The following is a 56,451-nucleotide window of genomic DNA, read 5'->3' as shown; positions in this document are numbered from 1 at the left end:
GCGCAACGTGGACGAGCGGCTGCGCCAGGTCTACGGCGACGAGCACGGCCTGGTGATCGAGACGGGCGTCGGAGCGGGGACGAAGGTCACCCTCCGGGTCCCCAAGTACCGGCCCGGAGTCCACAGCGCGCCGCCGGAGCATCCGCCCGCGGACACCGGGCCCGAGAACACCGAACCCCCGGACACCGAAGTGCCGGGGGTCACGGAGCCGGGGGCCGGTGGGCTACGCCGTCTCGACCGCTGAGGTCCCGGCCGCCGGCATCTCGCCCGCCGGCGCCTGCCTGCGCTGCCGGCGCGCCGCCATCACCGCGTAGACGATGATCCCGACGAACAGGAACAGCACACCCTGGTACACCGCCGCGTAACCGGCGCCCGCCATCAGCCAGACGGAGAACGCGGCGGCCACGGCGGTGATCACGGAGTCCCGCACCAGCCGCCCCCGGTCGACCTGCCCGGGCCGCCCGGCCACCAGGTGGAAGATCTGCGCGGCGGTGGCCAGCAGATACGGGACGGTCGCGGTGAACGTGGTCACCAGGACCAGGACGTCGAAGACCTTGCCCGAGCCGGAGAAGTAGTTGTAGACGGTGAGCAGCGAGGCGAGGACGACCGTCACGCCCACGCCGACCGTGGGCACGCCCCGCCGGCGGCGGGCGAAGGCGCTCGGGAACAGCCCGTCGCGCGCCGCCGCGTACGGCGTCTGGGCGCTGAGCAGGGTCCAGCCGTTGAGGCAGCCGGTCATCGACACGAGCGCGGCGAGCGCCACCGCCGTACCGCCCCAGCTGCCCCCGAACATCGTGTTCACGGCGTCCGAGAACGGCGCGGTGGAGGACACCAGCCGGTCGTGGGCGACCGTGCCGAACACCGACACCGTGCCCAGCAGGTACACCAGCGCCGCGCCCGCGGTGCCGATGACGGTGGCGCGGCCCACGTTGCGGCGGGCGTTCTTGACCTCGCCGGCGCTGACGGCGGCGGACTCCACCCCGAGGTAGGAGAAGAGCAGCAGGGCGGCGGAGGCGGAGACCGCGCCGACCGCGCCGTGCCCGCTCGCGTTGAACGGCCCGAGCCGGTCCGGGTCGAAGAAGAACAGCCCGCCGACCGCCACCAGCAGCAGCGGTACGAACTTCAGCACGGTGGAGACCAGCTGGACGGCGCCGACGTACCGGGTGCCGGCGAAGTTGGCGAGGGCGGGCAGCCACTGGAGGGCCAGCGCGGCCAGGCAGGCGGTCCAGCGGTGGTCGTTGACCGGGACCAGAACGTCCAGGTAGCCGACGGCGGCGACGGCGAGCGCCGCGTTCGACACCCAGGTGGTGATCCAGTACGACCAGGCCGCGAGGAAGCCGGCGAAGTCGCCGAACGCCTCACGGGCGTAGACATAGGGGCCGCCGGTGCGCGGGTCCCGGGCGGCCAGCCGGCCGAAGACCAGGGCGAGCGCGATGGCGCCGACGGTCAGCACGACGAACGCGACCAGGCTGACCGTGCCGTAGGGGGCGATGGAGGCGGGCAGCAGGAAGATGCCGCCGCCGATGATGTTGCCCATGACCAGGGCGGTGGCGACGGGCAGGCCGAACCGGCGGGCATGCCGGCCGGCGTCGCCGCGGGGGTCCTCGGCGGGAACCGTGGGCGGCGCCGCGGGGGTCTCCGCGGAGGCCGGAGCCGACTGTGCGACGGTTCCGGTGTTGTGCATGGGTGGTGCGCCTCTCATGGAACGAACGTTCCCGGGATCACCGGGACGGGCTCCATGGTCGGGGATGCGCGGAACTGGCTCAAAATCGCCGTTTTTTGTTCCGTGCGGGCCGCTTGATCGTGCAAAAAACGTTGCGGCGCGGACCTCCCGCCGCCAGATGTCCGGTGCCGGCCGCGGTCAGTCCGCCGCCCACAGCCCGCGCACATGGCCCAGATGCCGGGTCATGATCGCGTGGACGGCCCGCTCGTCGCGCTCCAGCAGGGCGTCCAGCAGTTCCAGGTGCTCCTCGGCGGAGGCGAGCAGCCGGCCCGCCTGGACCAGCGCGGTCAGCCCGTACAGCCGGGAACGCCCCCGCAGGTCGGCGACGACCTCGACCAGGTGCGCGTTGCCCGCGAGGGCGAGCAGGCCGAGGTGGAAGCGGGTGTCCGCCTCGACGTAGGCGATCAGGTCGCCCGCCGCGGCGGCGGCGACGATCTCCCGGGCCGCCGGGCGCAGCGCCTCCAGCGAGACCCGGTCGGCGGTGCGGGCCAGGGCCGCCACGGTCGGGATCTCGACGAGCGCCCGGATCTGCGTGTACTCGTCCAGCTGCCGGTCGGAGACGACGGTGACCCGGAACCCCTTGTTGGGCACGGTGTCGACCAGCCCCTCCTTGGCCAGGTCGAGCATCGCCTCCCGGACCGGCGTCGCCGAGACGCCGAACCGGGCGGCCAGCTTCTGTTCGACAGGCGATAAGAGTGAGCAGAACGGACCCGCGAAGATGGTCGCCCCAACCGACACCGAGCTGGCGAGCTACGCGGCCCCCGTCTGGGGCAGTGACGTGGCGGGCCGGTGCACACGGTGCTCGGAGCCGTGTAAGCGGTACGGCACGGGCGCGAACCCGCTCTGCCGCGACTGCTTCAGCGTGGTCGCCGCGGCGTGGGGTCCGGGGGGGCAGGCAGAAGGGCTACAACGCGTAGAGCCACAGGCAGGGCGCTGGGCGGGCGGCCCTCGTCAGGCCGCCCGCCGCCATCGGTCGGCGGCCTGGCTGATCAGGTCGTAGGAGTGCTGGCGGTCGGCCGTCTCTGCAATTGGAGCAGGCTCTCGGTGAGAGCCCGGGCGTAGCCGGACCGGGTCTCGTACCAGGGCGTGATGTGCATGCCGATGATCATTTGCTTGTCGTAGACGGTGACCATCCCCACCTCGCCGCCGGCGAGCTGGAAGGCCCCGGGTGGCCCGTCATGCGGCAGGACACGGATGTCCACCGGCCCGGCTCCGGTGGTGCCCTCCATGAGGCGCAGCAGGTGACCGCACTGCTCAGCCATCGTGGCCGGCCCGCCCACCGGCCGGTACAGGACGGTGTCGTCCAGCAGCAGCGTCCGGCGCTGCTCAGGGTTGCGCGGCACTTGCGCGAGCCAGGCGGGCGGCTCGGTGGCTTCATCCGGGTCGGGGCAGAGCCCTGGATCGGTGATCGCCGCCCGGTACGCGGCTGTGCGGTAGCCGGGCGGGAGCCGTGCCGCGGCCTACTGCACGATCACGCTCGCCGCTCGCGTCACGGCCGCGTACCGGGCGGTCGCATCATCGGCGACATCCACCCACTTGTCCCACCGGCCCCGGCGCACCAGGTTGCCGGGGGCATGCTAGGGTCTTTCGTTTGGATCATCGGGCGGACCAGAGGAAGATGCCCGCGATGTGGAGTCCGGCCAGGTAGACGGTGGCGGTTTTCTCGTAGCGGGTGGCGATGCCTCGCCACTGGTCGGGTAGCCGGGTCATGTTGCCATGACCCGGCCCCCTCAGAACCGGGCATGCCTGTTTCCAGGCACCACGGCTCAAGCAAGCCCAAACGCTTCACAGAAACTGCTGTTTGTTTCTGCCATCTCGTGCATGAAGCTGCTGATGACATTCGGAGTGAACGAGTCGAAGATTCTTGACTTCATCAGATCCACCGTCTCGACGGTAGGTGAAATGATGTTTGTGCAACCGCTTCTTCATCGCATCGAACCAGTCGATCCACTCGCGTGGGCTTTCCGGCTCGTATTCTGCTCCAGCGATGAGCGCCTGACCGCAGAGCGGACAGAGCCCTTTCTGGCGGGCTGCCAGATTAAGGCTGATCTTGTCCATTGGTGGAGGTGTGCGCGTCCTGCGACGCTGACTCCAGTAGTCATGGAGCGCGGGATCGTCGGGTGACGACTTTCCCTTGACTAGTTGGTGTCTTCTGATGTTGGTCCAGGCGAACTTGGGAAGATGTGCACCTGTGGTGCGGTCACCGAAGACCCAGTTATTGTTCTTGGACCGGTTGAGTCTGCCGAAGTACTTGTTGACAATCCAGTGCTTCGACTTCTTCGGGTGGGTGCGCTTGGCCCACTTGTAGGTGAGCGTCCACACGTAACTGTCCAGCGCTGAGAATGTCTTGCTGGACACCACCGTCCGGTAGTACGCAGACCAGCCCCTGACGATCGGGGAGAGTCTGCGAAGTACGACTGTGATGCTCTGCCCGAGAAGAGCTTGCGTCTCGGAACGCAGTCGATACCGGATTCTCTTCACCGCATCCTTGCTGGGCGTAATGATCAGGCTGTCGCCATGGCGTCGAACGTTGAAGCCGAGGAAGTCGAACCCTTCGGAAAGATGAAGGATTCGCGTCTTCTCTTCGTTGAAGCGAAGACCTCGGGGTTCAAGCCATTCACCAAGCCGCGACTTGACCTTCTCAGCCTCCTCCTTGCTCGTGCAGAACACTGCAAAGTCGTCGGCGTAACGCACCAGGATTGGCGTCCCCTTCGCAGCCCACATCACTGTTCCTTTGCGGGTTGCGAAACGAACGCCTGCGGCTTCCTCCATTCCGTGAAGTGCAATATTGAGCAACAAGGGGCTGATTACTCCGCCTTGAGGTGTTCCCTCGTCGGTGCGAGTGAAGCGCCCGTTGTCGACCACGCCCGCCTTCAGCCACTGCCGGACGAGTTCCCTGGCAGGGAAGCCGCCGACGCAGCTGAGCAGGTGTTCGTGGTCGATGCGGTCGAACGCTGCGGCCAGGTCGGCGTCGAGTACCCACTGGCGCTTGGCCGTTTTGCCCTTCGCGGTGCTGAAGATCGCCTGGATGGCGTCGTGGCATCCGCGGCCTGGTCGGAATCCGTAGGATCGTGATTCGAACCGGGCTTCCCACTCGGGTTCCAGTGCGTTCTTTACGCGTGCCTGGATTACTCGGTCGCGCATTACTGGGATGCCGAGCGGGCGTTGCTTTCCATTGCTCTTCGGGATGTAGACCCGCTTGACGGGCCTGGCTCTCCAGGGCTGGGTTTGCTGGTCTATTTCGACCGCCATGCGAGCACGCGCCTGGGGGGTGAGCGCTCGTTCCCTGTCGATGCCTGCCGTCTTGCGGCCCTTGCTCTGCTGCGTTACCCGTTTCACGCTCAATAGCGTGTTACTGCGGCTCCGCAGCATGAGCTTCTGCAGATTGCGGACCTTCTTGAGGTCCCCTTCCTGTGTCGCTTTGAAGATCCGTTGTCTCAGGCGCCGTACGTTTCCCTCAGTGCTGGCCCAGTCGATGCCGTGCCAGTCCAGTGGGTCGCCCTGCGGTCCGTTCGCTGTGGAGGTGCGGCGGGCAGTAGGGACTGTCTGTCGCATGTTCCTCCTTCGCGTCTAACTTGTCCGGCAGGTTCTGGCGTCATTACTCGGGATGGTTCAAAGGCTCACCCGGCCCACGTGGGCACCCTTTCGGGCCAGGTCATTCCGACCTGTATCCGGCGAGTTATAGCCTGGGTTGAAGGACTCCAGGGTTTCCTCTGACCTTTCGGTCGACCGGCGTTCGCTTCTTGGGCCATCCTGTTCCCGCTGGAGAGTTGGGCCTTCCTCGCGGTCGGCTTACCGGGCAAGCCCGGACTCCAACGGGGTTTCCACGTTCCACACACGTAAGTTGCGGCTGGGGTGGGTGCCCCCTCTATCCCGGAACCGGCGGTGTCCTCCTCCCGACCTAAAGTCCTCGGGAGTCGCCTGGCGTATTTCAACGCCGGGTTCTATAGCCACTGATTGCGAACCATCGGGTGGCTTCAACCTTACGAGACATCAACGGGGGTTCACGCGGTTCACCCGTCCAGCCTTTCCCTCACCTGTCGTCCCCCGATGGCCAGGGAACCCTTGGGCTTGAACGCTCAGCTTCACACCCCGCTGTTACCGGCGGCGCATGTGAGCGCGGGAACGGATTGCGGACACTAATCCGGGGTCAGCACATTTCTCCTTCCTTCGTGGCTTTCCCACTTAACGTGTGCGACTTCGTGTCGCACCTTCAGGCGGTTGATGCACCGCTCGACGGTGTTGCGCTGCTTGTAGGTCTCGCGGTCGAAGGCCGGCGGCCTGCCGCCCCGGCTGCCCCGACGGAGCCGGTGGCTGCGCTGATCAGCAGGGACGGGGATCACTGCCCGGATGCCGCGCTTGCGCAGGTGCTCGCGGATCGCGCGGGAGGAGTACGCCTTGTCGGCCAGGACCACATCCGGCCTGGTGCGAGGTCGTCCTCGCCGGCGAGGAACGCGCAGGCGGGCCATGACCTCGGTGAAGGCGGGTGCATCACCGGCCTGTCCGGCGGTGAGGACGAACGCGAGGGGCCGGCAGCGGGCATCGGCGGCGAGGTGGATCTTCGTGGTCAGTCCGCCGCGGGAGCGGCCGATGGCATGGTCGCCGGGTTCGCCGGCCGGGGCCCCTTTTTGCGGGCCCCGGCCGCGTGCTGGTGGGCCCGCACGATCGTGGAGTCCACCGAGACGGCCCAGCCGAGGTCCTCGTCCGCGTCGGCCTGGGCCACCAGAGCGGTGAACACCCGCTCCCACGTGCCGTCCACGGCCCACATCCGCAGCCGGTTGTAGACGCCTCTCCAGTTGCCGTACTTCTCCGGCAGGTGGACCCACTGCGTTCCGGTCTGGAACTTGAACGCGATCGCGTCGATCACCTCGCGATGATCCCGCCAGCGGCCACCCCGCTTCGGCGTGCGGTCCGGGAGTAACGGCTCGATCCGCGCCCACTGCGCATCTGTTAACGGCACACCCGGACCAACGACCAACCGATCCAAACGAAACTGCCTAGGCGCGCCGCCGCTCCTGCGGCGTGTAGTGCTGGTTGCCGCGCGCGGCCAACGGTAGGTGCCGTGCCAGGTACTGAATGTACCTGGCGCCCACCCCATAGTGCTGGAGGAGGGCGTGCAGGGTGTGCGGAGAGATCGGATTCTCCCCGCGCTCGATCCTGCTGAGCGCGGACACACTGACCGCGGCGTAGCGCGCCATGTCCGAGAGCGTCTGCTCACGCGCGTGCCGCAGGGCGCGCAGGTAGACGCCCAGGACGATCTCGGCCGGTGCGGGGGTTGCCGGGCTGGCGGTGGTCAGGTGGGACGGGTCAGTGCCAGTGCAGCGCCCACCGACCGATGTTGTCACTTCTCGTAGCCGTTCTGGTAGAAGGCGGTCGAGTGCAGGTCGAGCAGCATGACGGCGAAGTTGGGGGAGTCCGGGAAGGGCTGACGGTTCCCAACCTTCTTGTACCCCCACCGCTCGTACAGGGCCTGGACCTTGGGGTGGCTCGGGTCCACGAGCAGTACGACCAGGGCCTCCGGACGATGAGCCAGCAGATCGTTGTGTAGATGCTCAGAGACCCCGGTCTTGCGCCACTTCGGCCGCACCATCAGCTCCGAGAAGCTGAACGTCGTGCTATCCGTCGGCGGCTCGTCCACGTGCTCACGCCACCACTCTCGTCCCGGGGCGGCCGGCGCTCCGTATGCGAAGCCGACCGGCTCGCCCGAGTCGTACGCGATGACGCAGGAGAAGCCGGGGTTGCCTCCCCAGTGATCGACGAACCACGGGAACTTCTGGTTGAACTCATCGTCCATCTGATCTGCGTACGCGTCGGCGTGCACGTCGAGGAGCGTCTGTCGGATCTGGGGCAGGTCGTCGTGCCCGTAGTGGCGGAGCTCGATGGCGGGTGTGGTCACGGGGTGCTCCATTCGGTCCGGTAGCGGTCGGCCCATTCCTGGGCGATGCGAGAGGAGGGGGCCGTGGTGATCAGGTCGCGCTGGAAGTCGCCGAGGAGTCGGCGCATCCGGCCTGGCAGCGGACCCCCGTTCATGATCGTGAAGACATCACCGCTCGTGGTGCACGCCTCCTCGACGTCGCCTTGATGGAGTTGGGAGAGGGCGAGGCGGGCGGTGATCCACGCGCGGTTGCGGCGTAAGGTCTTGGGGAGTGCGGCGAGTGCTCGGTAGGACGCTGCCTCTGCTTCCGCGGGCTCCCCCAGGACGTCGCGAATAGTCGCGGTCAGGGAGTGCAGCTCTGCCGGGCCGTAGAAGGCGATCCAGGTGGGGCGAGGCGTGGCCATGTCTGCCTTGCCCAAGGCGTCCTCGGCGCGGCCGAGGGAGCGCAAGGCGGCCTGCCGGTCTCCCTGGTGCGCGTGACCGACCGCGGTCCGGGCGTGGGCCAGGGAGGCGTGGAACGGGCTACGCCGCGCTACGGTCGTCATCTGGGCTGCCTGGGCGGCGGCTACCGCCTCGGCGTACTCGCCCTGCTGGCGGGCGAGCATCGCACGCAAGTTCCACACTTGCATGGTCATTTCGGCGTCTTGGGCCATGCCGGCGAGCGTCAGGGCGCGGTCGAGGTGCTTGCCGGCCCCGTCGAGCTGTCCAGCGTCGATCAGTGACCAGGTGGCAGCTGCGGTGAAGTCGGAGGCGAGGGCGAACAGCTTCTGTCGCACGCGCTGAGTTGCTGACTTCTTCTGGAGGTTGAGGGCTTCGGCAGCGCCGGCCAGGGCAGCCCGTTCCAAGGAGGAGTGGCCCCCGCGCTGGGCGTCAAGAGCGACAAGGTTCTCAACATGTTCACGGAGCCGGATCACGTCGGCGGTGCCGATGTGATCCGGGCGGGAGAGGGCGGCAGCGGGTTGTACGGCGACGGCGACGGCGGTGCCGGTGGCCGCGCCGCAGAAACGGCGGCGGTGCACTGATGGGTCCTCCTGCGATGGCGCTTGGGCGGGCTCACGGCTCGCCCGAGGCACGAACCCCAGGGCCGTGGCAGGGCGGCCGGTCACGATCTCTAAGGCTCGTCGTTGACGGGCTTGCGGCCACTCACTCTCACATGACAGCCACCGGAAGACCGTCCGTTCTGATGCGCTTCCGGGTCTGCCGGTGAAGCCTCGAATGGCCTCGTTCACTGCGGTGGCCAGCTCTGCGGCGGACATCTGCTGGGCCTTCATCCACGCGGCTAAGGCCTCGTTCCTGGGTGACCCCATGGGAGCACGGTAGAGCGCACCGGTCGTGACGAAAAGTAAACGCATAGTCAAGTTGTCAGTTTGTGTGGGACCACTGCGACCGACTTCGTCATGGGCGACACGGGGTGGACCGGAGTTAGGTGGGTCATACGGGCCGCGCGCTGCTCGCCTCACGGGAGCGAACGAGTCCCGCCCAATCCCGCAATCAAGGGTGATGGCACATGACCGGAATTCCCCGAGGGGCCAGTGCCCTCGCATATCGCAGAGTCAGCGGTGACGAGGTACGAGACTGGCTCCTGGCATCGGCTCCAAACGCCGCTGAAGTTCGGATGAGCTGGGATGACTTTGGGGTTGCACTTCTGCAATGCGGCGCGGTTTTCACCGCCGTCCGCATAAGCGGGGACCTGGTGCACGCGGCGATCGGCTCGGCGGACCCCCGGATGGTGAGTGCCTACCTCCGGGAGCTCGTTGGCGGGCCAGTCGTAGCTGATCAGCACGGGTGTATGCGCTACTACGCGCTCGTGCCGGTGAGCACCGTGGAGCGGCATGAGTGGGTTGACAGGGCTCACGTTCCATACGCCGACTGCATGACGGACGGCCATGTCGGAATCCCGCGGCCTGGCATCACCGAGCCCGGGGACTGTTTCACCTACTGGTGTGTGCCGATAGAGCGTCCAGGCTCCCTTTGTGACCCGGGGACGGTGTCTGCTCTCATCGCACACGGGAAGTACAGGATCAAGGCGGGGGCAGGTGACGGTGGTGAATACCGCGGTTGCTGAGTGGCTGCTCGGCGCGGCCGAAGACAAGGAGGCCGCGCGCGCGAGCTGGCAGCAGCCCGGAGGCACGACCTACCTCCCCTGCGGCGGCCGGTTCAGCGCGGTGCAGATCCCCATCGGCGTGGTGTGGGAGATGCTGAACACGCATAACGAGACGCACATCAACCACTTCCTTCAGTTGTGGTTCTACGACGGCGCGGTGATCCTCGACCGTGACTACAGCTGGTACTACTGCCTGGTGCCCCCGGCCAGCGAGTGGCCCACAAAGTGGGCGCACCTCGGCGTTGAGTACCTTGGCCCGGGCACTGAGATCTGCGTTCCCGACCCGACCCGCACACAGCCGCGCGGGCACGGGTACTGGCCCGTCCCCATGAGGTCCCCGGGCGCGCTCTGCCGGGCGGAGCAGGTCGAGATACTGGTCGCGCTCCGCAACATCCGTCTGCTGAGGAAAGGCCCCGCAGCACGCGCGGCGGCAACGCCGACTATCGGGCCCTGAGAGCACGCTCCGGTGCGGCGTCCCCCCGGTACCGCCCGGAGCCTCCCCGGGCCCGGCACACCAGCAGCACGCAGGCCCTGGTGTGCCGGGCCCCCTCCGAAGGAGTAGATCGTGGTGCGCCAATGGGTGACGGGTGACTGCTGGCTCGGCTGCCAGAGCACGGGCGTTCCGGTGCTGTGGCTCGGGCCGCTCCAGTGGGACGGGCAGTACGCCCCCCTGTACTCGTGTGAGCCCTGCCTCGACCGGCTGATGGCGCAGGCCGTCGCCTACTGGCTGAACCGTCGGCCGATGACCACGGCCACGGCGGCCTGAGACCCCCACCCTGAGGCCGGAGCGGCGACCTGGCCTCGGGTGGGACCCACCGCCCTCGTGCGGCACGCCCCCGCCGCCGCACCAGGGCCCGCCCGGCACATCAGTACCTGCGCTGGTGTGCCGGGCATCCAACCCACCTACGACGAGAGAGACCACCACCGTGCTTCCGTCTGCACCACCCGGTGTTTTCCGTACATCACGGGATGGAGCGAGGAGCGCCTGATGGAGGCGCCGCTCGTGGTGAGCCGACGGCATGCCGGCCTCGGCTACGCGGACGAGACCCCCTACGACCGGGACTCGTTTGGTCAGCTCTGGGTGCGGCCGGCGGTGCGCCCGCATCACCGGCGCGGGCGCCCGCAGCCGCATACGGTCTACCCCTACCGGCAGCGCCAGGCGATGGCCGACATGCTCTGCCAGGTCTGTAAACGACAGCCGCCGAGCCCTGACGGCCCGTACCTGTTCCTTATGCAGGACAGGGGCGGCCCGGTGATGGAGGGGGAGATTACGGCGAGCCCGCCGGTATGCGTGCCGTGCGCGGTCATCTCGGTCCAGCTCTGCCCCGAGATCCGCGGCCGGTACGTCTGCGCGTGGGTCGACCAGGCCCCCGCGTGGGGCGTGGCCGGCCTGGTGTACGACGCCGACACCCTGCGGCCGGTCAGTGAGAAGCTGGTGCGGGCCGAGTACGACGGGCCTCTGGCGCCGTGGACGGTCGCGCAACGGCAAGTCGTCCAGCTCTTCGGGGTCCGTCCTACGGAACTGGAGACGGAGGTCGCCGCGTTCGGCCTGGACCGGCTGGAGGAGGAGTTCAAGCGTGTCGCCGCCATGGTGGGGGCAGGGCGATGACCCCGGCGCGTGAACCCCCACGGGCGGTGGCCCCGGCCGCCTCCTCCTGGCGGCCAGCCGCGCCCGCGGACTGAGACTCCCACCCCGGCACCTGGGCGCCGGGGTGGGGCCACACTCCCGTCCTGCCGGCCCCGAGGCGGCAGGACGGGCTCTGCCGGTGTCGTCCAGCTGGGCGATCCTCGGACTGGGGGACAGCGAGTGTCCGGCAGAGCGCCCGTGAGCGCAGACCATCGCCTACCAACGGCCGCGTTGGCTGCCACCCGGACCGGGTCTCCGGCACGGGCACCCCCCTTCCGTTCGTACGACGTAGCCCGGCGGTGACCTGCCGCGGCTGCCTGGTCACCACCACAAAGGACGAGACGATCACGTGAGCACACCTGCCGCCCCGCAGCCGGCCGCGCCGTTACGGCAGGACCTCCAGCGCATCGCAGACAAGGCCGGCATGCCCGCGCTGGTGGAGCCCGGAGAGGACGGGACCTCCTTGGTCTTCAGCTTGTACCCGCAGCGGCAACTGCCGTTCAGGGCACGTCCCAGCGTCGTCAGGTCGTGGCTCATCGAGCACGGGATCGAGGGCGACGCCACCCGCGAGGACGGCGGCCTCACCATCATGCTGCACCTGCCCACGGCTACGTCCGTGCGCCAGATCATCAAGGTGCTGCTGGAGCCGCTGGTCCGCGTCAACGCCATCGCCGACCGCCTGCAAAAGGCGCTGAACGACCACGGCATCTATGCCTCGCTGAAAACGTCAACGCGGGCCATCACTCTGGACCTGGTGGATGACGAGCTGAGGTCATCGATCGCTTTGGCCCGGCTGCTCGGCACCCCTCGCATCGACGAGGGCCTGGACCTCCAGCACCCCGACGGCATACGAGGGCTGGTCACACGCATGCGGTACCTCGTCTCCGGGATCGTGGGGTCTGCGGTCGTGGTGAGAGCACAGCCCGGGTCCGCCCGTGTGAGCGACCAGCTCACCCTGCGTCTGTTCATCGGCCAGGCGGACCGCCTCGCCGAGCGTCTGGCCCGCACCAGCGGAGGCCAAGAGTGACCAGGCGCGGACCACGCGAGGAGACCGAGGCCGCCGTCGTCCAGGTGCGTGCGCCCGGGCCACAGGATGAGTGGGAAGTCTCCTGGTACCGGGAACGGCTTGCCGACCCGGGGCTGATCAACGCGGGCGTGGTGCTCGTGGTGCACGGCAGGGGGTACCTGGCCGTGCCCGTCGGCGGTACGCGGCGCGCGGGACACCTCGCTGTCGCCAACACCGAGATGGCGCTGCTGCTGGCCGATGCGCTCCGAGGCCGCGAGGGCTTCCCGGAGGTGCGCGTGCGCTGGTCCGACAGCCCAGAGACCTGCCACATGATCACGTGGGGGGAGCTACCACCGGAGACCAACGACGCCGCGCGCGGCCGGGCCTTCGGATACAGCGAACAGGCGATCACCGCGCCCCTTGAGGAGCAGGCGGACTGATGACCACCTTGAACGTGCTGACGTTCAACCTCAGCAACCCGGGCCGATCACTTGCAGCGCGGCAACTGGCCTATCTGGCGGCCCGGCCCGAGAGCGTCCTCGTGCTCACCGGGACGGCCCACAGCGCCGGCTGCGACCTCATCGCGGGCCGGTTCAGGGCGGCTGGCTACCACGTCGTGTATCCCCGGCCCGAGCGGGGTGAGCGCGGTGTCATGGTCGTCTCCCGGCTGGCCGTCCACCCGCGGATCGCAACCACGCCTTACCTTCCCCACCGGTGCGTGTGGGTGACCGTCGACACCGACACGGAGCCGGTCGACATCATCGGCCTGTACGTGCCCTTGAGGGGCCCAACGGATCGGGAGATGGCCCGGAAAAGGCGTTCCTCCAGGGAGTGACCGAAGCGCTCCCGTACGGGAGCGACGGCGGCCACCGGCTGGTGATAGGCGACTTGAACCTCCTGGAGCCCGGCCACATCCCCCGATACGAGTTCTTCGAGAAGTTCGAGTACGACTTTTACCGGTGGCTGATGAGAGTGGGGTACGTCGATGCCGTCCGCGCGCTGCGCCCGAGGGCCCGTGAGTACTCGTGGTTCGGGCGCCGCGGCGACGGATTCCGCTACGACCACGCCCACGTATCAAGGGCACTGGCCCCGACGCTGCGCTCCTGTGTCTACGCCCATGGGGTGCGGACCGACCATAAGCCGCAGTTGACGGATCACTCAGCCCTGACGGTGTCACTGGCCGTACAGCCGTCCGCGCCGCTGTCCGTGACCAGCCCGGAGCTGGTCTCCGACCTGGCTACGCCCGCTCGTTCCGACGACCGATGAGGAGGACGAGGACGATGAGAACCACGAGTGACCCGCGTAAGGCCGTCTGCCCCGAGGCGAGTGACCTCGTCACCTTCACCACCATCGACGTCCGGTGGTTCGGGGTGCGGTACCGGGCGGACGGCCGCACCGGGGGGCACGCCTGGCAGATCATCCGCCGGCGGGACCCGTGGCTGGCCTGGACCGCGCTCCTGTGGCCCGCCTTACTCCAGTCGGCCGTGATCACGCTGGCCGTGCTGTTCGCGAAGTAGAAGACGTCGCCATGGCCGTAGGACTTGGAGGTCCTGTGGCCGGCGGCACTGAGAGGAGAGCTGGTGGAGTCGGTATCGCCGCAGCCGGCAGGCCCGACAGGTGAGCTGCTGACCCTGGTGCAGAACATCGTCCTGATCAGCGAGGTGCCGCCGGGCAGTGCACTGACCGCCTCACAGTGTGCTGGGGACCAGTGCATGTGGTGCACTGACGACCACACCCCCACACCTTCACCGGCGCACTGGCGTTGTCGGACTGCTGACGATCTACCAGTAGGAGACCCGGCCCGGGCTCGACCACCTCCCCTTCACGGTCGGGCCCGGCTCTGATCACATGCAGCCAATTCCTGTGGTTGCGGCGCGTCGTACGGCTGTGACGCGAGAGGCTACGGCGAGTACTTCCGGCACAGCGAGGGGCAACCGATGAGCACCGTTCTGACCGTCGACCACCCGGCGTGGCACACCTACGAGGACGGAACGCGTGCGCGTGCCGTCCGTACGGCCTCCGGCATCTGGACTGTGTCTCACGACCGGGCCGGCCTGCACCTGGCGTGCGTCGACGGGAGCGAAGACGTCAAGCCTGAGTTCGTCACCACCGACCCCGCGCAGCTACCGCCAACTGCCCCGGCCGCCCTGCGCGAAGGACTTGCCGAGCTGGGAGTTACCCGGCGCCTGGCGAACCCGTGGCTGTGGGATGCCATCACCACGGCGATCCTGCGACAAGTCGTCCGCGCCGACCAGGCCCGCAAGGTGTACCGCACGTGGTGCAGCGCCTACGGCACCACCGTGGAAGGCCCGCAGGGAGCCCTCGCCGTGGCGCCCACGCCGGCCGTGGTCCTCGACTTGACGGACGAGCAGTTCGCCGCCGTCGGTGCCAAGTTCAACCGCACCGCCCTGACAGCCGCAGCAACGCACTACGAGCAGCATCACATCGAATGGGAGCAGATGGAGGCCAGCGCCTTGGCCGCCGCGCTCACCAGCATCCCGCGGATCGGCCCGTGGACCGCTGCCGCAGCCGCCACCGACTACACCGGCGACTTCTACGCCTACCCACACGACGACCTGGCTGTCCGCACCTGGGCCGCCAAGATCGCCCCCACCTACGCCTGGCCCGACAAGAAGGACAAGAGGTTCGGGCCGCTGTGGACCGGCTGGGCCGGGAGCGACCGCACCGCCCTGCACACCCTCACCCTCGCGACCCTCACCTGGGGGGCGCACGCCCGATGACATGGAGGACCCATGCAGCAGTTACCGCTGATTGCGGGCGCCGACGACCGTCACACACTGGACGCCCTGTTCATCAACGCGCCGCTGCGTGACTACGCCCTGCGGCCCCGCACCAACGACTACACGCTGCCGGTGCTGGGGATGGCGTACATCGCCACCTACGCACAGCAGCACGGCTACAACGTCGGAGTCCTCGACGCCGAAGCTCTCGGGCTGGGGATCGAGGCGACCGCGTGGATCGTCAACGAGGCGGCGCCCCGCTGGGCCGCCATGAACCTGCTCGCGCCCACCTACGAGATGTCTGCGAGGATCGCCGACCTGCTCGATCCGGGCATTGCTCTCATGGCCGGCGGCCACCATGCCAAGGCCATGCCGGACCGGGTCCTCGCCGACCCGCGGATGCGCCACCTGCGTGCCCTCGTCCTCGGTGAAGGAGAGCTGCGGGTCGCCGCCCTCTTGGAGGACGAGCAGAACCGGCGGACACTGCCGGGCGTCCTGTGGCGCGATCACCTGCTCGGTACCCGAGCCGCTGGCGTCTCCGACCCCAGGACGAGCGCGGCCCTGTTGGGGCCGAACATCGACAGCCTGCCGTACGTCAACCGAGCGTTCCTCCCGCAGGACCCCCATCAGGCTGAGCCGACCGCGACCGACCGCCGTCTGGCCGGCGAACGACCCTGGCTCGGCGGAGTCAGCTCCCGGGGACACTGGGAGGCGAACATCGTCGGTAGCCGCGGCTGCCCCTACAACTGCACCTTCTGCGGGGCCGCTGTCTCCGCCAACCCGGACGTCACGATCCGCGTGCGCTCCCCCGAGAACATCATCGGCGAACTCGACCAGCTTCACGAGACGTACGGCGTGACGGCCTTCCGCTTCGTCGACGACCTGTTCCTCGGCGCCGGCCGGGTCATCGAGGAACAGATGGATGCCTTCACCCGCCACAAGATCGGCGACCGGTACGTGTGGGACGCCACCGGGCGCATCAACGTCCTCAACCGGCTCACCGACGCCGACCTGGACCGTCTCGTCACCAACGGGCTGCGCGAGGTCGCCCTGGGCATCGAATCGGGCAGCGACCGCATCCTGGCCGCCATGGACAAGCGGATCGACGCCGAGATGACCGAGCGCGTCGCCCGCCGCCTGGTCGCCCACGGCATCGGGGTGAAGGGCTACTTCATCCTCGGGTTCCCCGGCGAAACCCGAGCGGACCTGGACGCCACCGTCCGGCACATCCGCAACCTGTGGGCCATCTCCGACCAGTACCGCGGCGACATCCGCGCCAGCGTCTTCGAGTTCCGCCCCTACCCGGGCACGCCCGTGTGGAAGACCCTCACCGACGAGGCGGGCTACGCCCCGGACGACCTCCTCGCCTACGGGGACGTCGACCTCACCCAGGATGGCGCCGACGAGTCCATGCGCCAGCGCGACGAGTTCAACTTCTCCGTGGGCATCCAGTTCGGCGACGTGCCCGTGAGCGAAGTCCGTTCCACGCTCGCGACGCTCACCCGCGAGCAGCACGAACGGAACCAGGCCGGGTTTGCGGAAGCCGCATGACCGGGGGCCGTAGAGGGTTCTTCGTCTCGGTCGACGGCCCGAGCGGCGTGGGCAAGTCCACCACGATCCGGGAACTGCAGACCCTGCTCTCCGAGCGGGGCGTGGCTGCCCAGTGGACGGTCGAGCCGCCCCGCGGTGACTTCCTCGGAGACTTCACCCGGACACACGGCGGCCGGCTTCACGGCCTGACCCTGGCCTGCCTCGTAGCAGCCGCCCGGTACAGGCACGTCGAAACGACCATCGGCCCCGCACTCAGCCGCGGTGAGCTGCTGATCTCCGACCGGTACCTGGCATCGACCCTCGTCCTCCAGCGGCTCGACGGTGTCCCGATGGACTTCCTGATGCTGCTCAACGACTACGCGCCTCACCCGGACCTGGCGGTGATCCTCACCGCTTCCCCAGCCGCCATCCGAGACCGGATCGCTCGCGCCGGCGTCACCCACCGCTTCCGGGCCGACCCCACAGCGCCCATACGCGAGGTTGAGCTGTACCGCGACGCGGCGACCATGCTCGAAGATCTTGGGTCCCGGGTGCTCGTAATCGACAGCACTGAGATACCTCCATCGGAGGTCGCGCGTCGAATCACCGACGCGCTTCCTGTCCTCTCACTACCGTCAGATCCCGCAGCCGCTGCCCCGCCCCCTCAGGAACCCTGAGCGGACAGCCGGCACAGCTCAGCACGACAAGCAAGGAGAACCCCATGGACGCTCATACCTGGCAGCGGATCGACCGCCTGTGCCAGTGGCTGGACGAGGAGACGCCGTCGGCGTCGGGCAGTGACGTGCGGCTGCTGCGAGTACTGAAGATCTCCGAGGAGATGGGGGAGGTCGCCGAGGCGGTTCACGGCGCGCTGGGCACGAACCCACGCAAGGGCGCCTCCCACACCTGGGAGGACGTGGAGAAGGAACTCATCGACGTTGCCGTGAGCACGCTCGTCGCGCTGCGCACCATCACGCCGGACGCGGAGAAACTGTTCACTACGCATCTCGACCATCTCGTTGACCGGGTGCTGCCCGAGCGGAGCTGACGTCTGGGGAGAGTGGGCCCTGGCCCGTCCGCATGCTCCGTCAGGTCGCGACCGGCCGGAGCGCTGTCGCCGTCATACTCGCCATGTCAACCGAGCCCGTGTTTGTCAAGGGCGACCGCGCCGACCGTGCGCAGGCTCTCTCCCTGCGCCGGGAGGCGGCCGTCGCGCCCCGGCTGCTGTGGCAGGTGGAGGCCGGCGGGTGGCTGCTCACGGGCTGGGAGGCAGTGGCTGGCCGTCACGCCGACTACGGAGTTCCCCACGATCTCTTCCTGACCCAGAGGGCTGTGCAGCGGGTCCAGGACGTGCTGGTGCCTGCGGAGACGCCGGTGCTGTCTGCCGTGGAGCGGTGGGGGCCGTACGCGGAGGAGGCCGCCGGGGAGTTATTCGATGGGCTCGTGCTGCTGCATACGGTGTGGGCGCCCGACGACGTGCTGTTAGCCGGTCGCCAGGTGTGGACCTCCCGCCGCCAGATGTCCGGTGCCGGCCGCGGTCAGTCCGCCGCCCACAGCCCGCGCACATGGCCCAGATGCCGGGTCATGATCGCGTGGACGGCCCGCTCGTCGCGCTCCAGCAGGGCGTCCAGCAGTTCCAGGTGCTCCTCGGCGGAGGCGAGCAGCCGGCCCGCCTGGACCAGCGCGGTCAGCCCGTACAGCCGGGAGCGCCCCCGCAGGTCGGCGACGACCTCGACCAGGTGCGCGTTGCCCGCGAGGGCGAGCAGGCCGAGGTGGAAGCGGGTGTCCGCCTCGACGTAGGCGATCAGGTCGCCCGCCGCGGCGGCGGCGACGATCTCCCGGGCCGCCGGGCGCAGCGCCTCCAGCGAGACCCGGTCGGCGGTGCGGGCCAGGGCCGCCACGGTCGGGATCTCGATGAGCGCCCGGATCTGCGTGTACTCGTCCAGCTGCCGGTCGGAGACGACGGTGACCCGGAACCCCTTGTTGGGCACGGTGTCGACCAGCCCCTCCTTGGCCAGGTCGAGCATCGCCTCCCGGACCGGCGTCGCCGAGACGCCGAACCGGGCGGCCAGCGAGGGCGCCGAGTACACCTCGCCCGGCCGCAGCTCGCCCGCGATCAGCGCGGCGCGCAGGGCGTCCGCGACCCGCTCGCGGTAGCTGCGCCGCCCGCCGAGCCGGGGGAGGGCGGACAGCTCCGCGTTGCGCGTGTTCTGTGCCATGTCACGCATCACCGGGGTGAGTGTAGAGGAGGCCGGGGGCGGCGCAGGCGCCGAGGGGACGGTGGGGGGAGGGGCCGGGACGGTGGGTGGGCCGAAGGGGATGGTGGGGGAAGAGGCCGGGGTGGTGGAGGAGCCGAAGGGACCGTGTGGGGAGCCCCGGGGCGGTGGAGGCGTCAGGGGCCGGGACGGTGGCGGAGCCCGGGGCGCTACAGGACGAACCCCTCGGGGAACGGGTCGTCCGGGTCCAGCAGGTACTGTGCCGTGCCGGTGATCCACGCGCGGCCGGTGAAGCTGGGCAGCACGGCCGGCACCCCGGCGACCTCGGTCGTGCCCAGCAGCCGCCCGGTGAACCGGGTGCCGATGAAGGACTCGTTCACGAACTCGGTGCGCAGCGGGAGTTCCCCGCGGGCGTGCAGCTGTGCCATGCGCGCGCAGGTGCCCGTGCCGCAGGGGGAGCGGTCGAACCAGCCCGGGTGGATGACCATGGCGTGCCGGGAGTGCCGGGCCGTGGCGCCGGGCGCGTACAGGTGGACGTGGTGGCAGCCGCGGATGGACGGGTCCTGCGGATGGACCGGCTCGTCCTGCTCGTCGACCGCCCGCATCAGCGCCAGCCCCGCCGCCAGGATGTCGTCCTTGCGGGCGCGGTCGAAGGGCAGCCCGAGGGCGTCGATGGGCAGGATGGCGTAGAAGTTGCCGCCGTAGGCGAGGTCGTAGCGGACGGTCCGGCCGCCCGGCAGGGTGACTTCGCGGTCCAGCCCGGCGGCGAACGACGGCACGTTGTGCAGGGTCACGCTCCGGGCGGCGCCGTCCGCCACCGCGACCTCGGCGACCACGACCCCCGCCGGGGTGTCCAGCCGGATGGTGGTCACCGGCTCGGTGACCTCCACCATGCCGGTCTCGACCAGGACGGTGGCCACCCCGATCGTCCCGTGCCCGCACATCGGCAGGTAGCCGGAGACCTCGATGTAGATGACGCCCCAGTCGCAGTCGGAGCGGGCCGGCGGTTGCAGGACGGCGCCGCTCATCGCGGAGTGGCCGCGCGGTTCGTTCATCAGCAACCGCTTGACGTGGTCGCGGTGTGCGCGGAAGTACAGCCGCCGTTCGTTCATCGTCGCGCCGGGCACGGTGCCGATCCCGCCGGTGATCACCCGGGTCGGCATGCCCTCGGTGTGCGAGTCGACGGCGTGCAGGACGAGTTTGCTGCGCATCTTCCGGTCTCCTCTTCCCGGTGGTCAGGCCGGTCCCGCGGCCAGGGCCTTCCCAGTGGCCGCGCGGACCGCGGCCGCCTGCTCGGGCAGCAGCGGCATCCGCGGCGGGCGCACCGGGCCGCCGTACCGTCCGGCGAGGTCCATGGAGAGCTTGATCGCCTGGACGAACTCCGTCCTGGAGTCCCAGCGCAGCAGCGGATGCAGCTGCCGGTACAGGGGCAGCGCCGTGGTCGGGTCACCGGACACGGCCGCGCGGTACAGCTCCACCGAGGCGCGGGGCAGCGCGTTGGGGTAGCCGGCCACCCAGCCCTTGGCGCCGGCCACCACCAGCTCCAGCAGCACGTCGTCGGCCCCCGCCAACAGGTCCAGTTCCGGAGCGAGTTCGGCGATCCGCCAGGCGCGGCGCACATCGCCGGAGAACTCCTTGACGGCCTGCACCAGCCCTTCGCCGTGCAGCCGGGCGAGGAGTTCGGGCACCAGGTCGACCTTGGTGTCGACCGGGTTGTTGTACGCCACCACCGGCAGGCCGGCCCGGGCGACCTCCGCGTAGTGGGCGAGGACGGAACGCTCGTCGGCGCGGTAGGCGTTGGGCGGCAGCAGCATCACCGCCGCGCAGCCGGCCGCGCCGGCCTGCTCGGCCCAGCGGCGGGCCTCCGTGGGGCCGTACGCGGCCACGCCCGGCATCACCCGCTGTCCGCCGACCGCGGCCACGGCGGTCTCCACCACCCGGGCCCGCTCCTCGGGGGTGAGCACCTGGTACTCGCCGAGCGAGCCGTTCGGTACGACGCCGTCGCAGCCGCTGGCGACGAGCCAGGCGCAGTGCTCGGCGTAACGGTCGTAATCGACCGAGAGGTCGTCGCGGAAGGGGAGGGCGGTGGCGACGAGGACGCCGCGCCAGGGGCGGTGCGGTAGATCGGACATCGGAAGTCCCCAATCCCGGCAGGTAACCGCTGTAGTGAGGTGTGATATTGCACTGTTGGGCACGGCTTACTCGGTGTCCGGCAGGTCGGCCAGGACGCCGAGCGGTACCGGCCGGGCGAACGGCCGACGTCCGGGGCCGAGCGGGCAGCCCGTCAGGCCGGCCACCGCGGGCGCGCACATCCGGCCCTGGCACCAGCCCATCCCGGCCCGGGTGAGCAGCTTCACGGTGCGCGCGTCCCCGGCGCCCAGGGTGCCGACCGCCTCGCGCACCCGCCCCGCGGTGACCTCCTCGCAGCGGCACACCACCGTCGCGTCCGGCAGCCGGTCCGCCCAGCCCGCCGGCGGGGCGTACACCGCGTCCAGGGCCGCGGCGAACGCCCGCGCCCGCGCCCTGGCCCGGTCGGCGGCGGCCCAGCGGCGCGGGTCAGGGACGGTGCCGCACAGCCGCGCGGCGGCCGACTGCCCGGCGATGTGCCCCTCGGCGAGCGCGAGCGCCGCGCCGCCCACCCCGGTGGTCTCCCCGGCGGCCCAGACGCCGGGCACGTCGGTGCGCTGCTCGGCGTCGACCCGTACGGCGGTGCCGGACAGGGCGCAGCCGAGGGTCTCGGCCAGGTCGGTGTGCGGCAGCAGTCCGTGGCCCACGGCGAGCGTGTCGCAGCGCACCCGGCGGGCGGTTCCGGGCCGTGGGCGTCCGGCCCGGTCGAGCGCGGCCACCGTCACCGCCTCCAGCCGCTCGGTGCCGTGCGCCGCCAGGACCGTGTGCCGGATCAGGGTGCGCACCTTGTGCCGCAGCAGCCGGACCGCGTACCCGGCGCCCTCGGCGAGGGTGCCCGGCCGCGCGGCCAGGGCGGGCGCCCGGCGCGGCAGCGCGGCCGGACCGGCGGACTCGACCAGCGCCGCCACCCGGGCACCGGCCGCGGCGAACCCGGCCGCCACCGGCAGCAGCAGCGGCCCGGTCCCGGCGACCACGGCCGTCCGCCCGGGCAGCACCAGCTGCCCCTTGAGCATGGCCTGCGCGCCGCCCGCCGTGACGACCCCGGGCAGCGTCCAGCCCGGGAAGGGCAGCACCCGCTCATAGCCGCCGGTGGCGAGGAGCACCGCGTCGGCGCGGACGGTGACGCCCTCCTCCTGCCCGGGGCCGCGCAGCGCGTGCACGGTGAACCCGCCGGAGCCCGACTGACCTGACACGCACCACACATGATGGTCCGTCAGGTGCGTGATCCGGCCCGCCGCGCGGTGCCGTTCGAGGCCGGTCCGCAGCCGCTCCCAGGTGCGCCACCGGGGGTGCGGAGCCTGGGGCCGGCGAGCGCCGAGACCGGCGGCCGGCTGCCGGTAGAACTGCCCGCCGGCCTGGTCGGCCGCGTCGACCAGGAGCACCCGGACACCCCGTGCGGCGGCCGTCAGGGCCGCGGCGAGCCCGGCCGGGCCCGCGCCGACGACGGCGAGCCGAGGCCGCTCAGTCATCGCCGTGGCCCGTCCCCCGCTGGGTGCGGATCTCGTCCCCCGGGCGCACCGGCACCAGGCAAGCCCGTTGGCCGGGACGGCCGTTGACGGTCACCAGGCAGTCGAAGCACACCCCGATGCCGCAGAACACCCCGCGCGGCTCGCCGTTGCCCCGCGTGCCGCGCCAGGCCGTCACACCCGCCGCCCACAGCGCCGCCGCGACCGTCTGGCCGGGCAGCACCCGCAGGGGCCGGCCGTCGAAGGTGGCGGTGCGGGCCGGGCGGGCCCGCGCCGGCTCAAGGGGATTCACCGTCGTTTACTCCCTGTGTGTCGAACCGCTCCGGCCGGAACGGCGTGAGGTCGAGCTCCGGCGCCTTCCCGGTGAGCGCCCGCGCGATCGACAGTCCGGTGGCCGGGGCGAGTCCGATGCCGGCGCCCTCGTGCCCGCAGGCGTGGAACAGGCCGGGCACCCGGGGGTCGGGACCGATCGCCGGCAGGTGGTCGGGCAGATACGGCCGGAAGCCCGCGTACGTCCGCAGCGCGTGGACCCGCCGGAGGAACGGGAACAGCCCGACGGCCCCGGCGGCGAGCGCCCGGACCGCGCGCAGCGACAGCGAGCGGTCGAAGCCCACCCGTTCCCGGGTGGCGCCGATCAGCACCGGCCCGGCCGCCGTGCCCTCCACCACCGGCGAAGTGCGCAGCCCGGCCGAGTCGCTGGCCACGTCGGCCACGTAGTCCGCGGCGTACACCTTGTGCCGCACCCGGCGCGGCAGCGGCTCGGTGACCAGGACGAAACCGCGCCGGGGGAGCACCGGCAGCCGGACTCCGGCGAGCGCCGCGAGCTCGCCGCCTTGGACGCCGGCCGCGTTCACCACCGCCGGGGCGTGGATGTCCCCCCGGTCGGTGCGCACGCCGTACACCGTGCCGCCCGCCGCGCGCAGCACCCCGGTCACGGTGTGGCCGAGGTGCAGCCGGGCCCCGGAGACGCGCAGCAGGTGGGCGGCGGCCAGCGCGGGCATGACCTGGGCGTCCTGCGGATAGTGCACCCCGCCCGCCAACCCGGGCGCCAAGTACGGCTCGAAGTCGGCGAGTCGGTCGGCCGTCACCGGTACGGCCATGACGCCGGCGGACCGCTGGCGGGCGGCGAGGTCCCGCAGCGCGGCCAGCGCGCCGGGCACGGGGGCGACCACCAGGCCGCCCTTGGGCTCGTACTCGACCGCGGCGCCCAGCTCTGCGGCCAGCCCGGCCCACAACCGGGCCGACAGCAGGGCCAGCTCCAGCTCCGGGCCCGGCTCCTTGTCGGAGACCAGCAGGTTGCCCTCGCCCGCTCCGGTGGTGCCGCCGGCCACCGAGCCCCGGTCCACCACCCGTACCCTCAGGCCGGCCCGGGCGGCGTACAGCGCACAGGCCGCGCCTGTCATCCCGGCTCCGACGACCACGACATCGCAGGTCGGCCGCTTCGCCACGGCAGTACTATGTCACATGTTTCCCATCCTGAGGAGACCCCCGACTCCGGTGCGTGGACGCCCCCTTGACGTCGTACCGAGCCCGATCGACACTCCAGGGAGGGAATCCTAGTGAACAGGTAGGAAATCATGGCGCGCCTCGCACCGGGCACCGGCCGAACGGACCGGAACCCGTCGCGCACGCCCCTGCTCACCTCCCGCCGTCACATCGACCTCCAGCGTGTCTGCAGCGCGATCAGCCGCCACCGCTGAACCGGGCCCCTCGGCCCCCGCCGGCCGGCCGTCGCCCGTGCCGGAGCGCCCGTCCGCACGTCCACCACCCGGGGAGACGCATGTCCATCACTCCGCTCGCCGCCGTCCGGCCCGCCCACCGCACCGCCCCCCTGTTCCGGGGCCGCATCGGCCGGGACGCGCGCAGCGGCCACTACGCCGTACCGCACCGCTACCGGCTCCACCTGTCCACCGCCTGCCCCGACGGGCTGCGCCTCGCCGTCGGCCACAGCCTCCTCGGCCTGGACACCCGCTGTCCGGTCACCCTCCTGCCCGCCGTCCCCGACTGTTCCGACGGCGGCCACACGGCGCTGCGCCCGCTGTACGAGGCGAGCGCCCACCACTACACCGGCCCCGCCCTCGACCCCGTGCTCAGCGACGACTGGTCCGGACGCATCGTCAGCACCCACACCCCCGACATCCTGCGCGACCTGGACCGGCTCCGCCCGGACGACCGCGCCGGCCTGTACCCCGCGGGCCTGGAATCCGTGATCGAGGCGGTGGAGCGGATGTGCGCCGAGGGCATGGAGGAAGCCGCCCAGCGCGCCGGCCGGGCGGGCGCCGACCCGCGGGAGCGGGCCGCCGCGCTCGACACCCTGCTGGACACGCTGGACCGGCTGGAGCGCCGGCTGAAGGGCGAGGAGTACCTGGCCGACGGCCGGCTGACCGCCGCCGACATCGAGCTGTGGGTGTCCCTGGTGCGGCTCGACACCGTCCACCGCTGCCATCTCGACGCCTCCGCCGTGCACCGGGTGGCCGGGCACCGCGCGCTGTGGGCCTACGCCCGCCGGCTGGCCGCCCACCCGGCCTTCGGCCGCCATCTCGACCTCGACGGCATCGCCCGCCGCCACCACGGCCGCTGCCAGGGCCTGGAGGCCGCCGGAGCCGCCGTCCAGATCCTGGACTGGGCGAGCCACGCCGCGCACACCCCGGGCGCCTGCCGCAGGTGAGAGGGGTCCGCCGGGGTCCGCTGGGCGGACGGGCGTTGACATTCGAACGGTCAACTGCCTTACTTACGGCTCAGAACGGTCATGAGCGTCAGCGCCAAGCCCTGGCTCGCTGACCGGCAACCCTCGCACCGCGGTGGGGTGCCCCAGGTGACGACCGGACCGGACGACGCATTCGGTAAGCGCGAGGCTCCCCGGGGCCACGACAGTGACAGGTGACACCATGTACGCAGCTTCCAGGACGGCCCCGAGCCGCCCCCAGGGCCGCGTACCGGCGTACGCCGGCCTCCTGGTCGCGGACCGTGCCGTCGATCTGCTCCGTGTGAACAGCGCGCTGTGTACCGCGCCGGGCATCGCCCGCCGCCAGGGCTGACCGCTCCTCATCGCCCTCGCGTTCCCGCCGCACACCCCGCTCGCCCGGTGTGCCGTTGTCCGCCCAGCCCCCGGCTAGCGCCGGCCCGTGCGCCGCCCCGTGCCCCACAGCCGTGGCGGCGCGCGTCCGCCCGGCCGCGGCCCGGGGTGTCCGACCCCGCCGGAGCCCCACATGAGTGAACCCCCAGGCGCCGCCGTCTCCCTCGCCGAGGCGCCCGCGTCCACCGACAGACCGTCAAAAAAGCAGGAGCCGACGCGAGTTCGACAGCAGCGTCGGCCCGGGCGGTGGGTCGTCACCGCCGTCGTCCTCGTCCTCGTCGCGCAGATCCTGCACGGACTGGTCACGAACCCCTTCTACCAGTGGGACCGCTTCCGCTACTGGTTCCTGCGCCCCGCCGTCCTCGACGGGCTCCTGGTCACCCTCGAAGTCACCGCGCTCAGCGCCGTACTGGGGCTCCTCGGCGGCGTCCTGCTCGCGCTCGGCCGGCTCTCCGGCAGCGCGGTGCTGCGCGCGGTCAGCTGGACCTACACCTGGCTGTTCCGCTCCGTCCCGCTGATCGTGGTGCTGATCTTCCTCTACAACTTCAGTGCCCTGTACAAGACCCTGAGCCTCGGGGTGCCGTTCGGCCCGGCCTTCGTGACCTTCGACGAGTCCCGGCTGGCCACCGACATGGCCATCGCCGTGGTCGGACTCACCCTCAACGAGGCGGCGTACGCGGGCGAGGTGGTGCGCGGCGGCATCCTCTCCGTCGACCAGGGCCAGCACGAGGCCGCCGCCGCGCTCGGCCTGCCCCGGGGCCACCGGTTCCGCAGGATCGTCTTCCCGCAGGCCCTCAGGTCCATCACCCCCAACTACGTCAACCAGCTGATCGGCCTGATCAAGAGCACGTCCCTGGTCTTCTACGTCTCCCTGCTCGACCTGTTCGGCGTGGTGCAGTCGATGGGCAACACCTACCCCGGCGACGTGGTGCCGCTGCTGATGGTCGCCACCGTCTGGTACCTGATCCTGACCAGCGCCGTCTCCGTCGCCCAGTTCTACGTCGAGCGGTACTACGCCCGCGGCGCCACCCGCTCCCTGCCGCCCACCCCGCTGCAACGGCTGCGCGCCCGACTCGCGCAATTCCGGGCCCGGTCGCGCGGCGAGGCCGCCGTATGACCCCCGGCAAGCCCGCGCCCGCCTTACGACATCCCGCCCCACGACACTCCGGCACCCGAACGACAAGGACAGCCATGCCCAGCCAGTTCTCCCGACGCCGTCTCCTGCGCGGCCTCACCGCGGCGACCGCGACCCTCTCCCTCGCCGGCTCACTCGCCGCCTGCGGGGGAGACAGCGAGGCCGCCACGACCGGCGGCCGGGCCGGCACGGTGACCATCGGACAGCTGTCCAACGGAGCCGCCGACCCGATCGAGTTGAAGGTCTCCGAGGTCAAGTCCATCAGCGCCGAGCTGCCCGCCGCGGTCCGCGAGAGCGGCAAGCTCGTCATCGGTGTCGGCGGCCTGCCCTCCGGCTCCGCACCGCTGAACTTCATCGGCAGCGACCAGAAGACCCTCACCGGCTCCGAACCCGACCTCGGCCGGCTGGTGGCCGCGGTGCTCGGCCTGAAGCCCGAACTGCGCAACTCCACCTGGGAGAACCTCTTCGTCGGCCTCGACAGCGGCAAGAACGACGTCGCCTTCTCCAACGTCACCGTCACCGAGGAACGCAAGAAGAAGTACGAGTTCGCCTCCTACCGCAAGGACGACCTGGCCTTCGAGGTACTGAAGAAGAGCACCTGGAACTTCGACGGCGACTACCGCAACCTCGCCGGCAAGACGGTCACCGTCGGCGCCGGCACCAACCAGGAGAAGATTCTGCTGGAGTGGAAGGCCCGGCTGGCCAAGGAGGGCAAGCAGCTCACCGTCAAGTACTTCCCGGACCAGAACGCCATCAACCTGGCGCTGCGCGGCGGCAAGGTCGACGCCTACCTCGGCCCCAGCCCCGCCGTCGCCTACCGCACGAGGCAGACCGCGCACACCCCCGACCCCACCCGCAGCGCCGGCACCTTCTCCGGCGCCGGCGAGACGGCCCAGGGCCTGATCGCCGCCACCGCCAAGAAGGACAGCGGGCTCGCCAAGCCGCTCGCCGACGCCCTCAACCACCTCATCGAACACGGGCAGTACGGCAAGTGGCTCGCCGCCTACAACCTGTCGAGCGAAGCCGTGCCCAAGGCCGAGATCGACCCGCCCGGCCTGCCCCTGGACAACTCCTGACGCGGCCCGGGAACAACCCGCGACGGCGGGGTGTTGAGAGTCATGACGAGATCCACCCGGCGGACGCCGAACCGGCCCGCCGCGACCGACGGAGGGAGGCGACGGCCGTGACCCGGATGCCCGAACTCACCCGCCCGCCGCGCCCGTACCGCTCCGTCCGGCTGCACTCCCGGCCGCACATAGACCTCCAGCGCGTGTCCGCCGCGCTCTGTCGCCACTGATCCACGCCCGGCCCCCGGCCCGGCGGCTTCCCCCGCTTCCGCTCCCGCGCGCCCGCCCGGCCCGCGCCGCGTGCACCGCGGCCTTCGCCGCGCGCACCCCGGCCCGCGCCCGGCCGCGCGCCGCTCACCGACGTACGGACATCAAGGAAGGCACCGACGTGTCGCCGACTCCCTCCGCACACCTGCATCTCGCCGTGGCCCTGGACGGCACCGGCTGGCATCCCGCGTCCTGGCGCGATCCGGCCGCCCGCCCCCGGGACCTGTTCACCGCCGGCTACTGGGCCGACCAGATCACCGAGGCCGAACGCGGTCTGCTCGACTTCGTCACCATCGAGGACGGCCTCGGCCCGCAGTCCTCCCGGCGCTACGAGCCCGACGAGCGCACCGACCAGGTCCGCGGTCGGCTCGACGCGGTCCTCATCGCCTCCCGCGTCGCCCCGCTCACCCGGCACATAGGCCTGGTGCCGACCGTGGTGGCCACCCACACCGAGCCGTTCCACATCTCCAAGGCGATCGCCACCCTCGACTACGTCAGCACCGGACGCGCGGGCCTGCGCGTCAGGATCAGCGCCCGCCCCGACGAGGCCGCCCACTTCGGCCGCCGCACCATCCGCCGGACCGACGCCCCCGACGGGGGCGAACCGATCACCGAGCTGTTCGACGAGGCCGCCGACTACGTGGAGGTCGTCCGCCGGCTCTGGGACAGCTGGGAGGACGACGCGGAGATCCGGGACGCGGCGACCGGCCGCTTCATCGACCGGGACAAGCTGCACTACATCGACTTCGAGGGCCGCTTCTTCAGCGTCAAGGGCCCCTCCATCACCCCCCGCCCGCCACAGGGCCAGCCACTGGTCACCGCTCTCGCGCACCAGACGGTCCCGTACCGGCTGGTGGCCCGCCAGGCCGACATCGGCTACGTCACCCCGCACGACGCGGACCAGGCCCGCGCCATCGTCACCGAGATCCGCGCCGAGCAGCGGGCGGCCGGCCGCGCCGGAGAACCGCTGCACGTCTTCGGCGACCTCGTCGTCCTCCTCGACGACAGCGAGGCCGCGGCGCGGGCCCGGCTGGACCGGCTCGACACCCTCGCGGGCGAGCCGTACCGCGGCGACGCCCGCGTCTTCACCGGAACGGCCGGCCAACTCGCCGACCTTCTGGAGGAGTTGGCGACCGGCGGACTGACCGGCTTCCGGCTGCGGCCCGCCGTCACCGGACACGACCTGCCCCGCGTCACCGGGGACCTGGTGCCCGAACTCCAGCGCCGCGGACGCTTCCGCACGGCCTACGACGCCACGACCCTGCGCGGACACCTCGGCCTCACCCGCCCCGCCAACCGCTACGCCACCACCGCCGCCTGAGCCGGGAGGACCCGCCCCACCATGAGCAAGCCGCTGAAGCAGATCCACCTGGCCGCCCACTTCCCCGGGGTCAACAACACCACCGTCTGGAGCGACCCGGCCGCCGGCAGCCACATCGAGTTCAGCTCCTTCGTGCACTTCGCGCGGACCGCCGAACGCGCCAAGTTCGACTTCCTGTTCCTCGCCGAGGGCCTGAGGCTGCGCGAACAGGGCGGCGAAATCTACGATTTGGACGTGGTCGGCCGCCCCGACACCTTCACCGTGCTCGCCGCGCTCGCCGCCGTCACCGACCGGCTCGGCCTGACCGGCACCATCAACTCCACGTTCAACGAACCGTACGAGGTGGCCCGCCAGTTCGCCAGCCTCGACCACCTCTCCGGCGGCCGGTCCGCGTGGAACGTGGTCACCTCCTGGGACGCCTTCACCGGCGAGAACTTCCGGCGCGGCGGCTTCCTGCCGCAGGAGGAGCGCTACTCCCGCGCCAAGGAGTTCCTGGCCACCGCGCACGAACTGTTCGACTCCTGGCACGGCGACGAGATCATCGCCGACCAGGCCACCGGCACCTTCCTGCGGGACGCCCGGGCCGGCGCGTTCGTGCACAAGGGACAGCACTTCGACATCCAGGGCCGGTTCAACGTGCCGCGCTCCCCGCAGGGCCGCCCCGTCATCTTCCAGGCCGGCGACTCCGACGAGGGCCGCGAGTTCGCCGCCGCCGACGCGGACGCCATCTTCAGCCGGTACTCCACCCTGAAGGAGGGCCAGGCCTTCTACACGGACGTCAAGTCCCGCCTCGCCAAGTACGGCCGCCGCCCGGAGGAGTTGCTCATCCTGCCCGCCGCGACCTTCGTGCTCGGCGACACCGACGAGGAGGCCGCCGAACTCGCCCACGAGGTCCGCCGGCAGCAGGTCAGCGGCGCCACCGCGATCAAGCACCTGGAATTCGTGTGGAACCGGGACCTGTCCGCGTACGACCCCGAGGGCCCGCTGCCCGACGTGGACCCGGTCGTCGCCGAGGAGCACATCTCCCGGGGCCGCGCCCAGGTGCGGATGTACCGCGACCCGCTCGCCATCGCCCGCGAATGGCGCGAACTCGCCGAGGCCAACAAGTGGTCCATCCGCGACCTGGTGATCAACACCGGCAACCGGCAGACCTTCATCGGCTCGCCCGCCACCGTCGCGCGGACCATCAACGAGTTCGTCCAGGCCGACGCCTCCGACGGCTTCATCCTGGTCCCGCACATCACCCCCGGCGGGCTCGACCCGTTCGCCGACCGGGTGGTCCCGCTCCTCCAGGAACAGGGCGTCTTCCGCGCCGACTACGAGGGCACCACCCTGCGTGACCACCTGGGCCTCGACCACCCCGACACCGGCCGGCGCACCGGCGCCCCCGCCGAGCGGGCCGCGTCGTGAGGTTCCTCGCCGTCACCCTGATCGCGAACCGGCCGGACCCCGCCACCGGCCTGCCGAAACCGGCGCACGAACGCTTCCGCGAGGTACTGGACGACGCCATCTGGGCGGAGGAACTCGGCTTCGACGGATTCGGCGTGGGGGAGCGGCACGAACGGCCGTTCCTGTCCTCCGCGCCGACGGTGGTGCTCGGCCACATCGCCGCGCTCACCCGCCGCATCCGGCTGTTCACCGCCGTCACCACGCTCAGCCTCCTCGACCCGGTCCGGGCGTACGAGGACTACGCCACCCTGGACCACCTCTGCGACGGCCGGCTCGACCTGATCATCGGCAAGGGCAACGGCACCGCGCAGCGCGAGCTGTTCCAGGTCACCCCCGAGGACCAGTGGGCCCGCAACGCCGAGGGCTACGAGGTGTTCCGGCGGCTGTGGCGCGAGGACAAGGTGAGCGCCGACACCCGGTTCCGGCCGCCGCTGAAGGACGCCGAGGTGTGGCCACGGCCGTACCAGCGGCCCGTTCGGGTCTGGCACGGCAGCGCCACCAGCGAGCAGTCCGTGGACCTCGCGGCACGCTACGGCGACCCGCTGTTCTCGGCGAACGTCACTCACCCCGTCGAGCCGTACGCCGCGCTGGTCCGCCGCTACCGGGAACGCTGGGAGCACTACGGCCACGACCCGGCGGACCTCGCGGTGGGCGCCGGCACGGCCGGACTGTACGTCGCCCGCACCTCGCAGGAGGCGCAGACGGCGTACCGCCCGGTCTTCGAGGCCGGCCTGGCCCACCAGCGGGCGGCGGGCCTGCCCGTGGTCTTCGAGACCCTGGAGGACTTCGTCGCCCGCAGCTCGGCCCTGATCGGCAGCCCCGAGCAGGTGATCGACAAGGTGCACCGCTACCACGAGGAGCTCGGGCACACCGTGCTGCACGTGGCGGCGGACGCGAACGGGCTGCCGCCCACGCTCCACCGCGACTCCCTCGAACTGTTCCAGTCCGAGGTCGCCCCGGTCCTGCGCCGCCACATCCCCGACCCGCCGTTCCCCTGGGCGCCGGCCGTCCCCCGCCCGGCGCCCGCGCCGGCCCCCGTGCCGGCCGGCCGCTGAACCGCCGCACGACCGCACCAGCGCACACCCGACCTTCCCACCGAGGAGATGGGCATGACCACCGTCACCGATCCCGGTACCAGCCTCGTCGTCCACCGCACCGGCCCGCGCATCGGCGCGGAGATATCCGGCGTCGACCTGACCCGCCCCGTCGACGCGGCCACCGCCGACGCGCTGCGGACGGCCTTCCGCGAGCACAAGGTGCTGGTCTTCCGCGACCAGCACCTGACCCCCGGACAGCACGTCGAGGCGGTCCGGCTGTTCGCCGAGCCGTTCGACCACCCCACCGCCACGCGCCACCCGGACCACCCGCTGGTCTACCCCTACAACGTGCGGCACACCGGCAAGGCCAGCACCTGGCACATCGGCGGCCTGTGGCGCACCCCCGCCTTCGCCATCGAGTCACTGACCTACGACGAGGTGCCCGAACTCGGCGGCCACACCCTGTGGGCCGACCTCCAGGCGGCCTACGACGACCTGTCCGAGCCCTTCAAGACGCTGCTCGCGGGCGTCGCCGCGGTCTACGACGGCAACCCCGAGAACTACGCGCAGGGCAGCCGGAGGACCGCCCCGGGCGAGACCACCACCGAGCACCCGGTCGTCCTCGAACACCCGCTCACCGGACGCAAGGGACTCTTCCTCAGCTCCTCCGCGCTCGGCCTCACCGGCGTCACCGAGCAGGAGGGCCGGGTCCTGCTCGACCACCTCCTGCGGCACGCCGCCTCGCCGGACTACACGATCCGCTTCGGCTGGCGGCCCGGCGACTTCGTGCTCTGGGACAACCAGGCCACCTGGCACTACGCCGTCGACGACTACGGCGACGGCGCCCGCGTCTACCGCAAGGTCATCGGCGTGGAGCCGCTGCGCACCGCGTCCTGAGCGGTACGGCACGGCGTGGGCGCGGACGTCACCTCCCCCGTAGGTGACGTCCGCGCCCTTCCCCCCGGTGCCGGACTGTGGCCCGACGCCGTCCGTGTGCCGTCACCAGCACATGACCGCCGTCTCTCCCGACCCCCACGTGGAGTACAGGCGGACCCGGACGGTGTAGCGGCGGCCCCTGACGAGCCGGACCCGGACGACGGCGTTGTCCGGCGTGCCGCCGTCGTCCCGCCCCGTGAGGAAGCGCGGCTCCCCGTCGCGCTCCTCGAAGACCACCAGCACGGTGTCGGCCTCACCGAAGGTGCCCACGGTGTACTCGCGGGTCTCCGCCGGCTCGACGGCGAAGTCCGCCTGCTCGCCCGGCCCCAGGCCGAGCGGCACCGACCGGAACGGCACCAGCGCGGCCGGTCCCGCCGGACCGCCGGGCGGATACCAGCGCAGCACGAACTCCTTGTCGGCCGGGGACGGGCTGCCGGGCGGCCGCAGCCCCCCGCGGTACTGCTCCGGCTCCAGCACCAGCCCCGGCCCGAGCGGCAGCGTCATCACCGACTGCGGGTCCCACATCGGGGTCCCCGCCTCGCAGCCGTCCAGCCGGTCCAGCACATTGGCGTACGTCGTCTCCCGGCTCCAGAAGTTCGGCGGACCGGCCAGCTCCGCGCACACCGCCTCGTCGTCCCAGTGCAGCCCCGCGTACGGGCTCTGGTGCTCGTGCACCATGCCCAGGGCGTGCCCGATCTGGTGCAGGACCGTCCCGCGCTCCCCGGGCGCGGTCACGTCCCAGCCGAGGTTCATGGTGCGCTCGCCCCGGCCGGCCGACAGCGCGTCCCGGCCCACCGCCGACCAGGACCCGGCACCGGCCTGGAACCCGATCCGCAGTTCCGCCTCGTGCCGGTCGGCGACCTCGGCGAAGACGACGCCGATGCCGAGGTCCTGCCACTCGCGGAAGCAGTCGCGGACCACCTCCCGCTGCCCCTCCCCGCCCGCCCAGGGCACCCGGCGCAGCTCCCCGGACCCGGGGACCGGGATGACCGAGGCGTCGGTGCGGGCGTCGAGGAAGCAGTAGTGCAGCACCGTGCCGTTGACCCACATCCGCCGCCCGGCGAGCAGCGCGCCCAGCCGCTCGGCGGTCAGTCCCGGCGGATACGCCGGGACCGGCTGCCGCGGAAGCGAGCAGAGGCGTCGGGTCATGGCACCAGAGTGCCGCCCGCCCCGGCCGACCACCTGAGTCGAGGGCTACTCAAGTCGCCCTGTATCAGAACTGAGTAACCGCGCTCAGCATGAGGTGAGGACTCACCGACAGGACGCGAAGACCCTTCAGCTGCCCTGGCCGTTCACCGGCCGGTCGGAGGAACTCGACTGGATGCGCGCCGCGTTGACCGGGGGCCGGCCCGGCATCGTGGTGACCGGACCGGCGGGCCACGGCAAGACCCGGCTGATCACCGAGGCGGTCCGGGGCCTGGACCACGCCCGGGTGACCGGCACGCCCGAGGCCCGGGACCTGCCGCTCGCGGCGTTCGCGCAGCTGCTCCCCGACACCGTCTCGCTGCACCGCGCGGTCCGCGCGCTGTCCGGCGTACGGGTCCTCGTCGTGGACGACGCCCAGTTGCTGGACGAGACCTCCGCCGCCCTGGTCCACCAGCTGGCCGTGCACGGCCGCACCCGGCTGATCGTGGCCGCGGCGGACGGGGTACCGGTGCCCGGCGCGGTGTCCCGGCTGTGGACCGGGGAACTGCTGCCCCGGCTGGCCCTGGGCCCGCTCCCGCCCGACGACACCGCCCGGCTGCTCGCCGGCGCCGCACTGGACCCGCTCACCGTGCGCCGCCTGCACCGGTCCTGCCGTGGCGACCTACGCCTGCTGCGCGCCCTGCTCACCGCCCTGACCGAATCGACCCAGCCGACGTCCGTACCGAGACCGGCGCTTGCCGGGGTGGGAGTGCCGGTGTCTGTTCCGGGGGCGGAGTCGGCCGGGGCGGGTGTTCGGGGGGCGGCGCTTGCCGGGGCGGGTGTGCCGGGGTCCGCTTCGGGGGTGGCGTTCGCGGGGGCGGACGTGTCGGCGTCTACTCATGGGGCGGCGCTCGGTGGATCGGATGTGCCGGTGTCCGCTCCGGGGACGGCGCTCGCCCCGGCCGAGTCGCCGGTGGCCTGCCCTGGTGCCGGGCTCGTCGGGGTCGGCCGGCTGGAGACCGTTCCCGGTACCGGGGAGTGGGCCTGGCGGGGGCCGTTGCCGGTCACCCCGGCGGTCCGGGAGCGGCTCGCCCCCGCCCTGGAGCGCTCCGGTCCCGGCGAACGGGACATCCTGGACCGCCTCGCCTTCGCCGAGCCCCTGCCGCTGCAGCTGGAGGAGCTGGACGAGCTGGACCTGGAGGCCCTGGAACGCCTGGAGGCGGACGGCCTGATCGACGTCGGCGAACAGGGCGCGGTCACCCTCGCCCACCCCCTGCACGGCACCGCGCTGCGCGCCATGGCCGGCCGGCTGCGGGCCCGCCGGCTGGGCCGGGCAGTCCCCGCGTACGGACCGGCGCTGGACGCCGAACGGCGCACCCTGGTACGGCACATGGAGCGGCTGGACGTCCGGCCGGTGCCCACGCCGGTGGGGGAGTGGCTGGTGGCGCACGGCGTGCCGCTGCCCGCCCGGTACGCCGAGGCCCGTGCCCGGTTCGCGCGCCTGCGCGGCGAGGTGCGGGAGGCGGCGGCCTGGGCCCGGGAGGGGCTGCGGGCGGCCCCCGCGGACGGCGGCTGCCGCACGGAACTCCGGCTGGCCGAGGGCGGCCCGGACGAGCCGGCCGGCCCGGACGACGTCCACGCCCGCTACGCCGCCGTACGCCTCGGCGAGCCCGGCCGGGTGACCGGGCGGCTGCCGGCCGGCAGCGTGCTGGCCCGGCACGCCGACGCCCTCGCCCGCGCGGACGGGCCCGCGCTGGACCGGGCCGCAGAGGCACTGGCGGAGCGGGGCTTCACGCTCTACGCGGCGGAGGCGTACGCGCACGCCGCCCGGACGCACCGGGATCCGAGCGCCGCGAGGCGTTCCCGGACCCGGGCCGTCGCCCTGGCCCGCCGCTGCCAGGGCGCGAGCACGCCCACGCTGGCCGGCCTGGTCCTCGGCGAACTCACCGCCCGCCAGCGGCAGATCGTCGCTTTGGCGGCGGCCGGGCTGAGCAACCGGGAGATCGCCGAAAAGCTGACGCTGTCGGTACGCACGGTCGGCAACCACCTGTACGGCGCGTACACCCGCCTGGGCACGGGCGACCGCACCGCGCTGCCCTGGCTGCTGGACGGCCCCGAACGGGAGCCGGCGTAGCAGCCGCCACCCGCCGCCGTGGCCCCAGGACCTGCTGCCCGTCCGATCAGGCGTCCGGGGTACCGGCCCGGGTGCCGTACGCGGCGCGGGCGGCGTCGATCTTCGGCAGGCGCAGGACGCTCCATTCCAGCAGGGGTGCCGTGGCCTCGCGAAGCGTCCTGCCCATCGGGGGGAGTTCGTAACCGACGTGAGGCGGCATGACGTTGCGGACGGTCCGGGTGAGGATGCCGTCGCGTTCCAGATCGCGCGGGGTGACGGTGAGCATGCGCTGGCTGACGCCGTCGACGGCGCGCCTGAGTTCGGTGAAGCGGCGCGGCCCCTGGCTGAGGTGGCGCACGACCAGCAATGACCACTTGTCCCCGACGATGTCGAGCACTTCGCGGGTCCGGCACGGGTCCTCCCGCCGTACCGGCCGCGACGTGCCACCCGCTGTGCTCATGGTCACCTCCATGGAACCGGGGCACCGGGAAGTTCCTTGTTGATCGGGGTGCGGCGGGTGCACCACGATGATGACGGTTTCCGCAGAGGACCGAGGCACGGAAGGGAACCGTTGTCGGCCATGTTCTCGCGCCTCGGTCCCGAGAGAGAAAGGGCCCCTTTCCATGCCCACATTCCTGCTGGTCCACGGTGCGTGGCACAGCGGCCGGTGCTGGGAGCGGGTGGTCCCGCTGCTGGAGTCGGCCGGGCACCGCGTGCTCGCGCCGTCCCTGACCGGCTACGGCGACCGGGCACACCTGGCCGGTCCCGAGGTCGGGCTCGACACACACGTCGAGGACGTCGTCGGCCTGATCCGGGCGGAGGACTTGAGTGAGGTGGTCCTCGTGGGACACAGCTACGCCGGGCTGGTCATCTCTTCCGCGGCCAACGAGGTCCCGGAGCGGATCGCGCATCTGGTGTACCTGGACGCGATGGTGCCGGAGCACGGCGAGACCGCCGTCGACGTGATGCCGGTGACCCAGCGGCTGATCGACCTGGCCGAGCGGTCGGAGAGCGGTTGGCGTGTTCCGCCGCCCACCGAACTCCCTCCGCCGATCGGCCTGTTCGGGGTCACCGACGCGGCGGACATCGCCTGGCTGCGCACGCTGTTGTCGGATCAGCCGGTGGATTGCCTGCGGCAGCCGGTGCGCCTGGACAACCCGGCCGCGCGGGCGATCCCGCGCACACACATCCACTGCGTCGGCGCCCAGCCGGAAGGCATCACCCGCCGGCCCGTCCCCCCGGTGCAGCCCAATGGCTCTCCGGCTCGCGTGTGGCACCTTCCGACCGGACACGACTGCATGATCACCATGCCGGCGGAACTGAGCGAACTCCTGCTCGGACTCGTCCCGTAGGGGAACAGACCGTCTCCCGCGCCGCGACCGGTTTCGTCCGCGAACCCTCGGGCACTCCGGTGGGCAGGAGGAGGGTCGGCATGGGGATCGGCAGCAGGATCGAGAACGTCGAAGACGGTACTCGCGGTCATCCATGGGGCACCTTGATCGCAGCGTTCGTCGCTGTCTACCTGCTGATCGGCATCGTGATGACCGTGACTGGTTCGTCGGTCGAACAAGCATGGTTGGCACCGCTGCCTGTCCTGCTCGTGGTCGGAGCCGGTGTCGGTGCGACCCGAGCTCGCCGCCGGTGATGCGCTCCCTGCCGGTGAAAGCGAAGCCGCTCCGCCTCCCCAGCCTCGTACCAGGAAACCGCCCAGCACCAGCTGAGACCCCCGACGTGACGAAGCACTGCTAGGCCGCCCCGAACGCCGCGAAGGCCCAGCCCGTCGCCTGGTGGACCGCGTCGCCAGGGAGGGCGGCGCGGGCGTCTCGCAGGGCCTCGGCCAGGGACAGGCCCGCGCCGAGGCCCTTGTGCAGGGCCAGCATCAGCGGCACCACCGCCGCGTCGTTCACCGGCGCGCTGCTCGCCACCACCCCGGCCGTGCCCAGCGGCAGCAACGCCGTGACCACGCCCAGCAGTTCGTCCGCGCCGACCGAGGCCAGGCGCGCCGTCTCGCAGCTGGACAGGATGATCCGGTACGGGCTGCGGGCCAGGCGTTCGAAGTCGTGCACGATCAGCGGCCCGTCCGCCATCCGCAACGCGGAGAACAGGGGGCTGTCGGCGCGGAACGTGCCGTGCGCGGCGAGGTGCGCCAGGCCCGCGCCGTCCAGCTCCGCCAGCACCCGGGGCACCCGCGCCTCGTCGTCCTCCAGGACCGTCGCCGTGCCGTACCGGCCGGCCAGCTCCGGCACCTCCGCGCCGCCGGTCGCCAGACCCGGGCCGCGCACCAGCACCGGCCGGCCCTCCGGCGGCGGCTCCGTCTCCCGGGCGCGCAGCCAACTGCCCGCCGACGGCGACACGCTGAGCACCCGCTCGCGCAGCGCGGGCAGCAGCGCCCACGGCACCTGGTGCAGCGCGCCCGGCGGCACGATCACCACCGGGCCGGACCCCAGATGCGGCACCGCGCCCGCCAGCAGCAGGTCCTGGAGCCGCCGGCCCGCCTCCTCCACCAGCGGCAGCCGCGCCTCGGCCCCCGGATGCGCCAGCCGCCGCAGCGCGGCCTGCACATGCCCGGCCTCGGCCACCGCCTGGTCCAGCGAACCGCCGGCGAACCGCCGTACCCTGCCCTGACCGCACAGCAGGACGTGCACCCGGCCGTCGACCACGACCAGTTCCACCAGCCGCCCGTCGCCGAGCCGGTCCAGCAGCCGGTCCACGTCGAAGCGGTACCCGGCGCCCGCCGCGGCCCCGCCCATGTGCCGGGTGCGGGAGCGCACCTCCCGTTCCAGGCGCCGCTGTTCGCGCTCCAGCGCCGGCACCGGGCGGCCCTCCATCCGGGCGGCCTCCGCCCGGGCCGCGATCTCCCGGTAGGCGGTCAGCCCGCTCAGCAGCGCCGGATCGTCCGGCGGCCGGGTCGGCGGCGCGGACAGCACGGTCGCCCGCCACCGCTCGCTCCACGCCAGCAGCCGCCGCGGACTGCCCTGCGCCAGGCCCACCTCCTGCGCCAGCGCGGCCAGTTCGGCGCCCTGTGCGGTCGCGTGGGCGCGCAGCTCCGAGGCGCCCAGCGTCATCCGGTGGTCGTCCAGCACGTCCAGGCCGCGCCGGCACGCCTCCAGCACGCCCCGCCGGGACCCGGCCGCCCGTGCCCGCAGCGCCTGCGCCGCCCAGCCGGTCACCCGGGCCGGCGGCGGCCCGCCGTACCGGCTGCGCGCGGCCACCGCCAAGTGCCGTTCCGCGTCGGCCGTCCAGCCCAGCGCCAGCGCGATCCGGCCGGCCAGCAGCGACGCCTCCGGCGCGGCGGGCGAGCCGAAGGAGGCCAGCTTCTCGGCGACCGCCGCCGCGTCCGCGACCAGCCGCCCCGACCGGCGCCCGGCCGCCACCCGGGCCTCGATCAGCTCCAGCCGCGCGTGCGTCTCCCACCAGGTCCGGCGCTGCGCCGCGAACAGCCGTACGGCGACGGCGGCGCGGGCTATGGCGGTGTGCGCGTCCCCCGCCGAGCGGGCGGCCCAGGAGGCGGCGAGCAGCAGCTCGGCCTTGCGGGTGGACTGTCCGCCGATCCGGTCCAGTTCCGCGATCGCCGCGTCCGCCTCGGCCAGCGCCTCCGGGGCCAGCCCCGCCGCCCGCAGCACCTCGCAGCGCCGGATCGACAGGTTGTAGGTGGGGGTGCCCAGCTTGGCGTAGCGCTCCTCGGCCTCGTCCAGCAGCCGCAGCGCCGCCGGGATGTCCCCGGAGCGGAAGGCGGCCAGGCCCCGGCTCTCCACCGCGTCCGCCTTGTCGTGCTCCTGGCCGGTGGTGTCCCACAGCCGCTCCGCCGCCGTGAAGTCGGCGACCGCCCGGTCCACCGCGCCGAGCGCCAGATGGACGGTGGCCCGCAGGGTCAGCGCCCGCGCGGTCCAGATGTCGTCGGCGGCCTGGCGCAGCACCGGCAGCGCCCGCCGCACGTCCTCCAGCGCCTCCCGGTGCCGGCCCAGCACCCACCACACGTAGGCGCGCCGGTACAGCACCCGGGCCCGGGTGTGCCCGCTGCCCCGGGCCACCCCCCGCTCGAACGAGGCGAGTCCCTGCCGTGTGCGCCCCGCGTGCACCAGTGCGACCCCGAGCGTCGCGAGCACGTCGGCCTCCCGGTCGGCCGACCCGGCGCGCGCGGCCAGGTCCCGGGCTCGCCGCAGGTGCCGCAGCGCGATCCGCAGGTCACCGAAGTCCCGCTGCCAGATGCCGAGCACCTGGTGGGCCACGCTCGCGTGCAGCGGCGACGGACCCGAGCGCAGCACGTGTTCGGCCCGCGCCCGGGCCTCGCCCGGGTCGGCGAACACCATGGGCAGCAGTTCGAGAATCGCCTCGCTTCCCGCTGTCACGTCTCGCATGGTAGTAGCCGGCTGTATCAGACGACGGTCCCGCGACTCTCAACTGTCGTAGCGCCGTCTACGGGGGAGGACAACACGTGGCACCACAGCGTTTCCACGAGCAGTTCCAGCACATCCAGCGCGCCCTGCCGGACGTCCCGCTGACCATGGGACCGGACGACTCGGCGGGCTTCCTCTACGAGAAGGGCGTCGTCCTCGTCCGGGACGGCGAGGAGGCCCCGTTCGTCGAGGACGCCGTGCGCACCCACTTCACCGAGACCCAGGGTCTCGTCCCCGACCACGTACGCCGCGAGGGCCCGCAGACCGGCCGCACCGGCGTGACCCGGATCCGGGTCGGCGACCCGGCCGAGGGCGAGGACACCGTGCCGCACGCCCTGCACGCCGTCCGGCAGGCCGAGGACCGGCGGGGCCGCCGGCTGGCCGGACGCAACCACGTCATGCACATCGCGGTCAACGCCTGCCCCGGCGACGAGCCGGTGCCCGTCCCGCGCGCCGAATCCGCCAACCCGGCCCCCGCCCAGGGCCGTCACGACCCGGCCACCGCGGTCGGCGTCCTCGTGGTCGACACCGGCCTGGTGCACGACCACCGTTGCTGCCCGCTGCTCGCCCACACCACCGGCGACGTCCAGCGCGCCGAGACCGACGCCGACGGCGTGCTGCGCCAGTACGTCGGCCACGGCACGTTCATCGCCGGCATCCTCGCCGCCGTCGCGCCCAACACCGACATCACCGTGCGGGGAACGCTCAGCGACGCGGGCGCCGTGCTGGAGTCGGAGTTCGGCGCGCTGCTGTTCGAGGCGGTCGACCGGGACGGCTGGCCGGACATCATCAGCCTGTCGGCCGGCACGCCCAGCGAGGACGCCGACGGTCTGATCGGACTGGACGCGTTCATGCGGGAACTGCGCGGCCAGCGCACCCTGCTGGTCGCCGCGGCCGGCAACAACGGCAGCGCCACCCCGTTCTGGCCCGCCGCCTACGCCGGGCTGCCCGAGTACGCCCGCAGCGTGCTGTCGGTCGGGGCGCTGCGCGCGGACGGCGAGGGCGGGGCCTGCTTCAGCAACCACGGTCCCTGGGTACGGGCGTACGCCCCCGGCGAGCGCCTCACCAGCGCCCTCACCGGCTTCCGGGCCCCGGTGCCGTACGTCTACCAGCACTCCACCTACGACTCCTGCCGGTTCGGCCCCGACGCCTACCTGTGCACCTGCCAGCACCCGCCGCACACCGGCGTGTTGAGCGAGGGCCTGACGAGCACGGGCGGCAAACCGGACCAGGTGATGTTCGAGGGGCCGGCGCAGTGGAGCGGCACCTCGTTCGCCACCCCGGTGGTCGCGGGGCTCGTCGCCGACCGGATGACCCGGTACCGGGAACGCGACCCGCGGGCGGCCGGCGCCGCGCTGCTGGCGGCCACCGCGGACCGGGCCGAGGTACGCGGGGCGTGCGCTCCGGCGCTCCGCCCGCCCACGTGGCGCCCCGTACCGGCCGCGATCCCGGCGCTGCCGGTATGAGCGCCGGGACCCTGCGCGGCACGGCGTACGATGGCGTGCCGTACACAAGGGGTGGAGTCGTGGACCGAACAGAGGTCGGCGCGCTGGTCCGGTCCGCCGTCGACGGGGACGCCGCGGCCTGGAAAACGCTGGTGGAAGGGCTGAGCCCGCTGGTGTGGTCGGTGGTGCGCGCGCACCGGCTCTCGGAGTCCGACGGGCACGAGGTCTTCCAGACCGTGTGGTTCCGCTTCGCCCAGCACCTCGGCCGCATCCGGGAGCCCGACAAGGCCGGTGCCTGGCTGGCCAGTACCGCCCGGCACGAGTGCCTGAAGGTGCTCAAGGGCCTGGCCCGGCTGACCCTGACCGACGATCCGCGGGTGCTGGACCGGGCCAGCGAGGAGCGCACCCCGGAGGAGTCGCTGATCGACTCGGAGGAGGCGGCGGACCGGGCCGAGCGGGTCCGCCGGCTGTGGCAGGAACTGGACGGACTGGGCGAGCGCTGCCGGCAGCTGCTGCGCGTGCTGATGGCCTCGCCGCCGCCCAGCTACGGGGAGATCTCGGCCGCGCTCGGCATCGCGGTCGGCAGCATCGGCCCGCTGCGCCAGCGCTGTCTGCGCCGGCTGCGGGCCCGGATGGACGCGCGAGGTGCGCAGTGAACGGGGACGAGGAGATGCCCGGGGAACCGGACGAACTCGCGGACGGGCTGCTGGAGGAGGAACTGCGGCAGGCCGCCGCCGTGCTGGACCCGGTCCCGGCCGAACTGCTCCAGTCGGCCCTGGACGCGTTCGCGCTGCACGATCTGGACGCCCGGCTCGCCGAGCTGACCTTCGACTCGCTCGTGGACGCCCTGCCGGTCCGGGGCGCCATGGACCCACCGCGCATGCTCACCTTCCGCGCGGGCGAGGTGACCGTGGACGTGGAGGTCACCGGGGACGGACTGATCGGCCAGTTGCTGCCGCCGCAGTCGGCGCGGATCGAACTCCTCGGCGGCCCGGGGCACGTCCGCCCGCTCACCGCCGACCCGCTCGGCCGGTTCACCGGCGGACCGCCGCCCGCCGGCCCGTTCGCCCTCCGGCTGCGCACCGGCGCGGAGGTGATCGTGACGGAGTGGCTGCGGGCCTGACGCGACAGCGGCGCGGGCGTGGCACTCGGCGGCGCGGGACTGGTGCCTTCGGGCCGGGGCCCGCGCCGCCGACACCGTGCCGCGGCCGCCGGCTACACCGTGTCGACCAGCCTCGCCAGGGCCGTGGCCAGGCGGTCCAGGCCGGGACCGGCCGGGCCGCCCGGCTCCGTCATGTACGTGTCCCGGCGGATCTCCACCATCAGCGCGCCGACCCGGGCGTCCGTGCCGTAGAAGTCCAGCGGTACGTACGTCCCGGCGAACGGGCTGTCCAGTCCCGTCTCCCCGCAGCCGGCGAACGCCTCGCGGGCGGCCCCGGTCAGGGCGGGCGGGGTGTGGAAGGCGTCCGTGCCCAGGCACACCGGCGGGCGCGGGCCGGTGCCGTGCAACTCGTAGGGGAGCGGCTCGGTGGGGTACGAGTGCACGTCGATGATCACGGCGCGCCCGGTCGCGGCCAGCCGGCCGGCCACCGCCTCGGTCATGGCCTGCGCGTACGGCCGGAAGTACCGGGCCAGCAGTGGCTCCGGGTCGGTGTCCGCGGGCCGCAGCCGGGCCCGGTGCGTGGTCCGCGTGTACACGGCGCCCATCCCGACGGCCGCCATCTCCTCCCGCTCGTCCGGGAACCGCTCCGGGTCCACCACCAGCCGCGACAGCCGGTTGACGAACCGCCAGGGCCGGATTCCGGCGAGCGCGGCGGCCCGCTCGGCCAGCTCGGCGGTGTGCGCGTCCGTGATGTGGTCCAGCTCCCGCTCCAGCCCGCCGTCGTCCAGCACGATCCCGGCGCGCACGTCGTCCGGTATCGCCCGCGAGGAGTGCGGCACGTGCAGCAGCACGGGGGAGTCGGGGGCACCGGGCAGGAGGGCGAAGGAGGTCACGGGCTGCTCCAGGGGCGTGTCGGTGACATCGTGCGTCGTGCGTGATCACGGTGCCACACGGCACTGACAACGCACCGCGCCCGCCCTGATGTGCGCCCCGGCGTGCCCGTGTCCCGTATGACCGCGCCCCGGACGGGCGGTGCCGTCCGGGGCGCGGTGCTCAGCGTGTCGCGGGCGTCAGCTCAGGGACGCCAGGGCCTCGTTCCAGGTGGCCGACGGGCGCATGACCGCGTCCGCCTTGGCCTTGTCGACCTGGTAGTAGCCGCCGATCTCGGCCGGCTTGCCCTGGACGGCGTTCAGCTCGTCCACGATCTTCTGCTCGTTCGCGGCCAGGGTCTCGGCGAGCGGCGCGAACGCCTTGGCGAGGCCGGCGTCGTCGGTCTGCTTCGCCAGCTCCTGCGCCCAGTACAGGGACAGGTAGAAGTGGCTGCCGCGGTTGTCGATGCCGCCCACCCGGCGGGTCGGGGACTTGTCCTCGTTCAGGAAGGTCGCCGTGGCGCGGTCCAGGGTGTCGGCGAGGACCTTGGCGCGGGTGTTGCCGGTGGCCGTCGCGTACTGCTCGAAGGACGGCACCAGCGCGAAGAACTCGCCGAGCGAGTCCCAGCGCAGGTAGTTCTCCTTGACCAGCTGCTGGACGTGCTTGGGCGCGGAACCGCCGGCGCCGGTCTCGAACAGGCCGCCGCCCGCCATCAGCGGGACGACCGACAGCATCTTGGCGCTGGTGCCCAGCTCCAGGATGGGGAAGAGGTCGGTCAGGTAGTCACGCAGCACGTTGCCGGTGACGGAGATGGTGTTCTCGCCGCGGCGGATGCGCTCCACCGACAGCTTGGTGGCCTCCACCGGGGACAGGATGCGGATGTCCAGGCCCTCGGTGTCGTGCTCCGGCAGGTACTGCTTGACCTTGGCGATCAGGTTGGCGTCGTGCGCGCGGTCCTCGTCCAGCCAGAACACCGCCGGGTCGCCGGTGGCGCGGGCGCGGGTGACGGCCAGCTTGACCCAGTCGCGGATCGGGGCGTCCTTGGTCTGGCAGGCGCGGAAGATGTCGCCCTGCGCGACCGGCTGCTCGATCAGGACGTTGCCGGCCTGGTCGACCAGGCGGACGGTGCCCGCGGCCGGGATCTCGAAGGTCTTGTCGTGGGAGCCGTACTCCTCGGCCTTCTGCGCCATCAGGCCGACGTTCGGGACCGAGCCCATGGTGGACGGGTCGTAGGCGCCGTTGGCCCGGCAGTCGTCGATGACGGCCTGATAGACACCGGCGTAGGAGGAGTCCGGGATGACGGCGAGGGCGTCGTGCTCCTGGCCGTCGGCGCCCCACATGTGGCCGGAGGTGCGGATCATCGCCGGCATGGAGGCGTCGATGATGACGTCCGAGGGCACGTGCAGGTTGGTGATGCCCTTGTCGGAGTCGACCATGGCCAGGGCCGGGCCCTCGGCGATCTCGGCGTCGAAGGATGCCTTGATCTCGGCGCCCTCGGGCAGGTTCTCCAGGCCCTTGAGGATGCCGCCGAGGCCGTCGTTCGGGGTGAGGCCGGCCGCCTTGAGGGTCTCGCCGTACTTCGCGAAGGTCTTCGGGAAGAACGCGCGCACCACGTGGCCGAAGATGATCGGGTCGGAGACCTTCATCATCGTGGCCTTCAGGTGCACGGAGAACAGGACGCCGTCCTCCTTGGCGCGGGCGACCTGCGCGGCGAGGAACTTGTTCAGCTCGGCGACGCGCATCACGGAGGCGTCGACGACCTCGCCCTGGAGGACCGGCACGGAGTCCTTCAGGACGGTGGTGGTGCCGTCCTCGCCGACCAGCTCGATCTTCAGCGCGCCGTCCTCGGCGATGACGACGGACTTCTCGGTGGAGCGGAAGTCGTTCTCGCCCATGGTCGCCACGTCGGTCTTGGACTCGGGGGTCCAGGCGCCCATGCGGTGGGGGTGGGTCTTGGCGTAGTTCTTCACCGAGGCCGGGGCACGGCGGTCGGAGTTGCCCTCGCGCAGGACCGGGTTGACGGCGGAGCCCTTGACCTTGTCGTAGCGGGCGCGGATCTCGCGCTCCTCGTCGGTCTTCGGGTCGTCCGGGTAGTCCGGCAGCGCGTAGCCCTTGCCCTGGAGCTCGGCGATGGCGGCCTTCAGCTGCGGGATGGACGCCGAGATGTTCGGCAGCTTGATGATGTTGGCCGCCGGGGTCTTGGCCAGCTCGCCCAGCTCGGTCAGCGCGTCGGGGATGCGCTGGTCCTCGTTCAGGTACTCCGGGAAGACGGCGATGATGCGCCCGGCCAGCGAGATGTCGCGGGTCTCCACGGGCACACCGGCCTGCGAGGCGTACGCCTGGATCACCGGCAGGAACGAATGCGTCGCCAGGGCCGGGGCCTCGTCTGTGTAGGTGTAGATGATGGTCGAGTCAGTCACCGGGTGCTCCGCTCCACGTCTGCAACATTGCTCGACATCAAGATATCTCGTGATCGCCGTCCGTTCGACAGGGGTCCGGCCCGGGAAATCCGCGGCCCGCCGTCTCGCGCTCGATCCAGCGGCAGATGACGTCCACCACGTACACGTGTTCGCTTCGGGTCAGCTCGCGTCCCCGGGGAATGCCGTGACAGCGCTCCAGGCAGCTACGGCAGCAGGTGGCGGTCGCGTGCTGGCCCACGAAGACCGGGTGGCCGCGGTAGGGGGTCTGTCTGCCGTCCTTGTGCGGCCGGGCCGGCGCCAGCCGCCGGGCGATCAGGTCGTAGGCGTGCCGGCGCAGGGTCGCCGGACCCTTCAGCCGGGCGGTCGCGAGGTCCCGCCCGCGCAGGCGGAACCGGGCCCGGAACGGCTGCCGCGCGAGCGCGTCCAGCCGCAGGTCGAGCGCACGGGGGTCGAAAGCGGGAGAAACCACGCCTCCCGAGCATACGACCCCGACGACTTTCGGCCCGGCCCCTCCATCCCGCCCGGCGGCCTTCGCCCCCGGCCCCAGCCCTCTACGGTCCTCCTCCCGGTCTTCGCTGCCCTGCCCCTTTACGACCCTCCCCCCGGCCCTACTCGGCCCCGCCAGGAACCCCCGACACCACGTCCTCGCCGCTGCGCTGCTGTGGGATGGTCACCGGTCCCTGGTGGAGGGTCACCGTGCGGGTGGGGGCCGGGATGCGGATGCCCTCGGTGCGGTAGCGGCGGTGGAGGCGCTTGATGAACTCGTGCTTGATCCGGTACTGGTCGCTGAACTCGCCCACGCCGAGGATCACCGTGAAGCCGATCCGCGAGTCGCCGAAGGTGTGGAAGCGGATCGCGGGCTCGTGGTCGGGGACGGCGCCCGTGACGTCCCGCATCACCTCCGTGACCACCTCCGCCGTCACCCGCTCCACGTGCTCCAGGTCGCAGTCGTAGCCCACCCCGACCTGCACCAGCACGGTCAGCTCCTGCTCGGGCCGGGTGTAGTTGGTCATGTTGGCCTTGGCGAGCTGGCCGTTGGGGATGACCACCAGGTTGTTCGACAGCTGGCGGACCGTCGTCTGGCGCCAGTTGATGTCGACGACATAGCCCTCCTCGCCGCTGCTCAGCCGGATGTAGTCGCCCGGCTGCACGGTCTTGGAGGCGAGGATGTGGATGCCCGCGAAGAGGTTGGCCAGCGTGTCCTGCAAGGCCAGCGCGACGGCCAGACCGCCCACGCCCAGGGCGGTGAGCAGCGGCGCGATGGAGATGCCGAGCGTCTGCAGGACGACCAGGAAGCCGATGGCCAGCACCAGCACCCGGGTGATGTTGACGAAGATGGTCGCCGAACCCGCCACCCCCGAGCGGGACTGGGTGACCGAGCGGACCAGGCCGGCGACGACCCGGGCCGCGGAGAAGGTCACCACGGCGATCACCCAGACCTGGAGCACCTCGTTGATGCGGTGCTGGACGGTCCCGGTCAGCGGCAGCACGGCCGTCGCCGCCGCCGCTCCGCCCGCGATGGCCGCCCACGGCACGACCGAGCGCAGCGCGTCCACGATGACGTCGTCCCCGCTCCAGCGGGTCCGCTTGGCGTGCCCCGCGAGCCAGCGCAGCAGGGTGCGCGACATGAAGGCGAGCGTCAGGCCCGCCGCCAGGGCGATTCCGGCGAGGACGAGGTCGTCCAGGGTCAGCGCGCGGTTCACCGGTCACCTCCGGGGCGCTCGGCGGCTGCGGGAGGCCGGTTGTGAAGTCTCGTCACGTTGTCACCTGCTCGATGTCCGGGATGTGCGACCGCGCCGGCCGGAGGAACTCCGGGGTCCGGCGCGTTCGTTCATCCTGCCGCATCCCGCACGCCGGTTCGTACCGGGAACGGCGCCCGCCGAAGTGCCGCCCGAGCGACGCCCGTCACAGCGCCGCTCAGACGATGCCCTCCGCGAAATCCGCCTGGTCCCGGCCGCTGCCGTAGGCGGCCGAGGGCGTGCCGTACGACCGGCGGGCGACGAACCACCAGACGGTGGCGAGGACCAGCACCACGGCGAGGGCGACGGAGGCGTAGTTCATCGTGCCCACCGTGACCGGTGACGCCTGCGGCAGGCAGAACAGGACGGTCACACAGGCCACCCACCCGACCGCGATCCACCCCACCGGCCGGCTCCAGCGGCCCAGGTGCCACGGACCGGGCCGGAAGCGGTCGCCCGCGCGCAGCCGCAGCAGGACGGGGATGGCGTAGGCGGGGGTGATGCCGATGACGTTGATGGCGGTCACCGCGTTGTACGCCGTCGCCGAGTACAGCGACGGCAGCGCGAGCACGCACGCCACGCTCACCGACAGCCACACGGCGGCGACCGGCGTCTGGGTGCGTCCGCTCACCTTGCGCCACAGGTGCGAACCGGGCAGCGCCCCGTCCCGGCTGAACGCGAACACCATCCGGCTGGCCGCGGCGACCTCGGCGTTCCCGCAGAACAGCTGGGCGACGATCACGACGAGCAGCAGGGCGCTCGCGCCGTCGGTGCCGAGGCCGTCCAGCATGATCTGCGCGGGCGGCACACCGGTGTCCGTGGTGCGCGTGGCGTCGTAGTCCTGGATGGCGAAGGTCAGTCCGGCCAGCAGCACGAAGCCCGCGAGCCAGGACACCCAGATGGCGCGGACGATGCCCCGGGAGGCGGCCACCGAGGCGTGCGAGGTCTCCTCCGACAGGTGGGCGGAGGCGTCGTACCCGGAGAAGGTGTACTGCGCGAGCAGCAGGCCGATCGCCGCCACGTACACCTGGTTGTCCCAGCCGGTCTCGTTGACGAACTCGGTGAACACGAAGGACACCGACCGGTGCCGGTCCGGGACGATCACCAGCGCCCCCACGATCAGCGCCACGCCCGCCAGGTGCCACCACACGCTGACCGAGTTCAGCAGGCTGACCAGACGCACCCCGAACAGGTTCAGCACCGCGTGCAGCAGCAGGATGACGCAGAAGATCAGCATGGTCGTGCCGGGCGTCGGCACGAAGCCCCACTGGAGGTTGGCGAACGCCCCGGCGAACAGGGCCGCGCCGTAGTCGATGCCGGCGATCGCGCCGAGCAGGCCGAGCAGGTTCAGCCAGCCGGTGTACCAGCCCCAGCGCCGCCCGCCGAGCCGGTCGGCCATGTAGTACAGGGCGCCGGAGGTCGGATAGGCGCTGGTCACCTCGGCGAGCGCGAGGCCGACGCACAGCACGAACAGGCCCACGCCCGCCCAGCCCCACAGCATCACGGCCGGGCCGCCGGTGTTCAGCCCGAAGCCGTACAGGGTCATGCAGCCGGACAGGATCGAGATCACCGAGAAGCTGATCGCGAAGTTGCCGAAGCCGCCCATCCGGCGGGCCAGCACCGGCCGGTAGCCGAGTTCGCGCAGGCGCTGCTCCTCGTCCTGCTGCGGCAGCCCGGGGGAGGGCACGGGGGAGGGATCGGGGGTGGGGGACACGCGGGGGACCTCCGGATCGTGGTTGCCGAACGGTGTCGAACTGACGTGCTGCTACCCGGCGTTCAGGGACCGGAGCCATCGGCGGCGGCCCGGCAGCGGTCCCGGGCCTGCGTGAAGACCTCCGCCGCGCGCTCCCGGTCCCGGGTGCGGTACATCCAGGGCGGCGGTGTGAAGTAGGGGCCGATCGCCTCGAACACCCGCGCCGCGTCCCGGAACTGGAGGGAACCCCACAGCGCGTGGGCCAGGTGGTTGAGGTCCGGCAGCGCGCGCTCCCCGGGCCGTGTGCGGTCGAACCAGGACTCCAGCGCCCGCCGCGCCTCCCGGGCCGCTTCCTCCCCCACCCAGTGCAGGTCCAGTGCCGCGTCCTGCCCGCCGTCCCGGCGGTAACGCTCCACCCGCACGTACAGCGGCAGCAGGTGCAGCGCCGAGCCCGGCGGCGCCTGGCCCGCGGCCCACTGCGCGTACCCGGACGCCTCGGTGAGCCGCCCCGGCCCGCCGCGCACGTACAGGAACTGGAGCATCCGGTGGTGGGCCTCGCGGTTGAGCGGGTCGCGCCGGTCCGCCTCGGCCAGCAGCCCCCAGGGGCCCGGCGGCAGCATCGGCTCCGGCGGGGCGGCCCGGTGCTCCTCCCAGCGTTGCTCCGGATCGAGCTGGGCCAGGGCCAGCAGACACACCCAGGGCACCGGGTCCCGGGGCGCGGCCACGGTGGCCGACTGGGCCGCGTCCCACGCCTCGATCCACAACTCGTGGGTGCGCCGGTGCCTCTCCCGCCGGGCCCGCAGCGCCCGCTCCACGCCGACCCGGGCGAGCATCACCGTCGCGTGGGCGCTGTCCGGCTCCTCGGCGAGCCAGGCCCGCACCACGTCGGTGCCGGCCGCGGCCGTCGCCAGGACCTGCGTGCGCTGTGTCCAGCGCGGCCACTCGGTCGTCTCCGCCAGCAGGGTGCGCATGGCCATCCAGCGGCCGGTGCGCAGCTCCTGGAGCGCGGCCCGCAACGCGTGGTCGGGACCGGCGGGGTCGTAGGAGGGGCGGGCCGCGTCCCTGGCCATCAGCCGCCCCCCGGCCGTCGGCGCACCTGACGTAGCAACGGCCCTCCCCTGGGCGGTGAAGAAGCGGTCTCGCGTGGTCGGCGGTCACTATAGAGGTGACCTTTCTCCCTCTCCATTGTTGCCAAGTCAAACACTTGGTATGGGCAGTTGGCCTACTCGGCGGTAGGCGGAAGACCCGGCGCCCGGCCGCCGGTGGGGACGGGCCGGCGCCCCCGCCGGAAGAGCTTGACGCCGGGCCGCCGCGACGGCAGGCTGGCGCGGTGATCTTCAGGGCCGCAGCAGTGGTCTTCAGGGCCGGAGCAAAGGACGCGCGATGACGGGGCCGGTGCTCGCCGTCGACCAGGGCACGTCCGGCACCAAGGCGCTCGTCGTCTGCCCCGAACGCGGCGTCCTCGGCACCGGTTTCGCCGAGGTGCGCCCCCGCCACCTGCCCGGCGGCCTGGTCGAGGCGGACCCGGGCGAGCTGTACGACTCGGTGGTCGAGGCCGGCCGGCGCGCGCTCGCCGAGGCCGGCGAGGACGTCGTCGCCCTCGGCCTCGCCAACCAGGGCGAGACCGTCCTCGCCTGGGACCCGGACACCGGCCGCCCGCTCACCGACGCCCTGGTCTGGCAGGACCGGCGCGCCGACATCGTCTGCACGGAACTCGCCGATCACGACGAGGAGTTGCGGCAGCTGACCGGGCTGCCCCTCGATCCGTACTTCGCCGCGCCCAAGATGGCCTGGATCCGCCGCCACCTCACCCGCGACGGTGTCGTCACCACCTCCGACGCCTGGCTGGTGCACCGCCTCACCGGCGTCTTCGCCACCGACGCCGCCACCGCCGGCCGCACCCAACTGCTCGACCTGGACCGCGCCGAGTGGTCCCCGCGCGCCCTGGACCTCTTCGGCCTGGCCGGCGAACGCCTGCCGGAGATCACCGACAACGCCCACCCGGTCGGCACCACCACCGCGTTCGGCCCCGAGATCCCGCTCACCGCCCTGATCGTGGACCAGCAGGCCGCCCTGTTCGCCCAGCGGATCACCGGCCCCGGTACCGCCAAGTGCACCTACGGCACCGGCGCGTTCCTGCTCGCGCACACCGGCGACCGGCCCCGGCGCGGCGCGTCCGGCCTGGTCTCCTGCGTGGCCTGGCGGCTCGCCGGAGACACCGGCTACTGCCTGGACGGCCAGGTCTACACGGCCGCCTCCGCCGTCCGCTGGCTCACCGGCCTCGGCGTGATCTCCTCCGCCGCCGACCTCGACCCCGTCGGCGGCGGCGTCCCCGACAGCGGCGGGGTCACCTTCGTCCCCGCCCTGGCCGGGCTCGCCGCCCCCTGGTGGCGCGGCGACCTGCGCGGCTCGCTCACCGGACTCGGCCTCGACACCACCGCCGGGCACCTGGTGCGCGCCCTGTGCGAGGGCATCGCCGCCCAGGTCGCCGAGCTGGCCGAGGCCGCGGCCGGCGAACTGGGCGCCCCGTTGGACACACTCCGCGTCGACGGCGGCCTCACCCGCTCCGCGCTGCTCATGCAGACCCAGGCCGACCTGCTGCAACGCCCGGTCGAGGTGTCCGCGCTGCCCGACGCCACCGCGCTCGGCGCCGCCGCCCTCGCCCGCCTCGGCGCGCATCCCGGACTGCGCGTAGCGGACGCCCTGCCCGACGGGAGACCCGCCGCCGTGTACGAGCCCCGCATCCCGGCCGAGCAGGCCGCCGAACGCCGCGACCGGTTCCGCGCCGCCGTCGCCGCCCTCCTCGGCCCGTGACCGTCACCGCGACCGGACCGCTCCCGCGGACGCCGTACGACGTGGCGATCGTCGGCGCCGGCGTGGTCGGCTGCGCCATCGCCCGCGAACTCGCCCGCCACCCCCGGCTGCGCGTCGCCCTGATCGAGGCCCAGGACGACGTCGGCCAGGGCACCTCCAAGGCCAACACCGCCATCCTGCACACCGGTTTCGACGCCACCCCGGGCACCCTGGAGGCCCGGCTGGTCCGCGAGGGTCACACCCTGCTCGGCGCCTACGCCGCCCGGACCGGCATCCCCGTCGAACGGGTCGGCGCCCTGCTGGTCGCCTGGGACGAAGAGCAGCTCGCCGCCCTGCCCCGGCTGGCCCGCAAGGCCGAGGAGAACGGCTGCCACGACACCGCCCTGCTCGGCCCCGGGGAGCTGTACACCCGCGAACCGCACCTCGGCCCCGGCGCGCTCGGCGCCCTGCACGTCCCCGGCGAGAGCGTCATCTGCCCTTGGACGACCACCCTGGCCTACGCCACCCAGGCGGTCCGCGCCGGCACCGACCTGCACCTGAACACCGCCGTGCGGGACGTGGCCTGGGACGGCGGGCACCGGCTGACCACCAGCCGGGGCGCCCTGTACGCCCGCCACCTGGTCAACGCGGCCGGACTGCACGCCGACACCCTGGACCGCGCCCTCGGCCATGACGACTTCACCGTCACCCCGCGCCGCGGCCAGCTCCTGGTCTACGACGCGTTCGCCCGCCCCCTGGTGCGGCACATCCTGCTGCCCGTGCCGACCGCCCTCGGCAAGGGCGTCCTGGTCGCGCCCACCGTGCACGGCAACGTCCTGCTCGGCCCCACGGCCGAGGACCTGCGCGACAAGCACGCCACCGGATCCACCGCCGAGGGGCTCGCGGCCCTGCGGGAGAAGGGCCGGCGCGTCCTGCCCGCCCTGGTGGAGGAGGAGGTTACCGCCGTCTACGCCGGGCTGCGCGCGGCCACCGGGCGCGAGGACTACCGCATCACCGCGCACCCCGGGCAGGCGTACGTCACCGTCGGCGGCATCCGCTCCACCGGCCTGACCGCCTCGATGGCCATCGCCGCCCACGTCACCGGGCTGCTGGCCGGCGCCGGGCTCGACCCCGGACCGGTCCGCGAACTCGAGCCGGTGACCCTGCCGAACCTCGGCGAGGCATCCCCCCGGCCCTGCGAGCGGGCCGACCTGGTCGCCGCCGACCCCGAGTACGGCATCCTGGTCTGCCCCTGCGAGCGGGTCTCCCGGGGCGAGATCCGCGACGCCCTCGCCAGTACCATCCCGCCGCGCGGCCTGGAGGGCCTGCGCCGCCGCACCCGCGCCCGGGCCGGCCGCTGCCAGGGCTTCTACTGCGGGGCGGCGGTCCGCGAGCTGCTCGAACGGGGGACGCGGTCATGACCGCCGTGCGGCACGTGGACGTCCTCGTCGTCGGCGCCGGTCCCGCCGGGCTCACCGCCGCCGCACGGCTGGCCGCGGCCGGCGCCGGGCGGGTGGAGGTGCTGGAGCGCGAGCCCGAGCCCGGCGGGGTGCCCCGGTACAGCACCCACGGCGGCTTCGGCACCCGGACCCGCCCGCTCACCGGCCCCCGCTACGCACGGCTGCTGACCGAGGCCGCCGAACGGGCCGGCGCCACCCTGCGCACCGGGGTGACGGCACTGGACTGGGCGCCCGAGGGGCCGGTGCTCACCACCGTGGGTCCCGGCGGGCCGGAGACCGTCGCGGCCCGGGCGGTCGTCCTCGCCACCGGCGCCCGCGAACGCCCCCGCGCCGCCCGCCTGGTGCCCGGCACCCGCCCCGCCGGCGTCTACACCACCGGCGAACTCCAGCGGGCCGTCCACCTGTTCGGACAGTACATCGGCACCCGAGCGGTCGTCGTCGGCGCCGAGGACGTCTCCTACGCGGCGGCCGGCACCCTGCGCGCGGCCGGCACCGAGGTCGTCGCCCTGATCACGGAAGACCCGCGGGCCCGCACCGGCCGCGCCCGCGCCCAGGCGGCCCGGCTGCGCCACGGCATCCCCCTGCTGACCTCCGCCACGGTCACCGAACTGCTCGGCCACGGACGGCTCTCAGGCGTCCGGGTCCGCCACCGCGACGGCCGTACGGCGGTCCTGCCCTGCGACACCGTGGTGTTCACCGGCGACTTCGTACCCGAGCACGAACTGGCCCGGCGCGGCGGCCTCGTCCTCGACCCCGGCACCCGCGGCCCCGCCACCGACGGCACCTGGCACACCTCCCGCCCCGGCGTCTTCGCCGCCGGCGACCTGCTGCACGCCGTGGAGCCCGCCCGCACCGCGGCCCTGGAAGGCGACCGGGCGGCCCGCGCGGTCCTGGACCACCTGGCGGGCGCCCCCTGGCCGGACCCCGGGGTGCCCGTCCTGGTGTCCGCGCCGCTGCGCCGGATCACCCCCAACCGCGTCACCCCCGGGGCCCGGCCCGACCGCCACCTCCTGCGCACCGGCACCCCGCCGCCCCGCCCGGTTCTGTACGTCCACCAGGACGGCCGCCTCCTGCACCGCGCCCGGCTCCTCCCCGGCACCGCTCTCCCGCACCGCACCCTCACCCTCACCGCCCGCTGGCACGACCGGGTCGACCCCGCGGGCGGCCCGGTACGGGTGAGCACCGGCTGAGCGGGACGCGGCGGGCCGCCGGCGCCTCAGATGACCTTCAGCCGCACCAGCGCCCCCAGCGTCACCGCCCCCGGCAGCAGCGGCAGCCACACGGTGATGATCCGGTAGGCCAGGACCACCGCCGTGGCCACCGCCGCCGGACCGCCCACCGCGACCAGCGCCACGATCAGCGCCGCCTCCACGGAACCGAGCCCGCCGGGCGTGGGCACCAGGGCCACCGCGACCGTCGCCGCGAGATAGGCGAGCGCCATGTGGGCGGGCGGCACCGACAGCCCCAGCGCCCGGCCGACCGCGGCCAGCCCGGCCGCCTGGAGCGCGGGGAAGGCCAGCGAGCCGCCCCACAGCGCCAGCGCCCGGGCGGGCCGGGCGTGCACCGACCGCGCCGCGCCCAGGGCCTCCCGGACGAAGGACCGCACCCGCGCGCGCAGCGGCCGTACCAGGGCCAGGCCGGCGGCCGCCAGGAGCAGCAGGCCCGCCGCGCCCAGCAGCGGCAGCGCCGCGTCGTCCGGCAGCAGCACCCCGGGCCGCAGCGCGTCCGGGAAGGCGATCAGCAGCGCCGCCAGCAGACCGAGCCGGCCCACGGACTCGGCCAGCAGATACAGGGCGAGCGCGGCCGAGGAACGGGCGAGCGGCACCCCGCACCCGGTCATGAAGCGCAGGTTCACGACGCTCGCGCCGAGCCCCGTGGGCAGCAGGTGGTTGGCGGAGGCCGCCGCGAACTGGGCGGCGAGCAGCCGGGCCTTCGGCAGCGGCTGCACCACCGCGCCCTGCCGGGTGACGGCCGCGGCCACCCAGGTCAGACAGGTGGCGCCGGCCGCGACGAGCAGCCACGGCCAGGACGCGGTGCGCAACTGGCCGAAGCCCTCGGCGAGCAGGGCGCGGTGCCGTACGGCGGCCACGGCGACCAGCGCGAGCGGCACCAGGCACAGCACCCGGCGGACGGGGACGCGGCGGGAGATCGTCACGGCACGCCAGGATGGCCGCGCCGGCCGAACCCCGGGTGAAAACCCGCCGACCTTGACCTCAACGAAGCTTGAGGTCCTACCGTCGTCGGCATGAGCATGGAGACCACCGCCTGGACGCAGCTGCACAGCGTGATGAACGCGCAGTCCCAGCGTCGCCCGTTCGCCCGCGCCACGCTGCGCCGGATCGCCGCCTTCGCCCGCCCGCACCGCGCCGGCATCGCCCGGTTCGTCCTGATCGGGGTGGTGACCGCGCTGCTCGCCGTCGCCACCCCCGTGCTCGCCGGACGCGTCGTCGACGCGATCGTGGCGGGGCACGACTCCGCCCGAGTGATCCGGCTCGCCCTGCTCATCGCGCTCGTCGCGGTCGCCGAGGCGGGGCTCGGCATCCTCGGCCGGCGTCTGTCGGCGACGCTCGGGGAGGGACTCATCCTCGACC

Annotated in this window: 56 protein-coding genes, 2 pseudogenes and 1 riboswitch (2 of these 59 cut by a window edge); of the genes and pseudogenes, 34 read left to right on the top strand and 24 right to left on the bottom strand. The window is 72.6% G+C overall.

Annotated features, from left to right (window positions below; genetic code table 11):
• Positions 1-244 carry the end of a sensor histidine kinase gene (locus Srubr_RS17360; RefSeq protein ID WP_189989498.1) on the top strand. 1,058 nt of this gene lie to the left of the window's left edge, so only the last 244 of its 1,302 coding nucleotides appear in the window; the start codon falls outside the window, past its left edge; its stop codon occupies positions 242-244.
• On the opposite strand, the gene Srubr_RS17355 is transcribed toward Srubr_RS17360, so the two are convergent.
• The 8 genes and pseudogenes from Srubr_RS17355 to Srubr_RS17320 all read right to left on the bottom strand — a co-directional run bounded on the left by Srubr_RS17355 (position 224) and on the right by Srubr_RS17320 (position 8,374).
• A complete protein-coding gene (locus Srubr_RS17355; RefSeq protein WP_189989496.1) occupies positions 224-1,684 on the bottom strand; it encodes an amino acid permease in 1,461 nt (486 codons plus the stop codon). The two genes, Srubr_RS17360 and Srubr_RS17355, sit on opposite strands and share 21 nt — an antisense overlap.
• A gap of 177 nt (positions 1,685-1,861) precedes the next feature.
• Positions 1,862-2,443, bottom strand: a complete 582-nt coding sequence (locus Srubr_RS17350) for a GntR family transcriptional regulator (protein ID WP_268257560.1) — start codon at positions 2,441-2,443, stop codon at positions 1,862-1,864.
• Positions 2,444-2,712: 269 nt separating this feature from the next.
• A pseudogene (locus Srubr_RS17345) lies at positions 2,713-3,144 on the bottom strand (Scr1 family TA system antitoxin-like transcriptional regulator); the annotation flags it as partial.
• Between the two features lie 364 nt (positions 3,145-3,508).
• Complete coding sequence (gene ltrA, locus Srubr_RS17340) at positions 3,509-5,278, bottom strand: group II intron reverse transcriptase/maturase (RefSeq protein ID WP_189989492.1); 1,770 nt, start codon at positions 5,276-5,278, stop codon at positions 3,509-3,511.
• Between the two features lie 656 nt (positions 5,279-5,934).
• Positions 5,935-6,683: pseudogene (locus Srubr_RS40795) on the bottom strand (IS5 family transposase); the annotation flags it as partial.
• A gap of 37 nt (positions 6,684-6,720) precedes the next feature.
• Entirely contained in the window at positions 6,721-7,068 is a 348-nt protein-coding gene (locus Srubr_RS17330) for a helix-turn-helix domain-containing protein (protein ID WP_189989488.1), read from the bottom strand.
• Positions 7,065-7,631, bottom strand: coding sequence for a GNAT family N-acetyltransferase (locus Srubr_RS17325; RefSeq protein ID WP_189989486.1), 567 nt, complete (start codon positions 7,629-7,631; stop codon positions 7,065-7,067). The genes Srubr_RS17330 and Srubr_RS17325 overlap by 4 nt, the downstream gene beginning before the upstream one ends.
• The gene (locus Srubr_RS17320) at positions 7,616-8,374 is read right to left on the bottom strand and encodes a hypothetical protein (RefSeq protein WP_229926398.1); all 759 of its coding nucleotides are present in this window, start codon (positions 8,372-8,374) and stop codon (positions 7,616-7,618) included. The genes Srubr_RS17325 and Srubr_RS17320 overlap by 16 nt, the downstream gene beginning before the upstream one ends.
• Positions 8,375-8,449: 75 nt before the next feature.
• Between Srubr_RS17320 and Srubr_RS17315 the strand changes: the two genes are divergently transcribed.
• From Srubr_RS17315 to Srubr_RS17255, 13 genes are all read left to right on the top strand, one after another.
• The gene (locus Srubr_RS17315; protein WP_189989866.1) at positions 8,450-8,620 is read left to right on the top strand and encodes a hypothetical protein; all 171 of its coding nucleotides are present in this window, start codon (positions 8,450-8,452) and stop codon (positions 8,618-8,620) included.
• A gap of 1,014 nt (positions 8,621-9,634) precedes the next feature.
• The gene (locus tag Srubr_RS17310) at positions 9,635-10,156 is read left to right on the top strand and encodes a hypothetical protein (RefSeq protein WP_189989485.1); all 522 of its coding nucleotides are present in this window, start codon (positions 9,635-9,637) and stop codon (positions 10,154-10,156) included.
• A gap of 111 nt (positions 10,157-10,267) precedes the next feature.
• A complete protein-coding gene (locus Srubr_RS17305; protein ID WP_189989483.1) occupies positions 10,268-10,468 on the top strand; it encodes a hypothetical protein in 201 nt (66 codons plus the stop codon).
• Between the two features lie 222 nt (positions 10,469-10,690).
• Positions 10,691-11,311 carry a hypothetical protein gene (locus tag Srubr_RS17300; protein ID WP_189989481.1) on the top strand — a complete coding sequence of 207 codons (621 nt, stop codon included), beginning with the start codon at positions 10,691-10,693 and terminating at the stop codon, positions 11,309-11,311.
• Between the two features lie 367 nt (positions 11,312-11,678).
• Complete coding sequence (locus Srubr_RS17295; protein ID WP_189989479.1) at positions 11,679-12,356, top strand: hypothetical protein; 678 nt, start codon at positions 11,679-11,681, stop codon at positions 12,354-12,356.
• A complete protein-coding gene (locus Srubr_RS17290) occupies positions 12,353-12,775 on the top strand; it encodes a DUF6302 family protein (protein WP_189989477.1) in 423 nt (140 codons plus the stop codon). Before Srubr_RS17295 ends, Srubr_RS17290 begins: the two co-directional genes overlap by 4 nt.
• Positions 12,775-13,170 (top strand): hypothetical protein, encoded by a 396-nt coding sequence (locus tag Srubr_RS17285; protein WP_189989475.1) that lies wholly within the window; start codon positions 12,775-12,777, stop codon positions 13,168-13,170. The genes Srubr_RS17290 and Srubr_RS17285 overlap by 1 nt, the downstream gene beginning before the upstream one ends.
• Positions 13,167-13,601, top strand: a complete 435-nt coding sequence (locus tag Srubr_RS17280; protein WP_189989473.1) for an exonuclease/endonuclease/phosphatase family protein — start codon at positions 13,167-13,169, stop codon at positions 13,599-13,601. Before Srubr_RS17285 ends, Srubr_RS17280 begins: the two co-directional genes overlap by 4 nt.
• A 14-nt stretch (positions 13,602-13,615) precedes the next feature.
• Positions 13,616-13,852 carry a hypothetical protein gene (locus Srubr_RS17275; RefSeq protein ID WP_189989471.1) on the top strand — a complete coding sequence of 79 codons (237 nt, stop codon included), beginning with the start codon at positions 13,616-13,618 and terminating at the stop codon, positions 13,850-13,852.
• A gap of 420 nt (positions 13,853-14,272) precedes the next feature.
• Entirely contained in the window at positions 14,273-15,076 is an 804-nt protein-coding gene (locus tag Srubr_RS17270; RefSeq protein WP_189989469.1) for a DNA glycosylase family protein, read from the top strand.
• Between the two features lie 12 nt (positions 15,077-15,088).
• Positions 15,089-16,627, top strand: coding sequence for a B12-binding domain-containing radical SAM protein (locus Srubr_RS17265; RefSeq protein WP_189989467.1), 1,539 nt, complete (start codon positions 15,089-15,091; stop codon positions 16,625-16,627).
• Positions 16,624-17,283 carry a dTMP kinase gene (locus Srubr_RS17260; RefSeq protein ID WP_189989465.1) on the top strand — a complete coding sequence of 220 codons (660 nt, stop codon included), beginning with the start codon at positions 16,624-16,626 and terminating at the stop codon, positions 17,281-17,283. The genes Srubr_RS17265 and Srubr_RS17260 overlap by 4 nt, the downstream gene beginning before the upstream one ends.
• Positions 17,284-17,327: 44 nt before the next feature.
• The gene (locus tag Srubr_RS17255) at positions 17,328-17,654 is read left to right on the top strand and encodes a MazG-like family protein (RefSeq protein ID WP_189989463.1); all 327 of its coding nucleotides are present in this window, start codon (positions 17,328-17,330) and stop codon (positions 17,652-17,654) included.
• A gap of 490 nt (positions 17,655-18,144) precedes the next feature.
• On the opposite strand, the gene Srubr_RS17250 is transcribed toward Srubr_RS17255, so the two are convergent.
• From Srubr_RS17250 to Srubr_RS17225, 6 genes are all read right to left on the bottom strand, one after another.
• Positions 18,145-18,825, bottom strand: coding sequence for a GntR family transcriptional regulator (locus tag Srubr_RS17250; RefSeq protein ID WP_189989461.1), 681 nt, complete (start codon positions 18,823-18,825; stop codon positions 18,145-18,147).
• A gap of 206 nt (positions 18,826-19,031) precedes the next feature.
• Positions 19,032-20,033: a proline racemase family protein gene (locus Srubr_RS17245; protein WP_189989459.1), complete on the bottom strand. Its 1,002-nt coding sequence runs from the start codon at positions 20,031-20,033 to the stop codon at positions 19,032-19,034.
• 24 nt (positions 20,034-20,057) lie between these two features.
• On the bottom strand, positions 20,058-20,954 hold the full coding sequence (locus Srubr_RS17240) for a dihydrodipicolinate synthase family protein (protein WP_189989457.1): 897 nt from the start codon (positions 20,952-20,954) through the stop codon (positions 20,058-20,060).
• 66 nt (positions 20,955-21,020) lie between these two features.
• Positions 21,021-22,418, bottom strand: a complete 1,398-nt coding sequence (locus tag Srubr_RS17235) for an FAD-dependent oxidoreductase (RefSeq protein WP_189989456.1) — start codon at positions 22,416-22,418, stop codon at positions 21,021-21,023.
• Positions 22,411-22,707, bottom strand: a complete 297-nt coding sequence (locus tag Srubr_RS17230) for a (2Fe-2S)-binding protein (RefSeq protein WP_189989454.1) — start codon at positions 22,705-22,707, stop codon at positions 22,411-22,413. Before Srubr_RS17230 ends, Srubr_RS17235 begins: the two co-directional genes overlap by 8 nt.
• Positions 22,694-23,863, bottom strand: a complete 1,170-nt coding sequence (locus Srubr_RS17225; protein WP_189989452.1) for an NAD(P)/FAD-dependent oxidoreductase — start codon at positions 23,861-23,863, stop codon at positions 22,694-22,696. Before Srubr_RS17225 ends, Srubr_RS17230 begins: the two co-directional genes overlap by 14 nt.
• Positions 23,864-23,992: 129 nt before the next feature.
• On the opposite strand from Srubr_RS17225, the gene Srubr_RS42035 reads away from it, so the two are divergent.
• The 10 genes from Srubr_RS42035 to Srubr_RS17185 all read left to right on the top strand — a co-directional run bounded on the left by Srubr_RS42035 (position 23,993) and on the right by Srubr_RS17185 (position 32,664).
• A complete protein-coding gene (locus Srubr_RS42035; RefSeq protein WP_351328946.1) occupies positions 23,993-24,115 on the top strand; it encodes a putative leader peptide in 123 nt (40 codons plus the stop codon).
• Between the two features lie 80 nt (positions 24,116-24,195).
• Complete coding sequence (locus Srubr_RS17220; protein WP_189989449.1) at positions 24,196-25,083, top strand: glutathione S-transferase C-terminal domain-containing protein; 888 nt, start codon at positions 24,196-24,198, stop codon at positions 25,081-25,083.
• Between the two features lie 77 nt (positions 25,084-25,160).
• A riboswitch (SAM riboswitch) is annotated at positions 25,161-25,271 on the top strand.
• 32 nt (positions 25,272-25,303) lie between these two features.
• On the top strand, positions 25,304-25,453 hold the full coding sequence (locus Srubr_RS17215) for a hypothetical protein (RefSeq protein WP_189989447.1): 150 nt from the start codon (positions 25,304-25,306) through the stop codon (positions 25,451-25,453).
• 171 nt (positions 25,454-25,624) lie between these two features.
• Positions 25,625-26,608 carry an amino acid ABC transporter permease gene (locus tag Srubr_RS17210; protein ID WP_189989445.1) on the top strand — a complete coding sequence of 328 codons (984 nt, stop codon included), beginning with the start codon at positions 25,625-25,627 and terminating at the stop codon, positions 26,606-26,608.
• Positions 26,609-26,682: 74 nt separating this feature from the next.
• Positions 26,683-27,702, top strand: coding sequence for an ABC transporter substrate-binding protein (locus Srubr_RS17205; RefSeq protein WP_189989442.1), 1,020 nt, complete (start codon positions 26,683-26,685; stop codon positions 27,700-27,702).
• 116 nt (positions 27,703-27,818) lie between these two features.
• Complete coding sequence (locus tag Srubr_RS42030) at positions 27,819-27,923, top strand: putative leader peptide (protein WP_351328955.1); 105 nt, start codon at positions 27,819-27,821, stop codon at positions 27,921-27,923.
• 158 nt (positions 27,924-28,081) lie between these two features.
• A complete protein-coding gene (locus Srubr_RS17200; protein ID WP_189989440.1) occupies positions 28,082-29,281 on the top strand; it encodes an LLM class flavin-dependent oxidoreductase in 1,200 nt (399 codons plus the stop codon).
• Between the two features lie 21 nt (positions 29,282-29,302).
• A complete protein-coding gene (locus Srubr_RS17195; RefSeq protein WP_189989437.1) occupies positions 29,303-30,691 on the top strand; it encodes an NtaA/DmoA family FMN-dependent monooxygenase in 1,389 nt (462 codons plus the stop codon).
• Entirely contained in the window at positions 30,688-31,785 is a 1,098-nt protein-coding gene (locus Srubr_RS17190; RefSeq protein ID WP_189989435.1) for an LLM class flavin-dependent oxidoreductase, read from the top strand. The genes Srubr_RS17195 and Srubr_RS17190 overlap by 4 nt, the downstream gene beginning before the upstream one ends.
• 54 nt (positions 31,786-31,839) lie before the next feature.
• Entirely contained in the window at positions 31,840-32,664 is an 825-nt protein-coding gene (locus Srubr_RS17185) for a TauD/TfdA dioxygenase family protein (RefSeq protein WP_229926397.1), read from the top strand.
• A gap of 102 nt (positions 32,665-32,766) precedes the next feature.
• Here the strand turns inward: Srubr_RS17185 and absR1 are convergent, their stop codons facing one another.
• Positions 32,767-33,852: a beta-glucuronidase AbsR1 gene (absR1, locus tag Srubr_RS17180; protein WP_189989431.1), complete on the bottom strand. Its 1,086-nt coding sequence runs from the start codon at positions 33,850-33,852 to the stop codon at positions 32,767-32,769.
• Positions 33,853-33,946: 94 nt separating this feature from the next.
• Between absR1 and Srubr_RS40790 the strand changes: the two genes are divergently transcribed.
• Positions 33,947-35,962 (top strand): helix-turn-helix transcriptional regulator, encoded by a 2,016-nt coding sequence (locus Srubr_RS40790; RefSeq protein ID WP_229926396.1) that lies wholly within the window; start codon positions 33,947-33,949, stop codon positions 35,960-35,962.
• A gap of 46 nt (positions 35,963-36,008) precedes the next feature.
• Here Srubr_RS40790 and Srubr_RS17165 read toward each other — a convergent pair whose 3' ends face one another.
• Positions 36,009-36,401, bottom strand: coding sequence for a winged helix-turn-helix transcriptional regulator (locus Srubr_RS17165; RefSeq protein ID WP_189989428.1), 393 nt, complete (start codon positions 36,399-36,401; stop codon positions 36,009-36,011).
• 163 nt (positions 36,402-36,564) lie between these two features.
• On the opposite strand from Srubr_RS17165, the gene Srubr_RS17160 reads away from it, so the two are divergent.
• Both Srubr_RS17160 and Srubr_RS17155 read left to right on the top strand, forming a co-directional pair.
• On the top strand, positions 36,565-37,293 hold the full coding sequence (locus Srubr_RS17160) for an alpha/beta hydrolase (RefSeq protein WP_189989426.1): 729 nt from the start codon (positions 36,565-36,567) through the stop codon (positions 37,291-37,293).
• Positions 37,294-37,373: 80 nt separating this feature from the next.
• Complete coding sequence (locus Srubr_RS17155) at positions 37,374-37,586, top strand: hypothetical protein (protein WP_189989425.1); 213 nt, start codon at positions 37,374-37,376, stop codon at positions 37,584-37,586.
• Positions 37,587-37,686: 100 nt separating this feature from the next.
• On the opposite strand, the gene Srubr_RS17150 is transcribed toward Srubr_RS17155, so the two are convergent.
• Entirely contained in the window at positions 37,687-40,299 is a 2,613-nt protein-coding gene (locus Srubr_RS17150) for a CHAT domain-containing protein (protein WP_229926395.1), read from the bottom strand.
• Between the two features lie 77 nt (positions 40,300-40,376).
• On the opposite strand from Srubr_RS17150, the gene Srubr_RS17145 reads away from it, so the two are divergent.
• The 3 genes from Srubr_RS17145 to Srubr_RS17135 are packed head-to-tail and all read left to right on the top strand — an operon-like array spanning position 40,377 to position 42,906.
• Positions 40,377-41,804 carry a S8/S53 family peptidase gene (locus tag Srubr_RS17145; RefSeq protein WP_189989423.1) on the top strand — a complete coding sequence of 476 codons (1,428 nt, stop codon included), beginning with the start codon at positions 40,377-40,379 and terminating at the stop codon, positions 41,802-41,804.
• Entirely contained in the window at positions 41,801-42,439 is a 639-nt protein-coding gene (locus Srubr_RS17140; protein ID WP_189989421.1) for an RNA polymerase sigma factor, read from the top strand. The genes Srubr_RS17145 and Srubr_RS17140 overlap by 4 nt, the downstream gene beginning before the upstream one ends.
• A gap of 14 nt (positions 42,440-42,453) precedes the next feature.
• Entirely contained in the window at positions 42,454-42,906 is a 453-nt protein-coding gene (locus Srubr_RS17135; RefSeq protein WP_189989824.1) for a hypothetical protein, read from the top strand.
• Between the two features lie 92 nt (positions 42,907-42,998).
• On the opposite strand, the gene Srubr_RS17130 is transcribed toward Srubr_RS17135, so the two are convergent.
• The 6 genes from Srubr_RS17130 to Srubr_RS17105 all read right to left on the bottom strand — a co-directional run bounded on the left by Srubr_RS17130 (position 42,999) and on the right by Srubr_RS17105 (position 50,677).
• Positions 42,999-43,778 (bottom strand): N-formylglutamate amidohydrolase, encoded by a 780-nt coding sequence (locus Srubr_RS17130; RefSeq protein WP_229926394.1) that lies wholly within the window; start codon positions 43,776-43,778, stop codon positions 42,999-43,001.
• Between the two features lie 177 nt (positions 43,779-43,955).
• The gene (locus Srubr_RS17125) at positions 43,956-46,175 is read right to left on the bottom strand and encodes an NADP-dependent isocitrate dehydrogenase (protein WP_189989419.1); all 2,220 of its coding nucleotides are present in this window, start codon (positions 46,173-46,175) and stop codon (positions 43,956-43,958) included.
• Positions 46,176-46,212: 37 nt separating this feature from the next.
• Positions 46,213-46,644: a DUF4186 domain-containing protein gene (locus Srubr_RS17120; RefSeq protein ID WP_189989417.1), complete on the bottom strand. Its 432-nt coding sequence runs from the start codon at positions 46,642-46,644 to the stop codon at positions 46,213-46,215.
• Positions 46,645-46,783: 139 nt separating this feature from the next.
• Entirely contained in the window at positions 46,784-47,878 is a 1,095-nt protein-coding gene (locus tag Srubr_RS17115; protein ID WP_189989415.1) for a mechanosensitive ion channel family protein, read from the bottom strand.
• Between the two features lie 214 nt (positions 47,879-48,092).
• On the bottom strand, positions 48,093-49,628 hold the full coding sequence (locus tag Srubr_RS17110) for an amino acid permease (protein ID WP_189989413.1): 1,536 nt from the start codon (positions 49,626-49,628) through the stop codon (positions 48,093-48,095).
• Between the two features lie 62 nt (positions 49,629-49,690).
• The gene (locus tag Srubr_RS17105) at positions 49,691-50,677 is read right to left on the bottom strand and encodes a hypothetical protein (RefSeq protein ID WP_189989411.1); all 987 of its coding nucleotides are present in this window, start codon (positions 50,675-50,677) and stop codon (positions 49,691-49,693) included.
• 313 nt (positions 50,678-50,990) lie between these two features.
• Between Srubr_RS17105 and Srubr_RS17100 the strand changes: the two genes are divergently transcribed.
• Genes Srubr_RS17100 through Srubr_RS17090 form a run of 3 tightly spaced genes read left to right on the top strand, consistent with a single transcriptional unit; the run spans position 50,991 to position 55,050 of the window.
• On the top strand, positions 50,991-52,421 hold the full coding sequence (locus Srubr_RS17100) for an FGGY family carbohydrate kinase (protein WP_189989410.1): 1,431 nt from the start codon (positions 50,991-50,993) through the stop codon (positions 52,419-52,421).
• Positions 52,418-53,821, top strand: a complete 1,404-nt coding sequence (locus Srubr_RS17095) for an FAD-dependent oxidoreductase (protein ID WP_189989408.1) — start codon at positions 52,418-52,420, stop codon at positions 53,819-53,821. Before Srubr_RS17100 ends, Srubr_RS17095 begins: the two co-directional genes overlap by 4 nt.
• Positions 53,818-55,050 (top strand): NAD(P)/FAD-dependent oxidoreductase, encoded by a 1,233-nt coding sequence (locus tag Srubr_RS17090; RefSeq protein WP_189989406.1) that lies wholly within the window; start codon positions 53,818-53,820, stop codon positions 55,048-55,050. The genes Srubr_RS17095 and Srubr_RS17090 overlap by 4 nt, the downstream gene beginning before the upstream one ends.
• 26 nt (positions 55,051-55,076) lie before the next feature.
• On the opposite strand, the gene Srubr_RS17085 is transcribed toward Srubr_RS17090, so the two are convergent.
• Positions 55,077-56,015 carry a lysylphosphatidylglycerol synthase transmembrane domain-containing protein gene (locus Srubr_RS17085; RefSeq protein ID WP_189989404.1) on the bottom strand — a complete coding sequence of 313 codons (939 nt, stop codon included), beginning with the start codon at positions 56,013-56,015 and terminating at the stop codon, positions 55,077-55,079.
• Between the two features lie 96 nt (positions 56,016-56,111).
• Between Srubr_RS17085 and Srubr_RS17080 the strand changes: the two genes are divergently transcribed.
• A protein-coding gene (locus tag Srubr_RS17080) for an ABC transporter ATP-binding protein (protein ID WP_189989821.1) crosses the window boundary here: on the top strand, positions 56,112-56,451 show its 5' portion. 1,553 nt of this gene lie beyond the right edge of the window; only the first 340 of its 1,893 coding nucleotides appear in the window; it begins with the start codon at positions 56,112-56,114; its stop codon lies beyond the right edge, outside the window.

It is taken from the genome of Streptomyces rubradiris, from assembly GCF_016860525.1.
GTDB lineage: Bacteria > Actinomycetota > Actinomycetes > Streptomycetales > Streptomycetaceae > Streptomyces > Streptomyces rubradiris.
This window is presented reverse-complemented; position numbering and strand designations above follow the sequence as displayed.

Coding starts and splice junctions, on each gene's coding strand:
- Srubr_RS17355 (WP_189989496.1), bottom strand. CDS start 1,684: ATGCACAACACCGGAACCGTCGCACAGTCGGCTCCGGCCTCCGCGGAG.
- ltrA (WP_189989492.1), bottom strand. CDS start 5,278: ATGCGACAGACAGTCCCTACTGCCCGCCGCACCTCCACAGCGAACGGA.
- Srubr_RS17325 (WP_189989486.1), bottom strand. CDS start 7,631: ATGGAGCACCCCGTGACCACACCCGCCATCGAGCTCCGCCACTACGGG.
- Srubr_RS17300 (WP_189989481.1), top strand. CDS start 10,691: ATGGAGGCGCCGCTCGTGGTGAGCCGACGGCATGCCGGCCTCGGCTAC.
- Srubr_RS17285 (WP_189989475.1), top strand. CDS start 12,775: ATGACCACCTTGAACGTGCTGACGTTCAACCTCAGCAACCCGGGCCGA.
- Srubr_RS17275 (WP_189989471.1), top strand. CDS start 13,616: ATGAGAACCACGAGTGACCCGCGTAAGGCCGTCTGCCCCGAGGCGAGT.
- Srubr_RS17270 (WP_189989469.1), top strand. CDS start 14,273: ATGAGCACCGTTCTGACCGTCGACCACCCGGCGTGGCACACCTACGAG.
- Srubr_RS17265 (WP_189989467.1), top strand. CDS start 15,089: ATGCAGCAGTTACCGCTGATTGCGGGCGCCGACGACCGTCACACACTG.
- Srubr_RS17260 (WP_189989465.1), top strand. CDS start 16,624: ATGACCGGGGGCCGTAGAGGGTTCTTCGTCTCGGTCGACGGCCCGAGC.
- Srubr_RS17255 (WP_189989463.1), top strand. CDS start 17,328: ATGGACGCTCATACCTGGCAGCGGATCGACCGCCTGTGCCAGTGGCTG.
- Srubr_RS17250 (WP_189989461.1), bottom strand. CDS start 18,825: ATGGCACAGAACACGCGCAACGCGGAGCTGTCCGCCCTCCCCCGGCTC.
- Srubr_RS17245 (WP_189989459.1), bottom strand. CDS start 20,033: ATGCGCAGCAAACTCGTCCTGCACGCCGTCGACTCGCACACCGAGGGC.
- Srubr_RS17240 (WP_189989457.1), bottom strand. CDS start 20,954: ATGTCCGATCTACCGCACCGCCCCTGGCGCGGCGTCCTCGTCGCCACC.
- Srubr_RS17235 (WP_189989456.1), bottom strand. CDS start 22,418: ATGACTGAGCGGCCTCGGCTCGCCGTCGTCGGCGCGGGCCCGGCCGGG.
- Srubr_RS42035 (WP_351328946.1), top strand. CDS start 23,993: ATGGCGCGCCTCGCACCGGGCACCGGCCGAACGGACCGGAACCCGTCG.
- Srubr_RS17220 (WP_189989449.1), top strand. CDS start 24,196: ATGTCCATCACTCCGCTCGCCGCCGTCCGGCCCGCCCACCGCACCGCC.
- Srubr_RS17215 (WP_189989447.1), top strand. CDS start 25,304: ATGTACGCAGCTTCCAGGACGGCCCCGAGCCGCCCCCAGGGCCGCGTA.
- Srubr_RS17210 (WP_189989445.1), top strand. CDS start 25,625: ATGAGTGAACCCCCAGGCGCCGCCGTCTCCCTCGCCGAGGCGCCCGCG.
- Srubr_RS17205 (WP_189989442.1), top strand. CDS start 26,683: ATGCCCAGCCAGTTCTCCCGACGCCGTCTCCTGCGCGGCCTCACCGCG.
- Srubr_RS42030 (WP_351328955.1), top strand. CDS start 27,819: ATGCCCGAACTCACCCGCCCGCCGCGCCCGTACCGCTCCGTCCGGCTG.
- Srubr_RS17195 (WP_189989437.1), top strand. CDS start 29,303: ATGAGCAAGCCGCTGAAGCAGATCCACCTGGCCGCCCACTTCCCCGGG.
- Srubr_RS17185 (WP_229926397.1), top strand. CDS start 31,840: ATGACCACCGTCACCGATCCCGGTACCAGCCTCGTCGTCCACCGCACC.
- absR1 (WP_189989431.1), bottom strand. CDS start 33,852: ATGACCCGACGCCTCTGCTCGCTTCCGCGGCAGCCGGTCCCGGCGTAT.
- Srubr_RS17165 (WP_189989428.1), bottom strand. CDS start 36,401: ATGAGCACAGCGGGTGGCACGTCGCGGCCGGTACGGCGGGAGGACCCG.
- Srubr_RS17160 (WP_189989426.1), top strand. CDS start 36,565: ATGCCCACATTCCTGCTGGTCCACGGTGCGTGGCACAGCGGCCGGTGC.
- Srubr_RS17155 (WP_189989425.1), top strand. CDS start 37,374: ATGGGGATCGGCAGCAGGATCGAGAACGTCGAAGACGGTACTCGCGGT.
- Srubr_RS17150 (WP_229926395.1), bottom strand. CDS start 40,299: ATGCGAGACGTGACAGCGGGAAGCGAGGCGATTCTCGAACTGCTGCCC.
- Srubr_RS17140 (WP_189989421.1), top strand. CDS start 41,801: ATGAGCGCCGGGACCCTGCGCGGCACGGCGTACGATGGCGTGCCGTAC.
- Srubr_RS17135 (WP_189989824.1), top strand. CDS start 42,454: ATGCCCGGGGAACCGGACGAACTCGCGGACGGGCTGCTGGAGGAGGAA.
- Srubr_RS17105 (WP_189989411.1), bottom strand. CDS start 50,677: ATGGCCAGGGACGCGGCCCGCCCCTCCTACGACCCCGCCGGTCCCGAC.
- Srubr_RS17100 (WP_189989410.1), top strand. CDS start 50,991: ATGACGGGGCCGGTGCTCGCCGTCGACCAGGGCACGTCCGGCACCAAG.
- Srubr_RS17090 (WP_189989406.1), top strand. CDS start 53,818: ATGACCGCCGTGCGGCACGTGGACGTCCTCGTCGTCGGCGCCGGTCCC.